This window comes from Pseudomonas cavernicola, assembly GCF_003596405.1.
Classification (GTDB): Bacteria; Pseudomonadota; Gammaproteobacteria; order Pseudomonadales; family Pseudomonadaceae; genus Aquipseudomonas; species Aquipseudomonas cavernicola.
In genome coordinates, this window is sequence record NZ_QYUR01000002.1 from 1935247 (window position 1) to 1990863 (window position 55617).

The window sequence follows — 55617 nt, forward strand, 5'->3', positions numbered from 1 at the left end:
TTCGGCCACCTCAGGCCACTCCTGCAACAGCGCCTGCCAGCTTTCAGCCATTCCTTCCCCTGCATTCCAGGCCCGCCACAGGCCTGTCATCGCCGCCTTGGCCGGCGGCGACAAGCCCACGGTATAGAGCGCAAGAAAGGCTTCGAGCTTGTCCAGATGGACATCTTCTTCCTGCTGGTAAATGTGCCAGAGCAGTGGGTGCCCGGCCCATTGCGCGCGGACGAAAGAGTCTTCACCGCGCACGGCATTGAAATCGCAGCTCCACAGCAAGCGGTCGTAATCATCCTGCTGGACGAACGGTAGCACGTGGACACTCAAGGTCCCGCGCGTCTGGCTATCGCCTGGCTTCAAGCCCTGTACGCCCAGCCAGCGCTCAAGATCCGCCAAAATCCGCCCCTCCGGCACCAACAGCTGAGTGGGTTGGAGGTCCCTGCGCAGGGCATCCAGCCAACTGGCCAGCCCGGTATTCTCGTAGGCGAACAGCGAGATCAACCGCGCACCCGGCAGTGGTTGCACACCCAATGAGCGCAGAAAAGCTAGCCGCGCTGCCGCATCGGCTTGGAACGCCTGACGTTGCGCCAGCAGATCACGCTCACGCAGCAAGCCCCCCGTGTCGGCGCTAAAGCCTGGAAAAAAGAAGAACTTCTGCAACCCACCCGACTGCAACGAAGGCAAGCCGTGACAACCAGCGACCCAATCCTCGGCACTGAGGTATTCCAGATTCAGCCAGAGCACTTTCGGCTTCGCCGCCATGGCGGCGATATAGGCTGCGGGTAAGTGGCAGGCAAAAGCCCCGATCACCACCTGCGCGGGCTCGACTGGCTGCCACTGTTTAGGCCACAGGCAAATCTCCACCCCCTGCTGCCACTGGCACGGGGCGTTGGCGTCGGCTTGCGGACAGAGCCGGACGAAAGCCTGCAGATCATCCACCCACAGCCGCACGGCTTGCCCCTGCTCGGCCGCCAACTGCCGGGCCAAACGCCAGGTCACGCCAATATCGCCGTAGTTATCGACAACGCTGCAGAATATGTCCCAGGTGGCTTTCATGCCGGACTCCGATGATGGGATAAGAGAAACCTTAAGGGGTTGCCGGTAATTGGAGAAGAGCATCGGTTGCCTTGATCCAGCCAAGATGAGCCAAACCCTGGGATTGTCTGGTGTTACGTGGGTTTCTCCTACCCAGCCCCCTTCCCTTCGGCCTATGGCAAGCGTTCCGAAAGGTCGGTCGACCCAAAGGGCTCATCCAACTGCCACCAACACTGAACGCAGAAACGAAAAAGCCCGGCATAGGGCCGGGCTTTTTCGTATTTCTATATGGCGATGAAGGAGGGATTCGAACCCTCAAAGGTATCGTTCCATACCGCTCAACGTCGCATAAATGCTGGCATCTGGCGCCAATGATAACGCCTAAACCGGCTTAGAGCAGCCGGCGCTTTGTCCCAAAACAAACACATTCAGGGCTTTGAGAGCGTCTACAGAAACCGGGGCGATTCACGAACGGCAGAAGTCGACCACTACATCTCCCCCACCTTCCCTCCTCAGGGGGAAGGTGGATTATCAGGAAAGTCGATACGGCTATTTTCATGCCGCGGGATTAAGCAACGCCTTCAAGGCGTATCCATTTCGCCTAGATCCATTTCGCCTGGATCGATATCGTCATCGCTCCTGGGAATACCGGCGGCGAACCAACTCGAGTTGGCCGCGTTACGGATGAGGAGCACCGGGGTGGTACATGGAGCGGGGGGCGCCGGCGAAAGCACATCGTTGATCCTGAAGTCTCCATTGGCATCGAGCGGTACGCCGACAAGGTTCGAGTTGCTTTCCGTGAACGGGCTCGTGGTTTCACAAATCAGCGTGGCAAACACCAACTGTCCAGTCGCCCTTCCGACATTATTGCCGCCACCCAATACCAGCCCCCTCCCATCGACCGTGATGCTTCCGTTCATTTCCACCTGGGCATCCAGTTTCCTTATCACCCAGATCTGACCAGCGGGTTGGACTCCGCGGACGATGTTGCGGTTTACGATCGTGGCGATTGCTTCCGTCCCCTGACCACTCGAGACGGGTAAGACTCCGATTCCACCCTTGAATATAGCGAGGGTGTCAGCGGCTACAACAGATGAGGCTAAGGCCCCTACGATGAGGAGTGCAGGAATGGATGCAGTTAGCACTTTCTTCATGACTGTATCTCCTTTTCAGGTCGCGATCGCATACCGAAGCACAACTTGTACGGCGCTTCAGGGTGCAACCGCTTCGCAGTGAGAGGGGGGGGCAGTCCGTGATCCCTTCTTGCACGGGGAACGCTAGCCAAAAGCTTTGGGATGCGTCGGACGTAAGGGAAATTCAAACGCTGTTTTGCCAATGGCTACTGTTGCTTCAGCCCGGGCAAACCTCCTCTCCCCTCCGGTGGAGCTTGGGCCTGACGTCGCGTCACCGGCCGCCGAGCAGCAAAGCTGTTGGGTGGCCCGATTCACCCGTATGTCAGCCCCCACCGTCCGTCAGGATTGGCACGAGCGCAAACAACTCATCGGCGTTGTGCTTGAACCCTGGCAGTACTCCAACTTGGAGTATAGCCCCTTCAAACCCGTCGCCATTTCCATGTGCCTCGGTGGGTGGAAGTCGGCGCGGAGGGCGCCCTCACTCCAGCCCTCTCCCTGAATTGGAAAGGGGGTGAGCTATGCCGGTGCAGACGCATGTAGTCCTGTAAGGCGCTACAAGCGATTTTCTCCACTTGGGTATGGGTCAAGTACCCCCTAAAAAATCCAGAATTTGCGTTTTTACACAGCCTCGGCCAGGAGCGGACAGTCATGAACGACCGCTCCAGCCCCTTGGAGGCCATTCGAGCAATCCGCTGGACAAGAACTGCGTTGCTGCCCTGCAGCGTCAATCCGTTTGCTAACGCCGTTCCTCCAGCGGTTGCCAGGCTATGGCCAAAAGCACTTATCATTCAACGATATACCTCATGGTCTGGGTGGGAATCGTCGGATGCTGTCTGCTGTCAAACGCTACAAACTGCTCCTCTCCGGGGCGTTGGCGCGATACTTCCCTCGGACCACGGCGTATCTGCGCTCCGAGAGCGAGGCGGCTTCGCTCCAGAAAAAGCCTAGATCGCGGGTGAAGAAGGCCACCGCTACAGCCAGCAAGGCCAACGCGGCCAGTGCGAAAAAACCCGTCAGCCCCCGTCCCAAGCCCAGTAAACCAGCCAGCGAAGGTATCTATGGGCCCTCGCTGATGCCGATCGACGAGCAACATATCAAAGCTATGCGCGAGGGCGTCGGCAAGGCCGTGGACGCTGGCGTGATCAGCCCCCCTTCGGATGAGCAGTGGGCGATGATCCTCGGCCGCAATCCGGTCACCCGAATCTTCGCCGGCGCTGGCTCGGGTAAGTCCACCACCCTGGTGCTGCGCGTGGTGTTCATGCTCTGTCATATGGGCATCGAACCCGGTCGTCTCACGGTAATATCCTTCACGAATGCGTCCTGCGCGCAGCTGCGCGAGCAACTGATCAAGGTCCTGGGGTTTTGGCAGTATCCCCTCGACGCCGCCCAGGCCCGGCAATGCGTGCGCACCTTCCATTCGGCCATGGGTGTCCTGGCCAAGGAAGTGTTGAACAGCCCGGTCTGGTTCGAACAGATGAACGACCAGGGCGCCTCGGCCAGCGAACTGGATAACCCCCTCACCTCCGCACGCCTGCGTCCCGCCCAGCAGCGCTTGCTAAAACAGGTTTACCAGAATTGCTACACCCAGGAACCGGGCTTTCGTGAGCGGGTTCATAGCTTGCTGGGTTTGCCACCGCTACCGGCCACCGACGTCGAGGGTAAGCGCGCACGAGCGCCCAAGGCGCCCCTGGATGGCTTCAAGCTGGCAGGGGAGTTCACCCCAGTGCCGCTGTTCGAAGCCTTCTATGTGCAGGCGGGCTTTATGGAAAGCATCGGCATCCGCCTTGACCAGATACAAACCCAAGCGCTGTCATGCTCCGCCTCGGAACGAGTCTTCATCGAAGCCCTGGTTTTGTTCTGGAAGTCTTTCGAGGGCTGTCTGCGCGAGCAGGGCCTGATGACCTTCAACGGTGCCTTCCAGAGGCTCACCCAAAGCCTGTCTGCTGGCGGGGACGGGATCTCGGCCCTGGGACCCTTCAGTCATCTGTTGATCGATGAATTCCAGGACATCTCCCCGCAGATCGTCCAGTGGCTGCAAGCCGTCCACCGCGGCCTGGCGCGCAAGGGCGAGGCGGTCAGTCTCATGGCCATCGGCGACGACTGGCAGTCCATCTATGGTTGGCGTGGTAGTTCGCCCGAACTGTTCATGGACTTCGACAAGTACTTCCCAGGCAAGGGTGAATCGAAGAAAAGCACCGTGCTCATGCTGGAAACCAACTACCGTTCCATCGAGCCGGTGATCCGCGATGGCGAGGCGGTGCTCAATGGCGTCGAGTACAAGCAAGCCAAGACCAGCAAAGCCTTCAAGGCCACGCAAGCGGGGGATCACGGCGTCAAGGTAGTGCAGCGCTTTGATATGAAAGCCCGTTTGCCGGAGCTGTTGAAGGAAATCAAAGCTCAATGCGAACACGTCGCCACCCGCAAAATGGCCGATCGTACCGCGGTGCTAGTCCTGAGCCGGCGCAACGAACCCTTGCAGAGCATCCAGGCCCAGCTGGACAAGAAACTGCCGGTCAAGACCTACACCATCCATCGTGCCAAGGGTTTGCAAGCCGAAGTCGCGATCATCGTCGACGATTGCTCGCCCCCCGAAAAACACTCGTTACGCAATGCGCTGTACGCCTATTCGGGGTTCTTTCGAAATAGCTACGACCAGGCGATGAAGGATGAGAGTTTGCGACTGGCTTATGTGGCTATTACCCGAGGAGTGAGCCGGGTGCTTTGGTTTACCCAGAAGACCCAGGGGGCGACGCAGGTGTTGGTGGAGCGAGCCAACCAACGAAGTCGTTCTTCGACTTAGGGTTTGAATCGTCCCCCCTATTCTTGTCGGCATCTTCGATGTGTCCGTTGGACAGTCACCGCCCAAAGAGAGCTGGTGACTGGCAGGCTGAGCAGCTTTGAATGGGAAGATCCAAGGGAAGCCATCATTGCCTTAAAACACGCGAGCTCTGCTGACAGCCAAGCTTGGTGTCGCATTTACGTTCAGTTGGTGACTGTCTCCTTTGGGTCCAGGCTGTGTGAAAACGCGGACACCGTTTTGAAGTCCGCGTTGCTACGTAAAATCTGCCAGCGTTTGGTTATCCAGCAGACCTTAAATTTGCGTAGGAGCGCGATTTTTGCTCCGATTCTGATCACAGCACCTGCTCGAAATTGTTTTTACACAGCCTCGGTCGTTAGCTGCCGGTCGTGAAGGTCTGCTTGCGACCCAGGCTGTGTGAAACGTCACGAGCGAAGGTTAGACAAGGCAAAAACAGGCGAAAAAGCGCAGTTTACGTAGTGTAAATGAGCATTCTGAGCCTGTTTTTAACGCTGTATAACCGAGCGCAGTAGTTTTCACACGGCCTGGACCCTTAGCGGTCGTCCAGCCCCAGATGCGACACCCCACAGAAAGTGCGTGTGTGAATCACCGCCTGCGGGGCGGGGGATGGTTAGGCTGCGCTTGCGCCTTGGACTAAGAGCGACCCAGCGCGCTCGTTGTTTGCTATTGATGGGACGCCCCCCTGCTCAGAGGTTAGGGTTCAGCCGCAGCGGAATTCTGCGCTGGCCGAACGCGCCGGCATATTGGTCGAAGCGCCCGGCGATGGGGGAGTTACACTGCGGACAGCGACCGCCTGCCGTCACCTGGTAGTGCAGGATGCGGTGCCAGTCACGCACGATCAATGGCTCGCCGCAGCCCGGACAAGAAGTCGTGCCGCCCTCAGCATCATGCACATTGCCCGTGTAGGCATAGCGTAGCCCTTGTGCACAGGCTATCTGTCGGGCGCGGGTGAGCGTCGCCGCCGGAGTCGGCGGTGTGTCGAGCATCTTGAAATCGGGGTGGAAGGCGGTGAAGTGGATGGGCACATCCGGGCCCAGCTCCTTGAACACCCAGGCGCACAGTGCCTCGATTTCACCATTCGAATCGTTGTAGCCCGGAATCAGCAAGGTAGTAATTTCCGTCCAGACGTCGGTTTCATGATGCAGATAGACCAGGGTATCCAGCACTGGCTGCAGATGCGCGCCGGTGAGCTTGAAATAGAAGTCGTCGGTAAAAGCCTTCAGGTCGACATTCGCCGCGTCCATCACCGCGAAGAATTCGCGCCGGGGCTCGTCGTGCACATAGCCCGAGGTCACTGCCACCGTCTTAATGCCGCGCGTATGGCAAGCGTTTGCTGTATCGATGGCGTATTCGGCAAAGATCACCGGATCGTTGTAGGTGAAGGCCACGCTGCTACAGCCCGATCTTTCCGCAGCCAGGGCTATCTGCTGCGGGCTGGCCTGATCCATCAGACGGTCCATGTCCCGCGATTTGCTGATATCCCAGTTCTGGCAAAACTTGCAGGCGAGATTGCAGCCCGCCGTGCCGAAGGAGAACACCCCCGAGCCGGGGAGGAAGTGGTTGAGCGGTTTCTTCTCGATAGGGTCGATACAAAAGCCGGATGAGCGGCCGTAGGTAGTCAGCACCATCTGCCCGCCTTCGCGCATGCGCACGAAGCAGGCGCCGCGCTGTCCGTCCCGCAGCTTGCAGTCACGAGGACACAGGTCGCACTGAATTCGGCCATCGGGCAGGTTGTGCCACCAGCGGCCCGAGTAATGTCCAGACAGGTCATTCATAGCCAGGCTCCTACCGCTTGCTGACTGTGTCGCACGCCAGACGGATATCCGCATGCCAGAAATCGGCGGGTGCGTTTCAGTAGTGTGCACTCCCCCACTTGTGGTAGGAAGCTGCCGCTGGAATGGTATTTCGCAACTATGTCATCGATACCGGGCCGGAACAATAAGCGGAACAATAAGGGATAGATCACTATATTGTTGCTTGTACGCGGCCCCTTTGGGTCGGCTGCTCTCAGTCGTGACAGGCAGGAGTCGACCCTTTGCAGTCGTTTAGCTGCTATTTTCACAACCACCGATAATGGCCGTTTGCGAGGTCTCGCCGGCGCGTCACTCGGGAAGATCGGCCTTGCGGTAGCCATCAACGAAATGCTCAAGCGTCGCAGCGTCGCGCAATGGCTCCGTCGTGGCCCAGTGGGTAGAGCATCGTGGACGCCGGCTTTATAGATCTCGACATACGGCTCACAAGAATTCGGCACGCGCAGTCGAAGGTTTATTTTCTCGACGCTGTAAAACCTACAGCCGAAAAGGCTGGCGCATCTTTCATGGACGCCCGACGGGGTTCGTTGTAAACATTCCGACCGCTTGATTTTAGAGGAGACGCAGCATGGACCGATTCACGGGCGGTTGCCTGTGCGGCAACGTCCGAATTGTGGCGTCGGGACTCCCATACCGGGTCGGCCTTTGTCACTGTCTCGACTGCCGCAAGCATCATGGGGCCCTTTTTCACGCTTCCGCGGTGTTCCCTCAGGATGCGGTGACGATCGATGGCGAAACACGCGACTACGCCGGGCGGTTTTTCTGTCCCCGCTGCGGCTCGTCCGTTTTCGCACGCACCGCAGACGAAATCGAAGTGAACCTAGGATCCCTGGATGCCCCTGACCAACTGATGCCAACCTACGAAAGCTGGATCGTCCGTCGCGAGTCCTGGTTGCCGCCGTTTCCGCTCACGAGACGATACGAGCGCGATCGTGACGCCACGGGTCGCTTTGAGGAGTAGGTGGCACGAACGGTGCGAAGGCGCCGTTACGAGGTGACCGAGATGTATGCCTAGATCGAGATCTCGAACCAGATGCTCGAGGACAGCGCCTTCGATCACGCCGGCCGTCACTCCGGAAGACCGGCCTTGCGGTATGTGAACTCTCCGAACAACTGGATTGTTCAGCTTGCTGCGACCGACAACGGCGTTGTGGCGCGCACCGTTAGCCTCCGCGGCAGTTGAGCCCGAGCAACAGAGCTACCTTATCGTCACCGCTGCTGCGATAAGGCTATGTCCGCTGCTGGAAAGCGGCCGATCGTGAAGGTCCGCTGCACGGACAGTGAGCTCGAAATAACGCTGCAAGCGGCCTTCAACCCGGCATGTTCAATCCACCTCGTCACGGAATAGGCGCTCGGGTAGAACGGGTTGTGCCCGGTTATGACTGCCACAGATTTTCTGCACTGATCCGCCGTGCGTAGGAATGCGGCGAGCCCGGCCGCTCTATTCGGCCTGGCCCGCCTGCAACTTGCTACCCCGCAGCGGCATCGCCCGTCATTCTGCGGCAAAGCAGTACAGCAGCCCCGCCCCGCCCGAGCCGGCCAGGGCTTCGCTGCTGCAGCCACGCGAGGGGTGCGAGGAGTTCCACGAGCGTGCCGCCGCATCGTCACGCAGTCCTATTCGGTCGTGATGACCGACCTGGGCCGTCCCTTCGCCGCTGCTGGTCCAGTTGCTGCAGGTATGGTCATCGCTGCCGGCGAACGCAGTTCCGTCTGCCTGCGAGCCGGTGAGGATGTCGTGCATGTTCGGCGTGTCGCCGCGCCCCTTAACCAACGCCCCGTGTTCGTCCAGGGCCGTTTCCTTGGTCAGTTGGTTGTCGCCGTGCAGTTGCGCGACATCACGGGCGATGACGGCCCCCTTGGCGTTTTGCCAGGGGCCTTGGCCGATGCGATCACGGGCATTGACCGCCCCTGCGCCGCCGGCGGCACTGGTGCTGAGGTAAGCACGCCAGGTGCGCTGGCCCGCCCCAACGGCGGAGGCCAGCGTCTGACAGTGCCTGTCGGCGCCGGCCAGACCGCCTAGATCGGCGCCCTTTCCCATGCCGAGGCTAGTGACGAAGAAGGTCATGTCCGTTTGCTGGGCCTGGCTGGCGAAACTGCAGACTAATGCCAGCAGGGCAGTCGGTAAGGCGAGAGTGAAAGTCGAGATGCGCATGTACAGTCCTCCTGCGGAAAAACGGCCCCAAGATGGAATGTGACTGAGAAATTGAGCCTAGACGACGCCGGTTACCGACACACAGCCGCGGTTCGACCTTCCGTCGCCATGTATTGCTTGAGTGCGCGGCTCGCAGCTTGGCGAGCGGGCGTTGGATGCAGGATGCGGTAAGACTCAATCCGCTTGGGGCGCTCCAGGGGCTTCGACACTTTTTCGACACGGCCCCCGGGAACCAGAAAGCAAAAACCCCCGATCTCTTTCGAAATCAGGGGTTTTCGTATTTCTCAATATGGCGGTGAAGGAGGGATTCGAACCCTCGATACGATTTCTCGTATACACACTTTCCAGGCGTGCTCCTTAAGCCTCTCGGACACCTCACCGAAGTCTCGACAGACTGTCAGGTCCGTCGAGGCGCGCTAATCTAGCCGAACAGCCCGCCAAAGGCAAAAGTTTTTTACAGGAGATTCATGCGCTTAAGCTAAATGCTGATCCCGAACCGAGGCAGGCTGAGCCTGCGCCTCAAAACGCTGGCTGCCGAACCGTAAAAAACCCAAGGCAATAAACAGGCTTAAGCCAAACAGAAGCACCACGCCCTGCGGACATTGGATTTCCACGCTATTGGCATGTACTAGCAGTGCTATTAGGGCCGTACCCGCTGTTAATAAAGCCGTAGCTTGTTCAAATGGTCGCATTGCCCGTCCCTCGCAGTTTTCTGGCTAACCTAAGTTGCGCACCTGAAAGTCAGCCAATTGCCTCTCTCGATAAGACCATCAGCCGCGCGGCACCTTATTCAAGCCGCACAGGCCGAGCATGCGAGCCGTGGCTGACTGGCCAGTCAGCCACGGCGCTTTACCTTAACTGGACGGGTCGGTAACGTTTGCCCACCTTTCAGTACATGCCTCAGCAAGGATTCCCGCCATGAGCGACCTGATCAGCTACCAACTCGAAGACGGCATTGCCACCCTGACCCTGAGCAATGGCAAGGTCAACGCCATCTCCCCGGACGTGATCGCGGCCTTCAATGTCGCACTGGATCGTGCCGAGCAGGACAAAGCGATCGTGATCATCACCGGCCAGCCGGGCATTCTCTCTGGCGGTTATGACCTGAAAGTGATGACCTCCGGCCCGCAGAACGCGATCAGTCTGGTGGCTGCCGGTTCAACTCTGGCCCGCCGGATGCTCGCTCACCCGTTCCCGATCATCGTCGCCTGCGGCGGCCATGCCGTGGCCAAGGGTGCGTTTATCCTGCTCTCGGCAGACTATCGCATCGGCGTCGAAGGCCCGTTCAGCATTGGCCTGAATGAAGTGCAGATCGGCATGACCATGCACCACGTCGGCATCGAACTGGCCCGCGACCGTTTGCGCAAATCGGCTTTTCACCGCTCGGTCATCAATGGCGAGATGTTCGACCCGCAAGGCGCCGTCGACGCCGGCTTCCTGGATAAGGTGGTGCCGGCTGAGCAACTGATGGCAACCGCGATTGCTGCCGCCCAGCAGTTGAAGAAAATCAACATGACGGCACACAAAAACACCAAGCTGAAAGTGCGCAAAACGCTGCTGGAAACCCTGGACCGAGCCATTGAGCTGGACCAACAACACCTCGTCTAAGGCGCCCGCCTTGAGTTAAAAGCCCGGCCAAGTGCCGGGCTTTTTATTTGGTTTAACTGCCGAGAATCTCGCGATCTACCTCTGATCTCCTTTGTTTGCCGAAAACAGTGCACATCCGTACACTGCGCGCCTTTTGTTCAGACGGGCGTACCAATGCTTTTTCTTCTGCGAATGCTACCTATGGGCCTGCACTTTATCGTGGCCGGCGTCCTCGGCATTCTGATTGGCCTGTGCCGCCCGTTTAATCCGGACAACAGCCGTCTCTGCGCCCGCCTCTACTCGTGGCCAGCGCTGTGGATCTTGCGTCTACGCCTGCAGACCGACACCCAAGCGCTGCGCGATCATTCACACGCCTGCGTGATCATCGCTAACCACCAATCCAACTATGACCTGTTCGTGCTGGGCAGCGTGGTGCCCAAGCGTACCGTCACCATCGGCAAGAAAAGCCTCAAATGGGTGCCCTTCTTCGGCCAGCTCTTCTGGCTCGCCGGTAATGTGCTGATCGACCGTGGCAATGCCCGCAAAGCCAAACAGGCCATGCTCACCACCACCGAAACCCTGCAGCATAAAGACACCTCGATCTGGGTTTTCCCGGAAGGTACGCGCAACCTCGGCAAGGGTTTGCTGCCGTTCAAGAAAGGTGCATTTCAGATGGCCATCGCCGCTGGGGTGCCGATCATTCCGGTATGCGTCAGCACTTACAGTACGCACATGCAGCTGAATCGCTGGAGCAGCGGCGAGATCATGATTCGCTCCCTACCCGCTATTCCCACCGTGGGATTGACTCTGGAGGATATTCCGACCTTGATCGAACGGTGCCGCGCGCAGATGCAGCAATCTATTTATGAGATGGATCAGCAGATCACAGCCTCCTGGACGGGGGCAGCCAAACACGCGCTTCAGTGATCGGCAAAGCCCAGCTCTACGCTGGGCTTTTCGTTGGTGAGTTTGCGCTCGAACCTCTAGCCTTAGAAGTGCGCCACTTGAGCGCAACACTGCGCGCGAACATGAACGGTTACTGACGCTCGCCATAGCGCTTTCGGATCGACCGTCTGCCGACAGATTTAAAGCCAGGGCTCGAGCCATGCCTGAGCTAACCGGTAAGACATTCCCGCCGGCTGAGGTAAGCTGCCACCGGGCCTCGCCCGCCATCTTCAACTGGAGAGAATGGATACCAACATGGGTCACGTCGTTGCAGCTGTGGTTTACGCCAAAGGCAAGAAAGTCACCGATATCGCTCTCGACGAAGGCATCAGCTGGGCCACGAAACCCGGCCACTTCGTCTGGATTGGCCTGCATGACCCCGCGAAAGAAGAACTGCTCAACCTGCAAAAGCAGTTCAACCTGCACGCACTGGCCATCGACGACGCGCTGACACAGCACACTCGACCCAAGCTGGAAACCTTCGGCGATGCGCTGTTTATGGTGGTCTACTCGCCCATCGTCACAGACGGCGAGTTGCAGTTCATCGAAACCCAACTATTTGCCGGCGAGGGTTACGTCATCAGCGCTCGCTACGGAGAATCGCCCTCCTACGCCCGCGTACGCCAACGCTGCGAAGCCCAGCCGCTGATGCTCGAGCACGGTGAAGACTTCGTGCTGTATGCGCTGCTCAGCTTCGTTATCGAGAACTACCGGCCGCTGATGGAAAAAATCAACGATGAACTGGAAGAGCTCGAGCAGAAAGTCCTGAATAATCCGCTCACCCAGGTCGATGTCGAGCAGATCCAAGGCATGCGCCGCAACTTGCTGCGGATACGTCGCTACATCGCACCCATGCTGGAGATTTGCCAGGAGTTGCAACAGCTGGACTTCCCCTTTATCGACAAACATATGCGGCCGTACTTCCGTGACATCTCGATCCACGTCAAGCGCGTGCTGGAAGACCTCACCGGGCTGCGCGAAATGGCCGACCACGCGATCGAGGTCGGCCTGCTGGTGGAGTCATCCCGGCAAAGCGTCGTGCAGCGCAAGTTCGCCGCCTGGGCCGCAATCCTTGCCTTCCCCACGGCTATCGCGGGGATTTACGGAATGAACTTCAACAATATGCCGGAGCTGACCTGGCATTACGGCTACTACGGCATACTCGGCATCATCGTGGTTGGTTGTGGTGGTTTGTTTGCCAACTTCAAAAGAATGGGCTGGCTGTAGCCCTGCGCCTAAATAGAAAAGCCCGGCGGCTAGCCGCAATGCTGTTCACTTAAGCATACGTCTTCGCCTTTTATCCCCTCGCCCCTCTGGGGAGAGGGTTAGGGAGAGGGGTGCATGCCAGATGAATTCACTTTTGCCCGCTATTTACCCTCTCCCCCAGCCCCTCTCCCGTAAACGGGAGAGGGGCGCCCAGGCGCACATCGCTTAAGTGAACAGCATTGCGGCGGCTAGCAGGGCTTTTGGGTGCAGAACGGCAGGCGGCTCAAGCCGACTCAGCAGTCCGATTCTGCGCAACGAAGCGCATCATCCATTCCGCCACCGTGGCGCCCTGGTGGTCGTGCTGCAGGCTGGCGATACCTTGCTGGTAAACCTGCTCACCCAGGTGCTGCTGACGAATCTCCAACAATGCCTTGGAGTAGTCATGGATGAACTCCGGATGGCCCTGGAAGCACAGCACCTGATCATCGATGCAGTAGGCCGCAATCGGGCAGAACTCACTGGAAGCAATCACCGTCGCGTTTTCCGGCAGCACCGTGACCTGATCCTGATGGCTGATCAGCATGGTCAGCTCGTCCATCACCGGGCTCATCCAGGCCGGCTGTTCCGCCACCTGGTAGCGATGGGTGCCAACTCCCCAGCCCTGGTGCGAGCGCTCACTTTTACCACCGAGCAACAGCGCCAGCAGTTGATGGCCGAAGCAGATGCCGAGCAATTTATCGCCGCGCTCGTAACGCTCCAGCAGGTAGGTCTTGAGCGTTTGGATCCAAGGGTCAGTACCGAAGGAGTCGGCCTTGCTGCCGGTCACCAGGTAGGCGTCATAACGCTCGTCATCTGGGGGGTAATTGCCTTGCACCACGTTGTACACAGTGGCAGTGGCCGCTATCGGCTGCTGAGCAAACAGCTGCTCGAACATCCGCCCGTAGCCTTGGTACTGGTCAACCAGTTCCGGGCGGAGAAAGTCTGTTTCCAGAATGCAGATACGTAGCGGCATTAGCGATTTCCTGAAGCGATGAAGGTGAAAGCTCTGTGTTTGTTTTTTTTAACACATCGATCGAAGCAAAGAAATAACCGGGTGCTCTTCCCACAGGGCGCCAGGGTTGGCTCGGTGGGAGCTGCGGCGCGCCCGAAGTCTTTGCGCGGATGAGCGCACGCTCCGTCACAGCCCCCCGACGCCCTCCAGCGCCAGCAACGCGCAGCCACGTCCCGCCCTCATCACTGCGCTCGATAGTCACCATAAAGGCCTTTCACTTCTGCACCTGGGGTGCGCTCGGCAATCATGCAGCCATCGGGTCAAGCCCATCAGCCACATGAGGAACGCATAATGAACAAGTTTGCCGCTATCGCCAGCCTGATTGCCGCCTCCGCGTTTGTCAGCCACGCCAACGCTGAAATCTATCGCAGTGCCGACAAGACTCCCGCTCCCGAACTTAAAGCCGAGAAAAGCCTAGCCGCGAAATAACCACCTGCGCGCCGCGGCAACGCGGCGCACGAGCACATAGGAGAGCCGTAATGAATAGCGCACGAACCGAGTCAGGCAAAAACGTTTACGGCATCACCTACGCCACCTTTGATGACAACGGGCTGCACTTCGAGTCGGAACTGGCCATTCAGTTGCACGATGGCCCTCTGGTGACCCTGAAGATGCCGACACAGCTGAGCGAGCGACAGGCGATTAGCCAACTGGTCTGTGGCCAGGCGGCGGGTTGCAGTCGCTGAGCGTTATCCGTGCCGCCAAGCCGACTGCCTTGAAAACCCTCTTTCCGAGTGTTTTTTGATCCGTAGATCGAGGTGCTGGTCGAGGCGTTATTTCGCATTTAAGCGCGGCGAATATCATCGATAAAATAGATTATTAATGCGAAAAATATCCGCTTTTTAATCGATTAGTTATCAACGAAGCTTCACCCACGCACTCTCGGAGCAAGGCCATGAGTATCACCATCAAGTACGCCCGCAATGGCGCCTTGGCAGGCATTGGCCTGTATCTGATCTGCGCCATCACGCTGCTGACCCTGAGCATCAGCTATGAGAAAGCCCAGGCCAAGGCCGTTAGAAACGACTTATCCGTCTCGCTCTTCAGCCGCATAAGCCAAGCGCTGCCCGTGCTGTTCCACAGCTGAAATAACCCGCCGCAAAGCACGGCGAAATCCTCAAAGATCTGCCAGAGGCCCAGGGACACCATGAAGTTGCAAAAGAGAAACCTGCTGATCCTTGCCGCACTGGCCGTGATGACCAATGGCTTTTCATTGTTCGGTATCGGGCAGGCCTCAGTAGGCTCCGTTGCCAGAACGATAGAGTGCAATCACTCGATCGCACGCAACCTGGAACTTAAGGAAACCCTGCAAAGAATTGCCGGCAACCCACCCGCCAAGCGGGATATGGCCTTCGCTGGCCAATTCATTCTCGAGTGTTTCAGCTAGCTCAGCATTAACGTCGGTGCAGCAACCAGCCCTCCTCCCGAGCCGTCACCCTCCTGGGCAAAAGCACTAGCCTTCAAAGACATGCCCGATAAAAAAACCGGCTCTTGCAGGAGCCGGTTTCTTGATAATCCTGAGCCAGTTTCCCAACTGCCTCAGGTCCGTTCGCCGGGTCGTTCAACCCATCAAAACCTTTGCCCCTTGGCGGCTTTTTCCAGCAACAGCGCCGGCGGCTCGAAGCGCTCGCCATACTGCTCGGCCAAGTACTGTGCCCGGGCGACGAAATCCTGCAAGCCATATTGGTTGATGAACTGCAGTGCCCCGCCGGTCCAGGCGGCAAAGCCGATGCCGAAGACCGAGCCGATGTTGGCGTCAGCGGTCGAAAGCAGTACGCCCTCTTCCACGCAACGCACGGTTTCGATGGCCTGGATGAACAAGATGCGGTCGCGCACGTCTTCCTGGGAGATTTGTGCGTCAGGCTTCTCGAAACGGGCTTTCAGCTCAGGCCACAGCTGTTTCTTGCCGTTCGCCGGGTAATCGTAGAAGCCGCCATTGGCCGCTTTTCCTGGGCGTTTGAACTCATTGACCATCAGGTCGATGACCGCGAATGCCGGGTGCTGCGCGATGGCTTTACCTTCCGCTTGCAAGTCCTTGATGGTCTGAGCGCGGATGTGAGTCATCAGGCTCATGGAGACTTCATCGGAGATCGCCAGCGGGCCGACCGGCATGCCGGCTTTGCGCGCTTCGGTTTCGATCATCGCCGCATTCACACCCTCGCCGAGCATGGCCACACCTTCGTTGGTGAAGGTGCCAAACACGCGTGAGGTGAAGAAGCCACGGCTGTCGGTCACGACGATCGGTGTCTTCTGGATCTGCAACACGTAGTCGAAGCCACGCGCCAGGGTTTCGTCGCTGGTGTGCTCGCCCTTGATAATTTCCACCAGCGGCATTTTGTCCACCGGGCTAAAGAAGTGCAGGCCGATGAACTTGTCCTGCTTCTGCACCGCCTTGGCCAGGCCGCTGATCGGCAAGGTCGAGGTGTTGGAAGCGATCACCGCATCGCTCAGCGCATTACGCTCGGCAGCGGCGGTGACCTTGGCTTTCAGTTCGCGGTCTTCGAACACCGCTTCGATGATCAGATCGCAACCTGCGAAGTCCGCGTCGTTGTCCGTAGCCTTGATCCGCGCGAGGATGCCGTCACGCTTCTCGGCGCTCATCTGGCCACGGGCAACTTTCTGCTCCAGCAACTTAACGGAGTAACTTTTGCCCTTCTCGGCCGCTTCCACGGAGAGGTCTTTCAGCACTACGTCGATACCGGCAAGCGCCGAAACGTAGGCGATACCCGCGCCCATCATGCCGGCGCCGAGCACACCGACTTTCTGGGTGACATGGGGCGCCGGGCCTTTCGGACGCGAGCCGCCGGCGTTGATTTCATTGAGCTGGAACCAGAAGGTGCCAATCATGTTCTTCGCCACCTGTTCGGTGGTCAGCTCGGTGAAGTAACGCGCTTCGATGATTTGTGCGGTGTCGAAGTCGACCTGGGCGCCTTCCACAGCCGCGCACATGATCTTCTCCGGCGCTGGGAAGCAGCCTTTGGTCTTGTCGCGCAACACGGACGGAGCGATGGCGAGCATCTGTGCCACGTTCGGGCTGGACGGTGTACCACCGGGGATCTTGTAACCTTTGACATCCCACGGTTGCACGGCCGCTGGGTTGGCGGCGATCCAGGCGCGGGCCTTGGCCAGCATCTCGTCCGCGTTAGCGGCGATGTCGTGAATCAGCCCGGCTTTCAGTGCATCCTGCGGGCGGACTTTTTTGCCTTCTAACAGGTATGGGAATGCCTTCTCCAAGCCAAGGATGCGCACCATCCGCACCACACCGCCGCCACCTGGCAACAGGCCCAAGGTAACTTCCGGCAGGCCGAGTTGCACGCTGCTGCTGTCCAGGGCGATGCGGTGATGGCACGCCAGGCAAATTTCCCAGCCGCCGCCGAGAGCCGCACCATTGATGGCTGCGACTACAGGCTTGCCGAGGCTTTCCAGACGGCGCAGTTGGCCTTTGATGCGCAGAATCATCTGGTAGAAATCGTTGGCGTCGGCTTTTCTGACCTTAATCAACTCATTCAAATCGCCGCCGGCGAAGAAGGTTTTCTTCGCCGAAGTGATGATTACACCAGCGATAGAGTCCTTCTCGGCTTCCAGGCGCGCAACGGTTTTGCCCATGGCCTCGCGGTAGACCGCGTTCATGGTGTTGGCATTCTGGCCGGGCATGTCGATGGTCAGGACGACGATATTGTCCTGGCCTTTTTCGTAACGGATGGCGTCAGTCATTGTTGTTCTCCCGACTCAAACTCTTTCAATAATCGTGGCAATACCCATACCGCCGCCAACGCACAGCGTGGCGAGGCCATAGCGCAGGTTGCGCTTCTCCAGTTCATCGAGCAGGGTGCCGACGATGGCGCAGCCGGTGGCGCCGAGTGGGTGGCCCATGGCGATGGAGCCGCCGTTGACGTTGACCTTGTCTTCCGACACACCCATATCCTTCATGAACTTCATCACCACCGAGGCGAAGGCTTCGTTCACTTCGAACAGGTCGATGTCGTTCACGCTCAGCCCAGCTTTTGCCAGCACCTTACGGGTGGCCGGCGCTGGGCCGGTGAGCATGATGGTTGGGTCGGTACTGGTGACTGCCGTGGCGACAATCCGCGCGCGCGGCTTGAGGCCCAGCTCCTTACCTTTGGCCGCGGAGCCTATCAGCATGGCCGCGGCGCCATCGACGATGCCCGAGCTGTTGCCTGGGGTATGCACATGATTGATGCGCTCGACATGGCTGTACTGGCGGATGGCAGTCGCGTCGAAGCCCATCTGGCCCATCATCTCGAAACTTGGCTTGAGCGAGCCCAAACCTTCGAGGGTCGAGTCGCCACGAATGAATTCGTCGTGGTCGAGCAGGACGACACCGTTCTGGTCGGTGACCGGGATTAGCGACTTCTTGAACGAGCCGTCGGCGCTTGCGCGGGCGGCTTTCTGCTGCGAGCGCAAGGCGAAGGAGTCGACGTCGGTGCGGCTAAAGCCTTCGAGGGTGGCAATCAGATCGGCGCCAATACCCTGCGGGACGAAGTTGCTGCTGATGTTGGTTTCCGGGTCCATGACCCAGGCGCCGCCGTCGGAGCCCATCGGCACACGGGACATGGACTCAACGCCACCGACCACTACCAGGTCTTCGAAACCGGAACGGATTTTCATCGCTCCGAGGTTGATCGCTTCCAGGCCTGAGGCGCAGAAACGGTTGACCTGCAGGCCGGAAACGCTCACGTCCCACTTAGCCACCATCGGCGCGGTTTTGGCGATGTCGGCGCCTTGATCACCCACTGGGGTTACGCAGCCGAGGACAATGTCATCGACCTGGCTGGTATCGAGCTTGTTACGCTCTTCCAGGGCCTTGAGCAGGCCAGCGATCAAGTTGACGGGTTTGACGCTGTGCAGCGCGCCATCCTTCTTGCCTTTGCCGCGGGGTGTGCGCACCGCGTCGAAAATGAATGCTTCGGTCATGGCGTCCTCTGACCTCCGGTTAGGAGGGATAGGTAGCGGCGTAAACCTCAGGTTGCACGTCAGCGAACCTGAAATCGCCTGTTCTTGTTTGGCCGCTACACCTTAACGTTAGGGGTGACACGCTCAATGACCGAAATGCTCAGGGCTATTGACCGCTCTGCTCAGACGAACGGTCAATAGCCGCCCGGCCATTGGCCACCATGGAGGAAATGTGTCTGGCGCAAGGGTTGCCGAAGGATTGTGTGTTGATGGGCATAACTGAGTGCTACTAGCAGCAAGTTGCTTGATACCAAGTCATCTAAGCGAAGAGTGATGCGGCCCCTAGAGTTGAAAGGGCTAGGTGTCGTTGCCGGGTTTTGCCGGAACGATTTTCGAGTCCACGCCTCGGCGTGACGCGGCCACCCGACAAGCCTTTAGAGCGGGTACTCGGCGCCACACCAACAAGAACAAAAGGCAGAAGGCCATGTTTAAACAGCCAAAAATCCGGCAAGCCAGCTTGATTGTGTTTGCCACCACGGTGATTTTGATTCTTCCCAACCTAACGCGTCTGATCAGTTGACCGTCACCCTTTCCAGTCGCTGCGCACTGCCTTTGGCAGTCAACGCAGCGCTGGCGGCTACCACGCCAACAGCAACGGCAAGCAACCGAACGACAAAAACCTCGAACACACCAACACCACCCGGCTTGCTCGGGCGAGCGACCGAGTGGTCTGTACGGTTAGTTCGTTAACTTAAATTCGGATGCCTGGAGTCGCGAGGCAAGGCGCAATGACGAGTCGTAGCAGGGCTACGGCGAGGAATTGCAACGCTGGATCGCGACTTCAGGCGCCGAAGCTAACTAATGGAACTAGCCACACAGGCCACTAGGCGCACGGCAATCAAACCAATCGTTAAATACCGCCACCCGTATTGCCGAGGCCGGCGACGACCATTACCGGCGCCAATGGCGCAAACAACCCTGCCAGCAACACCGTCACCGTACTGCGCGCCCCCCGCACTAGCTGCCGGCCATTGGGCTCAGGCATTGTGCTAGGGTGCCATCGACATGCCCTAAGGAGACGGCTATGCGCACCCTACTCGCAGGTTGTGTCCTGCTTTTCAGCCTGTCGGCCGCTGCCGCTGAGGTCGACCAGACCGCTGCCGTTCAGGCGCTGGCAGAGCCCAAAACGCTACTGATCGATGTACGCACAGCCGAGGAATTTGCCGAAGGCGCCCTGCCCGGCGCCAGCCGTATCGGTTATGAACAAATCGATACACAGATCGCCAGCCTTACCTCGGATAAAGACACCCCCATCGTCCTTTACTGCCGCAGCGGCCGCCGCTCGGGCATCGCCCAGGATGAGCTGAGAAAATTGGGTTATACGCATGTGATCAACGCCGGTGGTTACCAAGAGTTGAAAACCGCTTTGGCTCTTGAGGATTAAAAATGCGCGCACTGCTTCTCGCTCTGCTGACGACCATCACCCCGTTACACGCCGCCGAACTGATTTTGGCACTGCCCGCGGGCAGCCGTAGCTGGAGCACCGCCGAGCTGCTTACCCATCCGCAGGCGCAGCAGATCGAGATCGCCAATGACGTCAGCTACAAGCACTCCATGTCCTATCGCGCTGTGCCGCTGGCAGCGCTGCTCGCGGGCGTGCAACCGGGCGATCATCTGCAAGCCGTGGCGCTGGATGGCTTTGCCGCCGAACTGCCGGCCGCACCGTTGCTGAGCAAGACGGGCAGCCGCGCATGGCTGGCCGTGGAAGACCCGGCTCGGCCCTGGCCACCGCTGGCCGCGGGAAAACCGAGCGCAGGGCCGTTTTATCTGGTCTGGAGCAACCCGCAAGCCGCCAATATCGGCCCGGAACAGTGGCCGTTTCAGGTCGCCAAGATCCGCCAACTCGCTTCAGTGACCGAGCGCTTCCCGGCATTGTTGCCGGCTGCCACGGCCAGCGCAGACGTGCAATCGGGCTTTGCGCTGTTCCAGAAAAACTGCCTGGCCTGTCATCGGCTGAATGCTGTCGGCGACTCGCAGTTCGGCCCGGATCTGAATATTCCGCATAACCCGACCGAGTACTTCGCCGCTGATTTTCTCACCGCCTACATCCGCGACCCGCAGAGCATGCGGCGCTGGCCGCAGGGCAAGATGCCGGGGTTTAGCGAGGCTGTGTTGAGCGAGAGCGAGTTGAGCCAGTTGCTCGCCTACCTGCGCCATATGACCGGGCGCAAGGTCGACAGCTGGTAAGGCGAGCCGTCTTGTGGCGCTAATCTAGCTCGCTTGCTGGGTTTCACGAGGTGCGCCCTGCGGGCAGCTAAAGCTGTGCAAAACGGCATTCCTGCCGTTTTGTCGCTTCGCTCTACACCAGCCTACAAATCTGTGCAGCCCACGCGGTTCTGGTGCGACCGAGCTGCGCGGCGACTACCCCCAGTAGTCACCGGGCGGCGGTGGCAATTGACCGAGCAACTGGCGCAGACCGCTGCACCATTGCTGGCGAATCTCTTCGAAGTAGGCATCGCCCTCGTGCACCCGAAAGCCTGTGGGCAGCTCCAGGCTGTTGGCTCGGTACACCAGCAGATCCAGAGGCATCCCCACCGAGAGGTTGCTGCGGATGGTCGAGTCGAAGGAAATCAACGCGCAACGCAACGCCTGCTGCAAGGACGTCTGATGGCTGAGGGCGCGATCCAGGATCGGCTTGCCGTATTTGCTTTCACCAATCTGGAAGTACGGCGTGTCCTCAGTGGAGGCGATGAAGTTGCCCTGCGGATAGAGGTTGTAAAGCGCCGGCGCTTCGCCGCGGATCTGCCCGCCGAGAAGGAAGGAGCAGCCCAGGTCGACGCCCTGGGTCAGAGTGGCGCCGCCGGTGCGGGACAGCACTTCGCGCACGGTATCGCCTACCAGCGTGGCGGCGGCGAAGAGGCTCGACACAGTGTGCAAATGCTCGCCCTCCCCGTTCAGACGGTGGCGCAGCAGGCTGATCACCGATTGCGACGTAGCCAGGTTGCCGGCGCTTTGCAGCACGATCAATCGCTCACCCGGCACACCGAACACATGTAGCTTGCGGAAGGTCGCGATGTGATCGACCCCCGCATTGGTGCGCGAGTCAGAAACGAACACCAGCCCTCCGGCCAGGTTCATGGCAACGCAATAGGTCATTCTTCACCTGTAACGAACAAGCGCGCCCGGTGCAGTGGAAAGGCTGCACCGGGCGCTATCGAGTATCCAGTGCTACTGCTGCTGTACGCGTAGCAGCGGGGAAACTTCCACATGCGCGTGCATCTGTTCGATGCCGCCCCCACGGCGCATGCCGCGCACCGGGCAAGCATCCAGGTAATCCAGACCGATTGCCAGCTTCAGGTGCCGCTCGGGTTTAGCCAGGCAGTTAGTCACATCGAAGCTGTACCAGCCGCCATCCAGCCAGGCTTCGGCCCAGGCGTGGCTGGCCAGGTGGTCGCTGCTGTCGGTGTACAGATAACCGGACACATAGCGCGCCGGAATACCCAGGCTGCGCGTGCAGGCGAGAAATGCGTGGGCGTGATCCTGACACACCCCCTGCCGCCCGGCGAAGGCTTCGGCCGCGCTGGTTTCGACCGCGGTAGTGCCCGGTTGGTAGCAGATGTGCGCATTCAATGCGTGCATCAGTTCAATCAACCCCGTGCGGTCACGGCGGTCCTTGCATTGCTGTTTGGCGAACTCGCGCAGCGCCTGGTCCGGCTCCGTCAGGCGGGTGACGCGCAAAAATGGCAAGGCCGACTGGCCCTCGTGCTCGGCCTCGCGCAGCTCATCGATCTCAACCTGGCCGCGGGCGCCGATGACGATGGATTCATGGGGTTCGTCCATGGTCAGCACGTGCAGGATATTGCCGTAAGGGTCGAGCTGGGCACGCACCGGCCGCGGCAGGTTGAGCTCCCAGTTGAGCACCTGCTGCCGTTCACTATCATGGGGTGTCATACGCAGGTACTGGATGCTCGCGCGCACCTGATCTTCGTAGTGGTAGGTAGTGTCGTGGCTGATGGACAGTCTCATGCGACCTCCAGGTATGAACTTTGAATGGCTTGGCCCAGCTGGCGCACCAGCAGGATGAAATCGGTGAGCCAGCCGTGCAGGCCCTCACTCAGGACTTCGTTGATGCTGGTGTAGCGCAGGCGCGCCTCCAACTCTGCCGCCAGACGCTGAGCCGGGCGACCGTTCTCGCCCGGCAAGCTGGCGAGCATCAGGTTGAGTTCATCCATGCAGGCGCGTAACGAACGCGGCACATCTGGCCGCAGCAGCAACAGCTCCGACACCTTGCGCGTGCCCGGCGAGCCACGGTAAATCTCGGCGAAAGCTTCGAATGAGGACAGCGCGCGCAACAGTGCGCTCCACTGGTAGTAGCTGCGCGCCGCGCGACCATCGATTTCGTCGATATCCTCGCCGAGCATTTCGTAGCGCGCATCGAGCAGGCGCAAGGTGTTATCGGCCCGCTCGATAAAGATGCCGAGGCGGATAAAGCGGTACGGATCGCCACGCATGATGGTGCCGAAGGTGGCGCCACGGAACAGGTGCGAACGCTCCTTGGCCCACTCGCAGAAGCGGCTGATGCCATAACGCCCCAACCCCTGCTCGGCGATGCCACGAATCTCCAGCCAGGTGGCGTTGATGTTCTCCCACATGTCCGCGGTGATGCGCCCGCGCACCGCATGGGCGTTGCTGCGCGCCGCTCCCAGGCAGTTGTAGATGCTCGCCGGGTTGTCCGCATCGAGGGCGAAGAAATGTAGCATGCGCTCGGCATGCAGCGGGCCGTGACGGGTCAGGTACTCGTCCAGGGTGCCGGTGATCAGCAGCGGCAGGGCCAGTTCTTCCAGGCCATCGCCGCGACCATCCTGCGGCATCAACGACAGCGAATAGCTGACGTCGAGCATCCGCGCGAGGTTCTCGGCACGCTCCAGGTAACGCGACATCCAGTACAGGTCAGAGGCAGTACGACTCAGCATATGTCACTCCTCCACCACCCAGGTGTCTTTGGTGCCGCCGCCCTGCGACGAGTTGACCACCAATGAACCTTCACGCAGCGCCACACGGGTCAGACCGCCCGGCACCAGGCGGGTTTCCCTGCCAGACAGGACGAACGGGCGCAGGTCGATATGCCGCGGGGCGATGCCGTTCTCGACAAAGGTCGGGCACGTCGACAAACACAGGGTCGGCTGGGCGATATACGCCTCCGGCTTGGCAATCAGCCGCGCCCGGAAGACTTCGATTTCCGCCTTGCTCGCCGCCGGCCCAACCAGCATGCCGTAGCCGCCGGAGCCCTGGGTTTCCTTGACCACCAGCTCCGACAGGTTAGCCAGCACATGGGACAGTTCTTCAGGCTTGCGGCACTGCCAGGTCGGCACGTTCTTCAGGATCGGCTCCTCGTCCAGGTAGAAACGGATCATGTCGCCGACGTAGGGATAGATCGACTTGTCGTCCGCCACGCCGGTGCCGATGGCGTTGGCCAGCACCAGGTTGCCGGTGCGATAGGTCGAGAGCAGCCCCGGCACACCGAGCATGGAATCCGGGTTGAAAGCCAGCGGGTCGAGGAAGGCGTCATCGAGACGCCGGTAGATCACATCCACCTGCTTGGCGCCGGAGGTGGTCCGCATATAGAGCTTGTCATCGCGAACGAACAGGTCGGCCCCCTCGACCAGCTCCACGCCCATCTCGCGGGCGAGGAAGGCATGCTCGAAATAGGCACTGTTGAAACGCCCCGGCGTGAGCACCACCACATTGGGATTATCCAGCGGGCTGGAGCTCTTCAGGGTGTCGAGCAGCAGGTTCGGGTAGTGGTCGATAGGCGCGACGCGCTGGGCGGCGAACAGCTCGGGGAACAGGCGCATCATCATCTTGCGGTCTTCGAGCATGTAGCTGACGCCGCTCGGTGTGCGCAGGTTGTCTTCCAAAACGTAGTAGCTGCCGTCGCCGTCGCGCACCAGGTCGACACCGGCAATATGTGCATACAGGTCACGGTGCAGATCGAGGCCCTGCATCGCCAGCTGGTAGCCCTCGTTGGCCAGCACCTGCTCGGCAGGAATGATCCCGGCCTTGATGATGCGCTGGTTATGGTAGATGTCGGCGAGGAACATATTCAGTGCCTGCACCCGCTGGATGCAGCCGCGCTCGACAATGCGCCACTCGCTGGCCGGAATGCTGCGCGGAATGATGTCGAAGGGGATCAGTCGCTCGGTGCCCTGGTCATCACCGTAGAGGGTGAAGGTGATGCCTGCGCGGTGGAACAGCAGGTCAGCTTCTCTGCGGCGCTGGGCCAGCAGCTCAGCCGGAGTATCCGCCAGCCAACGGGCGAACTCCCGGTAGTGCGGGCGGCAATCGCCGCTTGCCTGGTACATCTCGTCGTAAAAGGTGCGGGTCATGCTGTACTCCTTGTCACCCGGACGTACTGGAGCACTGCAAAGCCCGAGCCAGCAGACTTATTCTATACAGATCAAATGGTTACAAACCGAGCAGAAATAGTACGCACCAATACCGCGCAGCACAGTACCCGCCTCGGCTCACCACGCCCCATGGCACAGCAGCCGACAATGCAGCAACGGATCAGCCTCTGGCTGGCATAGGCGGGCTCGATTTCAGCGGGGTGCGCGAGCTGCGCATTATCGGCAGGGCTAAGTCTGAGTTCGCTGTTGCAGGGCGTGCAGTGGAAAAGCGCAAAACCTGTAGGAGCGATCTTGCTCGCGATGCTCTTGCTTGAAGGGCTTGGCGAGGCGGTAGCCGTTCCTTACGGCTTGCCGCATTCCCCACATCCATGTGGGTCACAGGTTCGCTCCAACAAGAAGCTCCAGCCCAACGCCATTGGAGGCCTTTTACGTGGCTGGCGGCAGATCCAACTCAAGCAAACGCCAGCTTCAACCAATGCCGATAAAAGCCTTCAGCCACCTGGTTAAGGGCCGCCACCTTGGTCGGCAGGTCGTCGAGCATCTGTCTGCGGGGCTGCTGGCTCGATTGCGTTTCGTCGAGCAGATGAGCCCAGTCAGTCAGCCACAGGCGCACCAACTCTTCGGTCATTTCCGGGTGGCCTTGTAGCGCTAACACCTTATCGCCCCAGGCAAACGCCTGGTTGGGACACCAAGGGCTGGATAACAGACGCTGCGCGCCTTCAGGGAGGTCAAAGGTATCGCCATGCCACTGATAAACCGGGAACTCCTCCGGCAGGTGTGCCAGCCACGGGTTGCCTGCCGCTTGACTCGATTGACTGAGCGGCTGCCAACCAATCTCGTTGTAAGGCATGCGGTGAATCGAGGCGCCCAATGCCTTGGCCAGCAGTTGGCCACCCAGGCAGTGGCCGATCAATGGGATATCGCGTTGAATAAAATGCCGTAACGCGGCAATTTCTGCCCCAATCCAGGGCAATGGGTCATTGGCGCTCATTGGCCCACCCATGATGGCTACCGCCTTGGGTCGGTCGAGGTCATAGCCCTGCAACTCGCCCAAATCGGCGCGCAGCACGCAAAAGTCGAGTTCCTGCGCATCGAGCACATGGGCCAGATGACCGGCAGGACAATAATCAACATGGGTGAGAATCAGGATATCGGTCATGACTGAACTACCTCTTTTGCTCAGTCTGACGCAAACGCCGTGCCGTGGTCGAGTAAAGGAAATGTCTGGTTTGGCGGGGTATCTGGCAACACCGACCAACCTCGCGGTCAATCGGTGAGTTGTGGCCAAGGCTGCGCCTTAAACGCGCAGCCCCTTGATCTCCTGGGTCACTCCCCAGCCATCGAGAACCCCTCCGAGCGGTGCGACCAGTAATTCCAAGTCCTGCTCGAAGTCGCCAATGCCGTCGTAGGTGGCATACATCACTTTGCTGATCAGTAGGTGCCAGGCCCCATCATCCCGCGCGGTTACCTGGGCGTTCAGCGATTCACTGCGAAAGTTTTTAGCCGCCATTCGGGCCCGCTCCTCGTCCGGGAAAATGGCGTAGAACTCGATTGGATGAATACGGGCGAAATCAAAACCACCCTCTTTCATGCGGCGCAGAACATTACTGCTGACATCATCGTGGAAGGCTGTGCTCATGAAACGACCCCCTCTCAAGCGATGGATGGATAGACCGCTTTCCCATTGCTGCTGCCAACGCAACGGCGCTGACGTCGCGGCACGCTAGCCGGCCGTGCCGCCCGAGGATCAAGCGTGTAGCTGCTTGATGTGGCACAAGCCAGACCTACAGCTGAGGCCTGGTCGACAGCAGGCACTCAGAGCGAGTGACCAGAGCTGTCTCTTGCAGGGTAGTGCTTTCAGGCCAGATCTGCTGGCCCGGAAAACAACTTGTGACGAGAGCGGCGACCAGCGGCACCCAAGCAGCCCGCCAGCCAATTCGCCCCTTGCAGGACTTGTGCAAGCTCAGAGCCCCTGTAGGGTGGGCTTCAGCCCACGCGTTTCGCAGCATACCGGTGTGGGACGCCCCCCTCTACGCAGCGCCGCAGCCCACTACCTGGCGGGGCCGGACGCCTTACTCGCGACTCAGCCAACCCATGATCAGCCGGTTAAGCCACTGCGGCGTGATTTGCCCTGACCAGTACATCAGCTTGAACTGCAAGCTGATCGGCCGATGCACAGCCGAACCCTGAGCCTGTTGCCAAGCAACCGCAGCGATGTCTTCAGCGGTCAACTTAACGCCCAGGCGGCGCATCACCGGTGCCTCGAAACGTTGGCTGAAAACCATCGGCGTACGCACGAATGGCGGCATCAGGTCGCCGACGCGTATGTCATGTTTGCACCACTCCAGCTCCAGCGCCTCGGTCAGCCCGCGCACGGCAAACTTAGAGGCCGAGTAGCTGGCCAGATGCGGCACGCCATACAGCCCGGAAGCCGAGCCCATATTGATCACCTGGGCATTCGGCGTGGCTTTCAGATAGGGAAACGCCGCGTGCGTCATTTGCAGCAACCCGAGTACGTTGATCTGCACGATCCGCGCGTGCTCGGCCATCTCGATCTGCTCGAAATTGCCGCATTGCAGGATGCCCGCGCAGTTGAACAACAAGCGCAGCTGGCCGTGATGCAACGCGGTGAAATCAGCCAAGGCAGCCTGCACCGCAACGGGGTCGATCACGTCCAACTCGGCATGCCAAACGCCACCCAGTTCTGCGGCCAAACTGGCGAGCGCGGCATGATTGATATCCAGCAAGCCGACCTTCCAACCCCGGGCATGGAACAAGCGCGCGGTCGCAGCGCCGATGCCGGAAGCGGCACCGGTAATCAGAATATTGCCCATCTCAGCTCCCCTGCTGCTGCAAAAAGTTCGCTACCCTGGCCAAGGCCAGATCAGCCACATCGAGCATGCCGGCATGGGCCTGGAATACATGCCATAACCCCGCATAGCGCTCCAGTACGACCGTCACCCCGGCAGCCGTGGCTTGCTCGGCGAGGCGCAGGCTATCGTTCAACAGCAGCTCATCCTCCCCCACCTGAATCAGCAGCGGCGGCAGCCCGGTCAAGTCGGCATAGGCCGGCGACAGGCCCGGATCGCGCCGATCCATGCCCGCCGGGCAAAACAACCCGGCAGCTTGCTGAATCCAGGCGGGGTTAAGCAACGGGTCACCGGCTGGCGGCTTATGCAGCTGGCTGCAGGTCGCATCCGTCAAGGGCGAGAAACACACCAGCGCGGCTGGCATCGGTAGCCCCAACTGTTTTATACGCAGTGCCGTGATCAGGCTCAGATTGCCGCCAGCCGAGTCGCCACCGATCACGATCTGCTCAGCCGTATAGCCCTGCACGAGCAACTCGCGATAAGCCGCCAGCGCATCCTCCAACGCCGCCGGATAAGGGTGCTCCGGCGCCAAACGGTAATCCAGCGCACACACCGCCATTGCGCAGCGTTTAGCCAAATGGCTGGTGATGCTGCGATGGGTTGCCGGTGAGCCGATCAGGTAGGCGCCGCCGTGCAGGTACAGCAGCACACGGCCACTGTCCTGCGCCGGCCGGTGCCACTCGCAAGCTCTGCCCGCCAGGGTGCTACTGGAGCGTTCGATACCTCGTGGCGTCACAGCCGCGGCTGTGAGCCCACGGATAATCGCGCGCTGCCCGGCAATCGGCATCGGCGGGCGGACCAGGCCGCGAAACAACAGGTACAAGCTGCCGCGCAACACACCCGCCAGCAGACGCTGGCTCAAGCGCTGGCGATCTGGCAATTCAACGAATGCAGTCATAGTGCTTAAGCTCCGGCGCGCGAGTGTGTTGGCGATAGGTAAAGGTGAACCCCGGCCAGTTATTGGTGTTCTTGCCGGCCGCAGTCTTATACCAACTGGTGCAGCCCTGCTCCCAGATCGAGTGATGAATCACTTTCTGTAGACGCTGGTTAAACGCCTGCTGCACCGCCGGTTTTACATCCAGATAGCGCAAACCCTGCGCTGCGAGTTGCTTGATACAGCTCAGCACATAAGGGAACTGGCTCTCCAGCATATAAATGATGGAGTTGTGTCCCAGGTTGGTGTTCGGCCCGTACAGGATGAACAGATTGGGAAAGCCGCTGACGCTGATGCCCAGATAGGCCTCGGCACCCTCCTTCCAGGCCTGATTCAACTCGCGCCCGCCAAGCCCCTTGATCTGCATCGGCGCGAGGAAATCCGTGGCAGCAAAACCGGTGCCGTAGATGATTGCATCCACCTCACGCTCACGGCCGTCGGCCGTCACCACACCCCGCTCCGTCACCGCGCTGATGCCGTCGTTAACGATCGCCACATTCGGCCGGGCCAACGCCGGGTAGTAGTCGTTGGAGATGAGAATGCGCTTGCAGCCCATCGGGTAATCCGGGGTCATCTGGTGGCGCAAGCCTGAGTCTTTGATGCCCCGCGCCAAGTGGAGGCGGAAGGCGAATTTCATCAGCCGCATCAGCGGCGGGAACGTGGAAAACGCCAACACCCGCGACTCGTGCTGGATGTACTTGAGCATCCGGTCGAGTTTCTGCAACCCAGGCAAGCGGCGCATCACGGCCAACTCCCAGGGGCGGTAAGCACGATCCGGTTTAGCGATCACATATGCCGCCGAACGCTGGAACAGATGCAACTGCGCCACCTGCGGCGCTATTTCCGGGATGAACTGAATAGCACTGGCTCCCGTGCCAATAACCGCCACCCGCTTACCGCGCAGGTCGTAAGCATGATTCCAGCGCGCCGAGTGGAAGGCCTCGCCTTGAAATGTCTGCAACCCCGGAATTCGTGGATAAGCCGGGCGATTCAGCTGGCCACAGGCGCTGACCAACGCCTGCGCAGTGAACACCTCGCCTGCGACGCTCGTGACACGCCAAAGCCCTAGCGATTCATCGAACTCGGCACCAGCCACTTCCGTGTTGAAGCGGATCTGCCCACGCAGGCCGTACTTGTCCGAACAGTGTTTGAGGTAAGCGAAAATCTCCGCCTGCGGGGCGAACTTGCGCGACCAGTCTGTTTTCGGCTCGAAGGAAAACGAATACAAGTGCGAAGGCACATCGCAGGCGGCGCCGGGGTAACGGTTATCGCGCCAGGTGCCACCGACTTCGGCAGCCTTCTCCAGCAGCAGAAAGTCGCTGATGCCGGCCTTCTGCAGCTGGATGGCCAAACCCATGCCGCCGAAACCGGAGCCGATAATCAGCACGCGCAAAGGCGCGGCTGGCGGGGATGCTTTAATCATTGTTTTTATCCCTGATGGTTCTCTGCGCAAACAATGCGAGTCAGCAGATGCTAAAGCGCCACTTGCAGGATCGTTATGGCATAGTCGGCCAACAATTGTGCGATTCGGACAAAGATGTCGGACAACATGTCGAACAAACCGCAAACCACCTGGCCTCCCCGCCGCAGTGCCATCAGCGTGCAACTGCTCACCCAGTTCGGTCTCGATCAGGGGCTTTCGCTTGAGCGCTGCCTGGCTGGCAGCGGCCTGGATTTAGCGCTACTGGCTGATCCGGGCGCGGAAATCGATGCCGAACAGGAGCTAAGCCTGATCCGCAATCTGGTCGGCGCCCTCGGCCACCTGCCCGGTATCGGCCTCAAGGCCGGTATGCGCTACCACCTCAACACCTATGGCATCTGGGGGTTCGCCCTGCTCAGCAGCCCGACCTTCCGCAGCGCCGCGCAACTGGGCCTGCGCTATCTGGACCTGACTTACGCCTTCCACGGCATGCGCCTGGAAGAAATCGGCGATGAAGCGCATCTACTGCTCGACGAGCGCAACGTGCCCGAAGACCTGCGCAGCTTCATCCTCGAACGCGACGCCGCCGGAGTAATGAGCATCCAGCGCGATCTGACCAACATCCGTCTGCCGCTTAAGCGCGCCAGCTTCCGCATCCCTGCCCCCAGCGACTTGACGCCTTATCAAGAGTTGTTCGGCCTGACGCCAACCTTCAATGCCGCGGAAAACCGTATCGTCCTCGACCGCGACTTGCTCGACCGTCCCCTGCCCGGCGCCAACCCACAAGTGGCCCTGCATTGCGAGCAACAGTGCCAAGCGCTCTTGGCCAAACGCCGCGTGCGGGCGGGTCTCAGTGGGCGCATCCGCAATCGCCTGCTGGCCCAGCCAGGGCAACTGCCAGCCATGGAACAACTGGCCAGCGAACTGCACATGACCTCACGCACCCTACGCCGCCGCCTGATCGAGGAAGGCAGCAGCTTTCGGCAATTGCTTGAGGAAGTGCGCCAGGCCCTGGCCGAAGAACTACTGGCCACCGGCGGGCTAACCCTGGAAGAAATCGCCGAGCGTTTGGGATATGGCGAAGTCTCCAACTTTATCCACGCCTTCAAACGCTGGAAGGGTGTGCCCCCCAGGCAGTACCGCACGCAGCAACAGCGCTAGGTACTTTTCGTACAGAACCTTGCGCTACGGCGCCGAGCGTTAATGCTCACCCTCCCCTTAGTTTGCCGATAAGACACTGGCCGATAGCCAGCAGTGCTGGCAGCTGAAGTCTACCGTATGAAATGAATCGCTCTGCTAACAGTACGCAAGCTTGTTTCGCAATGTCGTGCTTGTCTGCTTAGGCTGAAAGAATCAGCGACTTAACAATGAGATATCGAGCTTTATGCAAAATGTTATCGCGAATAAACGCAGTATTGATGCCACCTAATAGTGATTAGCTTTTAAAAAAAGTGGAATGATCCAATTGTCAGCAAGGTGCAAAATTATGGTTTGCATCTAGTATTCACATAGTTAACTAATGAGGAACCACTATGGAAACGCTACTACCTTTAATTATTCAATTGATCAGCGGTGCTATTGGTGGAAATGCGGCTGGTTCTTTGATGAAGGATTCATCCTTGGGCACTCTCGGTAACTCTATTGCCGGTATTATAGGTGGTGGGCTTGGCGGTCAGTTGCTTGGCATGCTGGGAGTCGCAGCGGGCACGGGGGGCATGGATCTTGGCAGCGTCATTGGAAGTATTGCCAGCGGTGGCGTGGGCGGTGCCGTATTGATTGCAGTTATTGGCCTCATAAAGAAAGCACTCGCCAAATAGAGCATCTATTGAGTGAAGAAAGCTAACAAGGCATTTCAACCAAGACCGGCTTACCCACCGCTTCGCTGTGGATAAGCCGGCCTATTAATTGCGACGTTAGAGTAAAAAATCCGGTTTTACTTTCCGCTTCCACCTTTCTCGACCAAACAATAAAAAGGGGCCTTATGGCCCCTTTTTATTACTCAAGCAGTTTTATCAACTGCTACCCGGCTTTCCGTCCACAACCCCTGCCGTGTTGCCCAGCAGGCTCTTGGTTGCCGTTTGCAGGAAGGCTTCGAGCTTCTTCTTCAGCACGGGGTCAATATCGCCCGGCACGCGTTCAGCTTTCGAGTTCGCCCCTAGTTGGTAGTCATACAGGCGCGGCTCAAAGCCCTTGGGCTGAATCAGGATGCGATTGGGCGTGACGATGGCAACGGTCTGTTCGCCGCCAGAAGGTTTGATCACGCCAACACCATGATCGCCTTCCGGCAGGTTGAGCAGGTCACGGCCCCAGCACTGGTGCCGTACTTCGCCACCTAGGCGGCCCATGATGGTCGGCACGATGTCGATCTGGGTGCCAACAGTGTCGCGGGTGGCGCCGAACTTTTCCTGAATGCCCGGAGCGATCAGCAGCAACGGCACGTTGAAGCGGTACAGGTCCATCTCTGTCAGTTGTTCGTTACTGCCGAAGCCATGGTCGCCGACGATGACGAACAGGGTGTCCTTGAAGTACGGCGCTTTGCGCGCCTTCTCGAAGAACTGGCCCAGAGCCCAGTCGGAATAACGCATGGCGGTCAGGTGCTCATCCAGTGAGCCATGACCGCTAACGCGCTCTACCGGCAAGTCTTTTGGCAAGGCGTATGGCGTGTGGTTGGACAAGGTTTGCAGCAAGGCATAGAACGGCTTTTCGCCAAAGTTCTTCTCCAACTCAGCCGCACCGCGGTCGAACATGTCCTGGTCGGACACGCCCCAGGTCGGGTCCATGAACACCGGGTCGACAAAATCCTCACGACCAACGAAGTCGGTCATGCCTTGGTTGCTGAAGAACCCCGATTGGTTGTCCCACTGGAAGTTGCCGTTGTAGACGTACAGATTGTCGTAATCGCGAGCACTGAGCAGTTGCGGCAAACCGGAGAACTTGTGGCCGCCTTCCGGCATGCGCATCAGATACTCGAAGCTGGGCAGATTGGGGAAGCAGGCCATAGTGGCGAACATGCCCTGGTGGGTATGGGTGCCATTGGAGAAGAAACGGTCGAACAGCAGGCCCTCTTTAGCCAGCTTGTCGAAGTTCGGAGTGATGTTATCCGGGCTACCCAAGGCGCCGACGTAGTGGCCGGCGAAGCTCTCCATGAGGATTACCACCACATTGCGGACCGGTAGCGTGCCATCGGCCGGCGGCGTGAAGTCGCGGCGGATGGCGGCCTTGTCGGTATCCACCAGCTTGTCGTTCGGTGTCAGCAGCATTTCACGGACAGCCTGCAGGGCTTCGGCATCCGGCATGGTCGACTTCCAGGCGTTGTCTCGGTGCGAGGAGAAGCTGGCCTTGGCCGCCGAGACCAGAGTCAGGGTGCCGTTCAGGCCGAGTTGGTTGGCGAACATCGAATCGGTGGTGTAGGCATCGCCCCAGCGCAGCGGTGGCCCCTGACGCACGGTACCGCGCGCCGCCAGAACGGCCAGTGCCAGACACAGCACAAACGCCATACCACGCCAGTGCCAAGGCGCCGAATGACTGGTGGCAGAGGACGGCAGCACCACCGTAGCTTGCGGTCGACTGAGGAAGTCGAGGCCCTTGAACAGCTTGGCCAGCAGCCAGGTCGCCAGCGCCCAGGCCAGCAGGTAGCGGCCAACTGGGAAGCCGTTCCAGAGCATGCTGAGGACAGTTTTCGGATCTTCCTGGAAATACTGGAACACCAGGCTGTTCAGACGCTGGTGAAACTCGCGGTAGAAATCCAGCTCGGTCAGCCCGAGAAACAGGGTGATGCTGGCGAACGCCGTCAGCCAGATGCGATGCAGGCCGCGAGCCGCCATGGCGCGAACGCTGAACAACGCCAGCAGCAACGGCACGCAGGCAAATACCACCACCCGCAGGTCGAAGCGCACGCCGTTGAAAAAGGCTTCGGCAAAAGTCGCGGCTGGGGTCACACCGATCAGTTCGCGGTTGTAGACCAGCAGGGCCACGCGCAGCAGCGAGTACATCAGCAGTAAGGCCAAGGCGCTCAAGAGCGTGAACGCGAGGTGACTTTTCACAGTCGGGCGGAATAAGCGCGATGAGGAGTGCTTGTTACTCAGGGCGTCCGTGTTAGCCATGGTGTTTAAGATCCGTTCGGTAGACGTTTGATTTCAATGCTGCGATTGCAGCCCTGCTCCGCCATGAATAACCGGCCGCAAGCAAGAGCAATGGGGATCGGTGCTGAGCGCAGGGGCGCAAGGATAACCTGTAGCTGGCCGACACGGTCCACTATCAAGCAGCCGCGCCCTGGGCGTGGCGTCCTCGCTGGCCCATCAGCCGTCGGCATTACCCCCTCAACGAGCTCAGTGCATTTAAACCAGGGCGAACGCTGATGTCGTCAGCTTTGCTCCGCCACGGCTTGAGCCAAGCACTGTACTGTTTGGCATCGCGGCGCGATTTTCCGCTATGCGATGTGAAAATTTTGTAGGTTTCAGGCCGCGCATCTGCGGTCCTCGACCCTGTGAGCAATGTGCGACCGCAAGCCTTTATCGAGCTGCACACGGGCAAAAGACAGCCTCGTAGGTTGGTGCTGGGCACAGCGATGCCCAACAGGGAGTCGCCCCGAGCAGGCCGTGTGAAAACTACTGCGCTCGGTTATACGGCGTTAAAAACAGGCTCAAAATGCTCATTTACCACTCGTAAACTCGGCTCGGGCATCCTGCTTCGCTCTACCTCCTGCATCCCTGCAGTCGTGCGCTTTCTCGCCAGTTTTGACTCGCTGGCGCTCGCCCTTCGGACCAGCCTGCGGCTGTTACTCCGCTTCGCTGCGTTGCGCCTTGTCTAACCTTCGCTCGCTACGTTTTCACACGGCCTGCGAGCCCCCCTTTTCCTGACGCAGCTCTTACTCAGTCATTACTCGGTTTGTTCACCGCTTGCAGCACGTACTGCGGCAGAGCGAAAGCGCCCAGATGAACTTCCGGGTTGTAATAGCGAGTAACGATACCGCTGCCGACGAAGCGCTGGCGCAGGGTGTCCAGCGGCAGCTTGCGCAGCTCGGCGTTGGTCGCGCCCCAGGCGAAGGTCATGGCGCCGCCGATATAGGTCGGCACTGCCGCCATGTAAAAGTGCCAATCGGCGAACAGGCTATCCATGCGGCTGGCAGTGGTCTGTACCTCACTGAGCTGCATGAAGGGCGTACCGTTTTGGGTGACCAGGATGCCGCCTTCGTTCAGGCAGCGACGGCAGGCTTGGTAGAAGTTCTCGGAAAACAGCACTTCACCCGGGCCGATCGGGTCGGTGGAGTCAGAGATGATCACATCGAACTTCTCCTCGGTGGTGGCAACGAAACGCATGCCGTCATCGATCACCAGATTCAGCCGCGGGTCGTCATAGGCGCCCTTGGAGTGGTTCGGCAGAAATTCTTTACACATCTCGACCACGGTGCCGTCGATCTCGACCATGGTGATGTGCTCGACCGTGCGGTGCTTGCTCACTTCGCGCAGCATGCCACCGTCGCCACCGCCGATGATCAGTACCCGCTTGGCCGCGCCGTGGGCGAGGATTGGCACGTGGGTGAGCATCTCGTGGTAAATGAATTCGTCGGCTTCGGTAGTCTGGATCACGCCGTCCAGCGCCATCACCCGGCCCATGCGCGGGTTCTCGAAAATCACCAGATGCTGGTGTTCGGTACGCACTTCGTGCAGCAGCTTGTCCATGCGAAAGCGCTGGCCATAGCCTTCGTAGAGGGTCTCTTGATAATCGCTCATGGGTCTATCTCCTCTGTCCTGCCGTCAACCAAACGAAGGGCTTGGAGCCTGTCGGCTTGGGGTATCGAAAGCCAAAAGCGGCCGACGATCCGCAGGCTCGTCAAGCTCCTTGCGCCCATGAAAGGCGCGCATTCTACGTGGGCAGCCATGACAGGTCGAACCTTGGATCGGCTACAACTGGTCAGAAAGCACCGCGAAAAATGCTTAGAACGGATTCAAAAGCAAGTTACGGGAAGACAGCCCAGGGGGCAGGACGCTATCGTCAACCCATGAACGACACCCCTGAACTGCCTGCTACCGTAGTCCGCCTACCCTATCTGATGCCCTGGAGCTGGCAGCAGTTCCAGCAGTACTTCGCCTTGCGCTGCCTGCCCGCGGTGGAACGCTTGACGCCACACAGCTACCACCGCAACTTCCAACTGGGTACCACCAGCGGCTGGTTCAAGCTGCGTCCGCTGGCCGAAGAAGCGGCTCTGGAGCTAAGCCTGAGCCCTTCCGCCAGCAGCCTGACCCAGCCGCTGGTAAAACGGGTGCGGCGGATGTTCGACCTAGATGCCGACACCGCGCTGATTGCCGCCCACCTTCGCACCGACCCGCTGTTGGCACCCTTGGTGGAGCGTTACCCTGGCCTGCGTCTACCCACGGCCTTTGATCCGTTCGAACAGGCGGTGCGCGCCATCATCGGTCAGCAAGTCACCGTCAAGGCCGCAGTGACTATCACCGGGCGTCTGGTGACGCGACTGGGCGAAACGCTGGCGGACGCGCCAGCAGATGGGCCGCAACGCTTGTTCCCGACTGCCGAAGCCATCGCCGGTAGCGTGCTGGACGGCATCGGCATGCCTGGCAAGCGCGTGGAAACCCTGCAGCGCTTTGCCCGCGCCGTACATGAGGGCACTCTTGCACTGCATGCCGATGACGGCGTAGAAGCGCTGGTCGAGCGCCTCTGCGCACTGCCGGGTATCGGCCCCTGGACCGCTGAATATATCGCCCTGCGCGCATTTGGCGTGGCGGATGCCTTCCCGGTCAGCGACTTGGGTCTGCTGAAGGCGCGGATCTGGGGCGATGACGGCATTAACGCCCGCATACTCGCGGCTCGGGCCGAAACCTGGCGCCCCTGGCGCGCCTACGCCGCCATGTATCTCTGGCAAAGCTACGCAGAGGATTGAAGCCATGTATTACCGCTACCACGACAGCCCACTCGGCCCCCTGCTGCTCGCCGGCGATGACGAGGGCCTGCGCCTGCTGCATATGAATGCAGCACAACCCTGGGAACTGGCGCAGGACTGGCAAGCCGCCGCGCAGCAACTGGATGACGCTTGCCGGCAACTAGACGAGTACTTCGCCGGCCAGCGCCAACAGTTCCAGCTGCGCCTGGCGCCGGCCGGTACGCCGTTCCAGCGTGAAGTCTGGCGGGCGCTGCTGGAAATCCCTTTCGGCCGCACCTGCAGCTATGCCGATTTAGCCCAGCGGATTGCTCGGCCGAAAGCCGTGCGCGCCGTCGGCACCGCCAATGGCGCCAACCCGATTGCCGTGGTGATCCCTTGTCACCGAGTGATCGGCAGCAACGGCACCCTCACCGGTTACGCCGGCGGCTTGGAGCGCAAGCAACTGCTGCTGCAGCTGGAAGGCGCGTGGTTACTCTAAAAGGCCGTTGAAAAACTTCTGCGGGCTTCGCGCGCTATACGGCGTTGGAAACAGCCACTTTCGAAGGCTCGGCTAAATCCGCACATTACCGCGCGGCCCGGCGACGGCCCAGATAATCAGGCCCAGCACTGGCAGAAACAGGATCAGCAGCGCCCAGATGATCTTCATCCCGGTTTCTGCGCCGCTTTTGATCACATTGAGAATCGCCCAGATATCCAGGGCCAGAATGATCAGGCCGATCAGGCCGCTAAACGTAGAATCCATGATGACATTCCTGTGTGAAGGGTTGCCCCCGTAGGATAGTCGCTGGGCCAGAGGTTCCGTATTGCGCTCAATGTAGGGTGGGTTAAAACCCACCACCGGCACCGAAGGTGCCGCCAATCGCCAACCGACCCGGCCGGCTGGTGGATTATCGCCGATGGCCTGATCCACCCTACGTCGAGATGATTTAGAAGCCGTTGAGGTCGATCACCGCAAAACTGGCCACAGCCGGATGCCCCGGCAATTCCCCCCCCTCGCGGGCCAAGCCACAGGTCTGCATACCGGCCTGCTGGGCGGCATCCAGCTCTTGCACGATGTCCGAAAGGAAGAGGATTTCATCCGCCGGGCGGCCGATGCGCTCGGCGATGCGGGTGTAGGACGCAGCCTCGCGCTTGGGTCCGGAGGTGGTGTCGAAATAGCCGGAGAATAGCGGCGTCAGGTCACCGGCGACCGAACAGCCAAAAATCAGTTGCTGCGCCTGGATCGAGCCGGAGGAGTAGACATACAACTCAAAACCCTCCTCCTTCCAACGTTTCAGCGCTTCTACCGCATCCGGGTAGACATGCCCTTTGAGTTGTCCCGCTTTATAGCCCTCGGCCCAGATCATTCCTTGCAACGCCTTGAGCGGCGTAGCTTTGCGGTCTTCGGCAATCCACTCGAGAAGGATTTCGACGACCCGCGGCAGATCCGCCTCGGCTTCACCACTCTCGGCCCGCACAGCTGCCAGTTGCGCCGCCACAGCCGGTTGCTCGGCGTTGTTCAGGACGAAATCCGGTAAATGGCGCGCGGCATAGGGAAACAACACATCGAAAACAAAACTCACTGCGCTGGTGGTGCCTTCGATGTCGGTGAGAATGGCTTTGATGGACATGGGTAACTCCAGAAATTGATGGTTCCCATGCTCCAGCGTGGGGACCCGTGCTGGACGCTCTGCGTCCGGCGTCTCGGTGCCTGAGGACACGGAACGTCCCGGCTGCGTTCCCGCGCGGGAGCGTGGGAATGATCATGCCTGGGATCAGTCTTCCAAGCGCGGGAAATGGCTGGCGATGTCTTGGCCAGTGAACTGCGCGACCCAACCCTCAGGATTATTGAACAGCCGAATCGCCACGAAATGCGGATGCTCGCCCATATCGAACCAATGCCGGGTGCCAGCGGGCACCGAAATCAGGTCGTTTTTCTCGCAGAGCACGGCGTAGACATAATCTTCGATATGCAGGGTGAACAAGCCGCGACCAGCGACGAAGAAGCGCACCTCGTCCTCGGCATGACGATGTTCATCGAGGAACTTGGCGCGCAGTTCGGCCTTCTGCGGGTGATCGCTGGTCAAACTGACCACATCGACGGTGACATAACCGCGCTCGCTCATCAGTTGCTCGATCTGCGGGCGATAGGCGGCGATCACTTCATCCTGCCCCGCGCCGGCGGCTATTGGTGCAGTGGCTTGCCAACGTTCGAAACGCACGCCGACCGCGGCCAGGGTCGAGGCGATGTCTTCCAGATGGGTCAACACCTTGTTCGGCAGATCGGGGGAGGCTTCGTGGTAGACGGTCAGGCTGCTCATGGTTTTCCTCTGCGGGTGTTGACCACCGCTCGTAGGCTGGGTAGAGGCTTTTTTTGCCGAAACCCAGCGGCAATCGATAGAGGCCAGATTTCGCTCTGCTCTACCCAGCCTACGGAGGTTGTACTCGGCCTCGTAGGCTGGGTAGAACGAAGTGAAACCCAGCATTCAGGTACGGAATCTGTGCTCAGCGCTGCAAGGCGCGCACTTTCAGCTCACATTCGAAGAGAAACTCGAAAGCTTCTACCTGACGCAATGCGTCGCTCATGCTCGGCCCCCAAGTATAAAGACCGTGGCCACGGATCAGGTAACCGACGCACTCCGGGTTGGCCTCCAGCCAGGGCTGCACCCTGCCGGCCAGGCGGGCGATGTTTTGGTCGTTGTCGAAGATCGGCACCACGACTTTCGACTCATGCGTCGAGACACCGGAAAAAGCCTTTTGCAACTCGTAATCTTCAAAGACCAGATGATCGCCTGCGGTCAGCCGCGACAGTACGGTGGCGTTAACAGAGTGAGTGTGCAGCACCGCGCCGATCTCCGCCTTCCAGGCATACAACTGCGTGTGCAACAAGGTTTCCGCCGAGGGCTTTTTGCCCGCCTCCAGGCTATTGCCGGCCAGATCGGTGGCCAACAGATCATCAATGCCGAGCTGGCCCTTGTGCTTGCCGGACACGGTCAGCAGCACTTCGTGAACCGACAAACGCGCCGAATAGTTGCTGCTGGTAGCTGGCGACCAGCCACGGCCGTAGAGGAAGCGTCCGGCTTCAATGACTTCCTGGGCCAGTTGTTCGCGGCTCATGCCCGCTCCTCGTTTAATTCAGTCGCTGTCAATTCAGTGTCTTTCAAGCGCATGCCGATGATAACCGCAGCAGCCAATGCCGCCAGGCTGGCGATGGCAAAGGTCCAGGCCGGCCCCAAGGTGTTCCAGCTATAGCCGGAGTACAACGCGCCCAACGCCCCACCGGTGCCAGCCAGCGCCGCATACAGCGCCTGGCCCTGGCCCTGTTGTTGCGGGCCGAAGCTACGTTGCACGAAATGGATGGCCGCTGCGTGAAAGCTGCCGAAAGTCGCCGCGTGCATCAGTTGCGCGACCAGCAGCACCGGCAGGTGCTCGGCAAAGTTGCCCAACAGCAGCCAACGCAGCGCGGCCAGTAGAAAGCTCGCCATCAACACCTGGCGCAAGGAAAACCGCTGGAGAATCCGCGCCATCACCAGGAACAGCAATACCTCCGCCACCACCCCCAGCGCCCACAGCTGGCCGATCAAACCGCGTGCGTAGCCCAGGTGCTCCAGGTGCAGGGTCAGGAAGGTGTAATACGGGCCGTGGCTGAGCTGCATCAACGCCACGCAACTATAAAAAGCCAGCACCCCGGGCCGGCGCAGTTGGGCGATAAAACCGCCCTCGCCCAGCCGACCGGCCCGAGCCTGCGGCTGCGCATTGGGCACCCACCAACTACTGATGACGATGCCGCCCATGATCAGGATCAAGGCCCAGGGATAGACGTCCAGACTGAGCAGCTCGAACAGCTTGCCCAGCCCGACCACCGTGAGAATGAAGCCGATGCTGCCCCACAGGCGAATCTGGCTATAGCGCGCGGCCTGCTCTTTCAGGTGGGCCAGCGTGATCACTTCGAACTGCGGCAACACCGCATGCCAGAAGAACGCATGCAGCGCCATGATCAGCGCCAGCCAGGCATAGCTTTTGCTGATGAAGATCAGGCTGAAGCAAATCAGGGTGCACAGCGCGCCAAAGCGCACGATAGCCAGCCGCCGCCCCGTGTGATCACCGAGCCAGCCCCAGAGATTCGGCGCCACGCAACGCATCAGCATGGGGATCGCCACCAGCTCGCCGATCCGTGCGCTGGAAAACCCCAGGTGGTCGAAATACAAGGCCAAAAAGGGCGCCGTAGCGCCCAGCAAGGCGAAGTAGAACAGGTAGAAGCTGGACAGCCGCCAGTAAGGAATATCGCTCATACGCTGAACATGGGTTGGCGCGTAGGTTGCTGCTGAGCTTTGTACCGTCCGAAGCTTGATCTGCGATGGCAGCCTTGCCTGAGTTCGGGGTGGTTCGGCGTGACGTAATGGTGCAGGGTGGGTGCTGGCAGGCCTTTGCCCTGCATGTTGGGCATCGCTGCGCTCAGCGCCAACCTACGCAGCACCCGCCATAAAGCAATCACAACTGCCCAAGCACCGGTGTATTCACTTGCACGCCAGCGTTCTGCCCACGATGACGCAGCAGATGATCCAACAACACGATGGCCATCATCGCCTCGGCAATCGGCGTGGCGCGAATGCCGACGCACGGGTCGTGGCGCCCTTTGGTGATCACCTCGACCGGGTTGCCGTCCACATCGATCGAGCGACCCGGCGTGGTGATGCTGGAAGTCGGCTTCAGCGCCAGATGGGCCACGATCGGCTGGCCGGAGGAAATCCCGCCGAGAATCCCGCCGGCGTTATTGCTGAGAAAACCTTGCGGGGTCAGTTCATCCCGATGCTCAGTGCCGCGCTGGGCGATGCTGGCGAAGCCGGCGCCGATCTCCACGCCTTTCACCGCATTAATGCTCATCAGCGCATGGGCCAGGTCCGCATCCAAGCGGTCGAAAATGGGCTCGCCCAGGCCAGGCATCACACCCTCAGCGACCACGGTGATCTTCGCGCCGACCGAATCCTGATCGCGGCGCAACTGGTCCATATAGGCCTCCAGCTCTGGCACCTTGCTCGCGTCGGGGCTGAAGAAAGCGTTTTCTTCGACCGAATCCCAGCTCTTGAACGGGATCTCGATCGGACCGAGCTGACTCATATAGCCGCGCACGGTAATGCCCAGAGTCGCCAGGTATTTCTTGGCGATGGCACCCGCCGCTACGCGCATGGCGGTTTCGCGGGCAGAACTGCGGCCGCCGCCGCGATAGTCACGGATGCCGTATTTGTGCTGATAGGTGTAGTCGGCGTGGGCTGGGCGGAACAGATCCTTGATCGCCGAGTAGTCCTTGGACTTCTGGTCGGTATTGCGGATCAGCAGGCCAATCGGGCAGCCCGTGGTCTTGCCTTCGAACACCCCGGAGAGAATCTCGACCTCGTCGGCTTCCTGGCGCTGCGTGGTGTGGCGGCTGGTGCCCGGCTTGCGCCGATCGAGGTCGCGCTGCAAGTCGGTCAACGACAGCTCCAGCCCCGGCGGGCAGCCGTCAACGATGGCGACCAGGGCCGGGCCATGGCTCTCGCCAGCGGTGGTGACAGTGAACAGCTTGCCGTAGGTATTGCCGGACATGCAGGACGCTCCGCGAAAATCAGCCACAAACAAAGGCCGAGGAGTATACCCGCCGTGCCCAAGCAGTTCATCCTCGAACCTTATCCTCAGGAGTCTGTCGGACTTAGAACTGTCCTGCTACGGACGCCTAAGCCCGACAGACTCCAAGCGGCGCTTCCAACCGCTTACTTTCCTTTTTAAGTAGCCGCCCCATGCTGCGAGTGCTCGCCTTGATCCTCCCTCTGCTTACCGGCCTGGCCCAGGCCACGCCCTACACCGTGTTGCAACGCCCGATTAGCCTGGACACCGGCAGCGGCGAGTTGCACGGCACTCTGCTGCTGCCGAAAACCGCTGTTCCGGTGCCGGTCGCCCTATTGATCGCTGGTTCCGGCCCGACCGACCGCAACGGCAACAACCCCAGCGGCGGACATAACGACAACCTCAAGCGCCTGGCCCAGGCGCTGGCCAAACACGGAATTGCCAGCGTGCGCTACGACAAACGTGGCGTGGCCGCCAGTCAGGCGGCCACGCCGGATGAACGCGACCTCAGCGTCGAGCAGTATGTTGCCGATGCGGCAGCCTGGGGGCAGCAACTCAAGGCCGACCCGCGCTTCGGCCAATTGACCCTGATCGGCCACAGCGAAGGTGCGCTGATCGCCAGCCTCGCCGCCACAGCCGCTGGCGCCGATGCGCTTATTTCCATCGCCGGCAGCTCTCGCCCGATCGACCAGGTACTGCGAGAACAACTACGCTTGCGCCTGCCGCGACCGTTGCTGGCGCAGAGCGAACAGCTGATCGACGATCTGAAAGCCGGGCAAACCGAGCAGGAAGTACCCGATGAGTTGCAGGTCCTGTTCCGCCCCAGTGTGCAGCCCTACCTGATCTCGCTGTTTCGCCAAGAGCCCGCTGCAGCCTTCGCCAAGCTGCGTATACCGACTCTGATCATCCAGGGCAGCCACGACATTCAGGTCGGCATCAGAGATGCCCAAGTGCTTAAAGTTGCCAAGCCAGATGCCCAACTGGTGCTGATCGAGGGCATGAACCATGTGCTGCGCATCGTCCCGAAAGATATCAAGCAGCAACTGGCGTCCTATAACAACCCGCAGTTACCGCTGGCGCGGGAACTAACCGACCAGATCATCAGCTTTATCCTGCGCAATAGCACAGTGCCATCCTACAGCGATGCAACCTCCGGCCGATAAGTCATAGGCCAGTGCTCTACCTGGCACTAGCGCACCAGGACGCCGCTTATGACCGACACCGACGCTCCACAACCAGACGCCGCCGTTGCCGTTGCCGTTGCCGCGGCGGCCCTGCCACATCCCTGGAGCAACTTGGGCCCGGAGCAGTTCCGCCTGTTGCGCCTGGCACCACTGCCAACGGATCGCTACACCGGTGTGCGTTCGCTGCGCTTCGTGCAATTTGGCCGGGTCGCACGGCATAGCCCGGACCAGAGCCTGCTGCGCCTGAGCCTGGAGCTCCCGGGCCAGCGCGTGCGCAAAGAGCAGAACGTGCTGGAGGTGTGGGTCGATCACCGCAGCAACGAAGTCCGCTTCGGCCTCGACAGTGGTCTGCACATCGAACCGATCAATCGCGGTCTCGGCCGCTTCCTGCTCGCCCAAGGGATCGCCTGGGCCAAGCAAAAATGCGCGCATTACCAAGTCGAAGGCGGCGCGCTAGCGGCGAAGGATCTGCTCAGCGATGACGCCCGCCTACGCCGTGACCACTTCCTGCGCGTCCAAGGCTTCGACGTCGATTATCCCGACCCGCGGCAGTTGAAGGCGACCTACAGCGCCGCCCGGGTCAACGCACTGAATAGCGACTGGCAGAAGGAAAAAGTGCAGATCGTCGAACTGCTGGACGCCGCAGCCATGCTACAGCAGGCCGACCAGAACCTACGCGAACAGGAGGTGACGTTGCGTAAACAGGACGAGCGCCTCGCCTCGCTAACACGCGAAGACGGCACTCTGCGCTTCACCATCACCTGCCTGGTGGCGTTCTGTGTGTTTCAGGCCGGCTTATTGATCTGGATGGCCACGCGCTAGCGAACCGCGTAGGGCGAATAACCCACTGCGTTATTCGCCATTGAGCCCAGCTGGCGGATAAATCGCTCGCGGCTTAGCCGTTAACCCGCGACCGAAAGAGCGCCTGATGCTGACAGCACTGCTCGGCAGTGAGGAGAAACACGCCATGGCCGCCGCGCTCAAAGTCCAGCCAGGTGAAGTCCACCTCCGGATACAACGCCTCGACATGCACCTGACTGTTACCTACCTCGACAATCAGCACGCCCTTCTCGGTCAAATGCTCGGCCGCCTCAGCCAGCATGCGACGCACCAGATCCAACCCGTCATTCCCGCAAGCCAGGCCCAGGGCCGGCTCGTGATGATACTCCGCCGGCATATCGGCAAAGTCTTCGGCGTCGACATAGGGTGGATTCGACACGATCAGGCCGAAACGCTGCCCCGGCAAGCCGACAAAACCATCGCCTTGCACGGTATAGACGCGCTCTTCCAGGTCATGCCGCTCGATATTCTGGTTCGCCACTTCCAGGGCCTCGAACGACAGATCGGCGAGCACCACTTCGGCGTGTGGGAACTCATAGGCGCACGCGATACCGATGCAACCGGAACCGGTGCACAGATCGAGAATCCGCGTGGGCTCCTGCGGCAGCCAGGGCTCGAAGCGCCGCTCGATCAACTCGGCAATCGGCGAACGTGGGATCAACACCCGCTCATCGACCACGAAGGGTATCCCGCAGAACCAGGCCTCACCGAGCAAATAAGCGGTCGGCACGCGCTCCTCGATGCGCTGCTTGAGTAGCGTCTGCAAATACTCGCGCTCCTCGTCCTCCAAACGGCAATCGAGGTAGCTGTCGGCAATTTCCCAGGGCAGATGTACGGCGCCGAGCACCAACTGGCGCGCCTCATCCCAGGCATTATCGGTACCGTGGCCGAAGAACAGCCCTTCGGCGTGGAAGCGGCTGACGGCCCAGCGGATATGGTCGCGCAAGGTGCGCAATTGGGAGGTCGAAGCAGTCACGGCAGCATCTCCTGAATCAAGGCGGGCATTTTAGCCGAAGCCGCGCGAGCATCCGCTGATTTCTTCCAGCGGCTCTGCGTCCGCCTCTCCAGCCGCACTCAGCACAGCAAAGAGTCTGCATAAAAGGTTCACAGTCATCGCCCGTGAGGCGACAATGGTGGCAATCTGCGTCTGTCAGGAGCCACGTCATGCCCCAACCACAAACCTTACTCCAGCTCACCGGCCGGAGTTACGCACCGGCCAGCCTGAGTAATGCCTGCCTGCTGATCATCGATGCGCAAGAGGAATACCGCAGTGGTGCGCTGCCCTTGCCCGGCCTGGATGCTGCTATCGGCGAAATCGCCAATCTACTCGCCGCCGCCCGTGCCGCCGGCTCCCCCATCGTGCATGTGAAACACCTCGGTGTTCCTGGGGGCTTTCTGGACCCGCAAGGCCCACGTGGGCGCTTCCTCCCCGAACTGGCACCACTGCCAGGTGAAACCGTGGTCGAGAAACGTCTGCCCAATGCCTTCTCTGGCACTGAACTGCATGACCGGCTACAAGCCCTCGGCCGCCTCGACCTGATTGTCTGCGGTTTTATGACCCACTCCAGCGTCAGCACCACCGTGCGCGCCTGTAAGGATTATGGCTATCGCTGCACCCTGGTCGATAGCGCCTGCGCCACCCGCGACCTGCCCTATCGCGACGGAGTAATCACTGCCGACGCCCTTCATCGCGCAGAAATGGCCGCACTGGCAGACAACTTCGCAGCCTTGGTGCCACACGCCAAGGCGCTGGTCTAGCAGGCCGCTGAAAAACGTAGCGAACAACGGCTAGGCAAGGCGAGATCAGCCGAGAAAGCGCACGACTGCAGGGATGCAGGAGGTAGAGCGAAGCAGGATGCCCGAGCCGAGTTTACCGCCTGCAAATGAGCATTTTCAGGCTGCTTTCAACGCCACATAGCCTTGCGCAGTGCTTTCAACGGCCGGCTAAGCAACTCGCCCGGCACTTTGTCGCGGTGGCCAGGTCTACTCAGCAGCGCTGACTGAACCTCGCCACCAGGTGTCGGTCATACCGCCGATACCCTTAAAGGAAAGCGGAATGAAAATATCCGGTGGTTTTGATGCTCGTCGCCTGCGCTCACGCGGGCCGAGCAGCTGGCGCTGGCGTTTCGGCGCAGCCCTTTCCGCGCTGTTCGCGATGCTGGGAGTTCTGCTGGCCATGGCGGGCGCCGCTGCCCTGCTCGGCCGGTCGCCGGCGCTAGGCTCTCTGATTGCGACACCCACCGCCGCCGGCATCTTGTTGGTGGTTGGCTTGCTGCTGTTGTGGGGCGGCGTGATTGCCTGGCGCAGATGTCGGCGACGTTTGCGCCGGCCCAGCGACTTGAGCCTGGCGCCTCACCTGAGGAAAAAGCACGACTGACGCCGCTGCCACGCGAATGGTTACACTAGGCACCTTCGCGGAGGCCTTTATGCAAGACGACGACTTTTCCCTGTTCAAATCCGAGATTCGCGGCGTCAAGCCGATCCAGCACGACCGCGCCGACACCGGCAAACCAAAGGCCGACCGCGCGCGCATCGCCACCCTGCGCCAGGCCGCGACCGTGCGCGAGGGCTCACTGAAAGTCGATGGACTGTCCGACCAGTTTGTCATCGACGTCGGCCCAGAAGATGCCCTGAACTGGGCCCGCGACGGTGTGCAAGAAGGCCAGATGCGCAAGCTAAAGCTGGGTCAGATCAGCTTTGAGGGCAGCCTCGACCTACACGGCATGAGCGTGGAGAAAGCCCGCGACACACTGTGGGAATTCATCGCCGAAGCGACCAAGCTCGAAGTGCGTTGCGTGCGCATCACCCATGGCAAGGCGGTGCGCCTGGATGGCAAACGACCAATGCTCAAAAGCCACGTCAACACCTGGCTACGCCAACACCCGCAAGTGCTCGGCTTCACCTCATGCTTGCCCAAACACGGTGGCACCGGCGCGATTTACGTGATGCTGAAACGCACCATGCTCGACGGACGAGACGAATAAGGCAAATTAGCTGCAAGCCGCTGCGCAGACGCAGTGAGGCGAGCCTGTTGCTTGCTGGAATATAGGCGCGAGTTCTGCGGCTACCAACTGACGACCCAGGGCGAAGGGCTGATCCGCCGTGGCCGATATCCTAAGCAAGCTCAACCCGCAAACTACTCCACCGGCTACTCGCCAATTGACTCATGAAGAAATTCGCCAGATACGAGAAGCGGAGGCAGCCAGTGCCGCAAAGCGCAAGGCTGATGACGAACGACGATCTCGAAACGCCGCCTAGGAAGCCCGCAAGAATGCCGCCTGGGAAAAGTTTTTTCGCGCCTGATCGAGCCTGCATTTACCCCGAGTCGCCCAACCGAGTGAAGGTATGCGATGCGCGAGAAGCCAAACTCCGAGACGAATTTGATCGGTTTTGGGCGTCCGAAAATACCAGTCCCAGCACATAGACTCGCGAGGCTTTTCGTTTCTGCCCGTACCGCACGTCTACTCCTAGAGGATTTTCCTACTCCAGAAGCGCCCAATGGCATTTGGGGATCACAGGACAGGAGAACCGAAATGCTTAGGCGCCTAATCCCTCTTGCCATGCTCGCCCTGATCATTGCGATCAGTGGCTCTTCTTGTGATAACCGCGGGCAAAACGATGGCGGCGGATCACAGCAAAGCGAACCCTCGGGCGGCGGCGGATACTGACAAGGTATTAACCATAAGCCCCGCATCAGCGGGGCCTATGGTTTCTAGCCTGCCCTTCCCATGTCTGCCATCTCTGGCTAGCATTGCGCCATCACTGCAAGGAGCATCCTCATGGCACGACGCCCGCCTCGCCCATTCCACGAAGAAGTCGCTTTAATCATCGTCCGCATGCTCTTGGGCCTCGGTGTGGCATTGCTGCTCTGGCTTGTCTACATGAAGGTCATCACCCATACAGTCACGAACATGCAGAACGAGATCCTAGCCAACTCCCAGAAGGCACAGATGAAAGCCTCTGCACAGTATCAGCAGATCAGGGAACGGGAAGCAGCGCAGCGGCTTGAGCAGCAACACAGGCAGACGATGTCTGACGAGGAGGCTCGGCGACAACAGGTCCTTGAGAACCAGAAAAACGCGAAAGTAGTTCAGGCAAGATCCCAACTTGAGCGACAAAAGAGCGCCGCCTGGAGCCAGTTCTATAAAGAGCCCAGCTACTGCAGTAATTGGCAGACGGACCAACAGATGGTCGGGTGCCAGAACCACAAGCTCCGCACGAGGAGCGAGTTCGAGCAGAAGTGGGCGGCCGGCGAGCTCGATCAGTCAAATGGCTGAAGCCGTCAGCGAATGGCCTGCTTGGTCCAAACCGACTAAGAAGGCCCTGCCACCGAGCGGGGCTTTCGCACCCATAGCGGAACAAGGCGAACGCTCATGTTGGACATCATAGGAAGCTTCATCGCCGAGGTACTTTGCTTCCGCCTTGGGCAATGGATCATTAAGACCGTGTCATTCGGACGGTACCCTGGGCGAAGTAGCTACTGGTATGGGCTGTGCTCCGCCGCGGGCGGCTTGGCAATCATTGCGATTGTTGCGCTATCCATCTATATCATTTCGATCTGATCGCCCTACCCCCACCTCTTCAGCTCGAGCCACGCCCACGAACTAAGCTGAGCTGAACTGAGCGAGCCTGTCCCGAGCGGCTTTGCTGCTCCTCCCTCAGCTTCCGCTCTGCCAACCTTTACCTCTCCCTGACGATCCTTTACGCAAGCCTGGTGTCTTATAGGTGTACGGGAGACATGATCCCGCCGCTTTGAGAGGTATGGCCAATGCTTGCCCAATTCGCCAAAGTCGCCCTACTGGCAGCAATCCTCGCAGGCACCGGTTGCGTGTATTACGACCATGATCACGACCACGACAGGGGCTGGGACAACCACCGGGACTCGCACCACGACCGATCATTTGATGATGATCGGGACGACCGAGACCACAAAAAAGGCCGGAATTATTGAAATTGGAGCCCCGCCCGCGCGGGGCTTTTCGTTTCTGCCCTTCACGAAATTTTCACCTGCCGCCAGCAATAGTGTGGGCAGCTGAAGGATCAGCCCTATCGACAGAGAGCCCGCCATGAGCGGGCTTTCTGCTTTCTACCCTGCCCTGACCATTGGTCGGTTAGCGGGCAAACCCCAGAAGAGAGATCCATAGTTGAGGTTCGACTTGAGATCCAACTAATCTGAGGCCGCTATGAAACCACGTCATTTTCCGGGGCACATCGCATGGGGCGAGACCCGCATCAACGGCGACCATGCCTTGGCATTCATTGCCATCCAGCCACATGGCTCTTATGCCGAGCCACGGCTTCACCAGGTCTACGACGGGGCCTACTTCGCTCGACCGTCCGAAGCCTCCAATGCCGCTAAGGATGCGCTCTCCAAACTGCTGCTTGTCGAGAAGGATGGCAGGCCGGTATTCAGTTCGGCCGAGTGTTGAGGCTCGAGCTTCGTCGCCTCTGGTCTACCCTTCCCCTCTGCCGTCATTAGCGAGCATTGCGCTCACTGTCGATTGCCATTAGCCGACACTATTAGCGGCAATTCACCCGCCACAACTCATCCAACCGAGTCCTGTAGCTCTGGCCCATCATCTCCCAGCGCATCCCCAGCGGGCGTTGATCCGGTCGAGCACGGGCGTCAAGCGATCGTCACCTTCACTCGACCGCCGTCATGAGTTCGGCCATGTCCGCCACCTGCTCAGGCGTCAGCGTCGGCCAATAGCGCTCGCAGATGTGCCGGCAGATGCCTTTGTACAGTTCGCGGAATGCACCCTCGTCCATCTCGTCGAAGGCGATGCTCTGAGCCACGGCGACATCCAGCGCCCCGAAGCCCGGCAGATTGATGGACTGCACCTCGCAGCAGATACCGCTCTCTCGCTGCAGGCGCTTGATAGCGTCGTGGGCTGATAGCCCCTGGAAGTCCTCGATCTGCTCGGCGACCAGCTTCCCGAGGGCATGCACAAGCCGGTGGAACTTGGCATTGCGCGGTAGCTTCAGCACTGCACGCACGTCGTCGCCCGTACGCAGACCGAGCTCGTGCATCAGGTAGCTGTCAATTCCGCTTCCCGGCACCAGGGCACTAACTTCTTCACCGGTTTTCGGATTCACCAGCTTCCGAACCGTCATGTAGATCGGCCGATCGGCGCGCTTGGTACTCTTCTTCGGCTCAGCCATTGGCTGCCTCCAGCATCGCCACCTCTGCTTTCTCGGAGATGCTCTCCCAAGAATAGGCGCTGCTTCAGGGGCATGTAGACGCGGTAATAGCCGACACTCGACTCTCAGCGCGGCATATCCAGATCTTTCACCGGCATGCGCCCAAGCGAGATAGCTGCCCTGCGATGGGATGAAGTGGATAAGGCCAAACGCGTTGCGCATGTTTGCCGGATCGTGGTCGACCACAAGGTCCAGAAAAGGGCCAAGACCAAGACCAACCGCCTGGTCATGCTCAACAGCCGCGCTCTGCATGCCCTGGATGAAGCAAAGGCGGTCGCATCGATCAGGGCAAAACAGCGCCGGTCATTCCCGCAATCGCCCTATGTTTTCCCGCTGACCAAGAACTTTGAGTTCATCCAGCAGGCCAACGTGACCGACAAGCACTTCAAGATTGCGCTAGAAGGTCTCGGGATTCGCGCCAGACCGCAGTACAATTGCCGTCACACATACGCGACCATGTGCCTGATGGTTGGGATGACCCCGGCTTTCATTGCCACTCAGCTTGGCCACAGCGTCCAAATGGCGCTATCCACCTACGCCAGGTGGATGAACTCAAGCATTGACTGGACCGAGATCGGTAAACTTGAGCAGAGCCTAACTGGTACAAAATTGGTACGCTGACTTTTCACTACCCCCTGGAAGCACCATGGAATCTAGCCTCCCAAAACTAGAGCAACATTACACCGCGATTCTCGGCCAACTTGGCGAGGACGCTTCCCGAGAGGGCCTGCTCGATACGCCCAAGCGTGCCGCCAAGGCCATGCAGTACCTCTGCCGCGGCTACCAGCAGTCGCTGGAAGAAGTCGTCAACGGCGCCCTATTTAGCTCCGACAACAGCGAAATGGTGCTGGTGAAGCACGTCGAGCTGTACTCGCTGTGCGAACATCACCTGTTGCCTTTCATCGGCAAGGCGCATGTCGCGTACATTCCCAACGGCAAGGTGCTCGGCCTGTCCAAGGTCGCGCGGATCGTTGACATGTACGCGCGCCGTCTACAGATTCAGGAAAACCTCACCCGCCAGATCGCCGAAGCCATTCAGGAGGTCACCGGTGCCCTGGGCGTCGCAGTGGTCATCGAAGCCCAGCACATGTGCATGATGATGCGCGGTGTGGAGAAGCAGAACTCTTCGATGGTTACTTCGGTGATGCTCGGCGAATTCCGGGAAAACGCGGCCACGCGCAGCGAATTTCTCAGCCTGATCAACTGATTGGCTGCTCATATGAAAACCGGCCTTGCGCCGGTTTTTTTATGTCTTGCAGATCACCCTCGGCGCGTGATGTGCCAGTGCGAAACAACTGCTGATGACACTTAGATGAAACTAACGATGGCATCTCGCCGGAGAGTCGTCTGCGGATGAGCCTGCATAAGCCCCCCAGTCGCTCTGGACTGGGGAGTCTTATATAGGGCCTTGCTGGTTTTTACCTCAGGTACGGGTGATCGAGGCACCGCCATCGACCAAGGAGGCCGTACCGGTCACAAACGCGGAGTCGTCGGAGGCGAGATAGAGCACTGAGCGGGCCAGTTCTTCCGGTTTAGCGACGCGTTTCAGGGCGTGCAGGTTGGTGATAAAGGTCTGCGACTCCGTCGTGTCGTTCATGTCACGGTACATCGGGGTATCCACCGCGCCCGGCAGGATCGAATTGACGCGCACGCCCTGCGGGCCGTATTCGGCCGCCAGCGCCTGGGTCAGCCCGATCAATCCCGACTTGCTCGCTGCATAGGCGGCAACGCCTGGGAAGGCAAAGGAGTAGCCGACAAAAGTCGAGGTGAAAATAATCGAACCGCCACCCTGCTTGATCATCTCGGGGATCTGGTGTTTGGCACCTAAAAAGGCACTGGTCAGGTTGATGGCCAATGTCTCTGTCCAGCCCTTTTCAGAGACCTCGGTGGTCGGCGCCTGCTCACCCAAAGTACCGGCGTTATTGAAGGCAATGTCGAGGCGACCGAAGCGGCTGACTGCCAGGGCCACCAAGGCTTTCGCGAAATCTTCCGACTGCACGTCACCGGCCAGGGCGACGGCTTCGCCACCGGCGGCGCTGATCTCAGCGACCAGCTTCGCCAGTTCAGCTTCACGGCGGGCTGCAACTACGACTTTCGCACCCTCCTCGGCGAACAGTTTGGCGGTGGCCAGGCCAATGCCTGAACTTGCGCCTGTGACGATGGCTACTTTTCCAGTTAAACGTCCCATTTTTCACCTCAGCTATGCGTTGTATCGGCTGGCACCGGATGCGCTAGTCGTTGGAGGTAAATCTATGCTTCATATTGAGCTGGAAGAAGGCAGTAAATATGCTCTTATCATTCATCTTTTATGAATAAAGCGAGCGTGAAAAATGGATCGATTGCGCGCCTTTGAAGTGTTCGTGACGGTGGTAAGTCGCGGCAGTTTCACTCGTGCAGCGGATGCCCTCGACACCTCGCCTGCAAACGTGACCCGCTATGTCAACGAACTTGAGTCGCACCTCGGCACCCGCTTACTGAATCGTAGTTCACGCAAACTCTCACTCACTGAAAGTGGCGAAGCGCTCTTTGAGCGGAGCAAATCCATCCTCGACGAGGTAGCGGAAACCGAGGCGCTGGTCTCATCCAGTTCGCTGCAGCCACGCGGCCGGCTGCGGATCAATGCGCCGCTGAGCTTCGGCATTCTGCACCTGGCCCCACTGTGGCCGGAGTTCATGCAGAAGTACCCCGACGTGGAACTCGATGTGGCCTTGATCGATCGGGTTGTTGATCTTGTCGAGGATGGCTACGACATGGCCATCCGCATCTCCCGCGTCGGTACGACCAGCCACGCGGCGCGCAAACTGGCGACCTCGCAAAATATTCTGTGCGCCTCGCCTGAATACCTGAAACGTCACGGCCACCCCCAGACCCCGGCTGACCTGCGCGAGCATGCCTGCGTTTGCTACACCTACTCGGGCGATGAGTGGCACTTCAACGACGATCACGGCAAGGCCCATAGCGTGAAAGTGACTGGCCAGATGCACAGCAATAATGGCGATACTGCTCGGGCCGCGGCACTGGCTGGGCGTGGGGTGATCTGGCAACCGACCTTCCTGATCGGTGACGACCTGCGCTCGGGGCGGCTTGTACCGCTACTGCCGGGCTATCGCTTACCGGAAATCGACGTATTGGCCATGTACCCAAGCCGTCGTCACCTGAGCGCCAAGGTTCGGGTGATGGTGGACTTCCTGGTCGAGGCGTTCAGCGGCGTGCCGCCTTGGGATCGATAAGCGCTGTTTCGAATCAATAACCTCATTTCACTACTCGATCCAGGCTCGGTAAAACCATTGGTTGACCTGAGTCAAACCACGTTCTAGACGCTTGGATAGCCTTGGCAAAGCGCTCATACGCAATTGAGCGGCACGCTAAGGAACACGTTAAATGGACTACCTAGCTTGGCAAGACGACCTGAACACCGGCATTCAAGTCATCGACGATCAGCACAAGCGCATCGTCTTCATGATCAACCTGCTGATTCGGACCCAGGAGCCTGGGCACAGTCGTGATGAAGTGGGCAATGTGCTGAATGAACTGGTGGATTACACCCTGTCGCATTTTGCCTTCGAAGAATCGCTGATGGAGGAAGCAGGTTACGAATTCACACGCCCGCACAAGCATGTCCATAAAATCTTCATTGCCCGGGTGAAAGACTTCAGCCTGCGCTTCAAGGCTGGCGAAGACATTACCCAGGAACTGATCGGCTTGTTGTCGCGCTGGCTGTTTAACCATATCCGCAACGACGATTCCAACTATGTGCAGTCGGTGAAGGACAACATGAATGTACTGGTCAGTGATAAGCAGGCCGGTGGCTGGTTCTCGCGCTCGATCAAGAAGTTTTTCAACTAGGTCGGGCTTTAATGCAGGATAAAAAAGCCGGCGCAAGGCCGATTTTTTTTACAGCAAGCCGCAATCTGTTGCGAAATGGCATCTCACTTGACCACTCGATTGCACGACACCAGACCACCCGCTTGTATTGGAGCCGACCACTCTATCGGGATGGCAGAGTGGATTACCAGCAGAAGGTTGCGGCGTCGATGTCAGAATGCGGGCACTCTAGTTCAGTACTGACAGCCGGTCTGATGCAAATCCTGAGCACCTGAATGCACACCCCAACTCACAGAGAGACTCAGTGAGTTGGGGTGTGCATTCAGACTCAACGACTAGGTAGGTTTCCACCTGCAGCACTCTTGCAGTGAACAACAATAGGCCCATCACCTGACGGGCCCATTGTCCATCGCATGATTTACTGCCAGTTCACTGCGATCACTGAGGCAAGCGCTGACTGATAATTGCCCGGCAAGGTTGTCTGCCCGGCCGCAGGCGGCGCGAACGACGCCATGGCATCGACCAAACTCTGTACCTGGCTATCGAGTAAGATCTTGCTATCCGCGGTTTTGAACTGCTCAACATGGCAATCGTTACCGAGATACCAGTCCTTGATCGTTAACTTGTCGGGTGTACCGATGACACTGACTTCAAGGTTGTTGGTATCGGACATTTTACGGAACCACACCTGATCAGTGGCAATGCCCTCCAGGAACTGGGCAATATCGGTGTTACCTGTCGCGGAATCACTCTCCACGACTGTATCGGTGCCATGACCGCGCCCCAGAATATAAGTGTCGTTACCCGTCCCCCCC

General features: G+C 59.6%; 56 protein-coding genes and 1 tRNA gene (2 of these 57 cut by a window edge). 26 read left to right on the forward strand and 31 right to left on the reverse strand.

Going from position 1 to position 55617, the window contains the following annotated elements:
- Together earP and D3879_RS09320 are read right to left on the reverse strand one after the other, a co-directional pair.
- A protein-coding gene (gene earP, locus D3879_RS09315) for an elongation factor P maturation arginine rhamnosyltransferase EarP (RefSeq protein WP_119953905.1) crosses the window boundary here: on the reverse strand, positions 1-1047 show its 5' portion. It extends 84 nt beyond the left edge of the window; the window shows 1047 of its 1131 coding nt (coding positions 1-1047); it begins with the start codon at positions 1045-1047; the stop codon falls past the left edge of the window.
- Positions 1048-1607: 560 nt separating this feature from the next.
- Complete coding sequence (locus tag D3879_RS09320) at positions 1608-2180, reverse strand: hypothetical protein (protein WP_119953907.1); 573 nt, start codon at positions 2178-2180, stop codon at positions 1608-1610.
- 805 nt (positions 2181-2985) lie between these two features.
- Here D3879_RS09320 and D3879_RS09325 point away from each other — a divergent pair.
- On the forward strand, positions 2986-4959 hold the full coding sequence (locus D3879_RS09325) for a DEAD/DEAH box helicase (RefSeq protein ID WP_119953910.1): 1974 nt from the start codon (positions 2986-2988) through the stop codon (positions 4957-4959).
- 704 nt (positions 4960-5663) lie between these two features.
- Here the strand turns inward: D3879_RS09325 and amrS are convergent.
- Positions 5664-6752 carry an AmmeMemoRadiSam system radical SAM enzyme gene (amrS, locus tag D3879_RS09330; RefSeq protein ID WP_119953913.1) on the reverse strand — a complete coding sequence of 363 codons (1089 nt, stop codon included), beginning with the start codon at positions 6750-6752 and terminating at the stop codon, positions 5664-5666.
- 604 nt (positions 6753-7356) lie between these two features.
- Here amrS and D3879_RS09335 point away from each other — a divergent pair.
- Positions 7357-7749, forward strand: coding sequence for a GFA family protein (locus tag D3879_RS09335; RefSeq protein WP_119953914.1), 393 nt, complete (start codon positions 7357-7359; stop codon positions 7747-7749).
- A 531-nt stretch (positions 7750-8280) separates the two neighbouring features.
- Here D3879_RS09335 and D3879_RS09340 read toward each other — a convergent pair.
- From D3879_RS09340 to D3879_RS09350, 3 genes are all read right to left on the reverse strand, one after another.
- Positions 8281-8940, reverse strand: a complete 660-nt coding sequence (locus tag D3879_RS09340; RefSeq protein WP_119953916.1) for a hypothetical protein — start codon at positions 8938-8940, stop codon at positions 8281-8283.
- Between the two features lie 290 nt (positions 8941-9230).
- A tRNA-Ser gene (locus D3879_RS09345) sits at positions 9231-9320 on the reverse strand.
- A 93-nt stretch (positions 9321-9413) separates the two neighbouring features.
- A complete protein-coding gene (locus D3879_RS09350) occupies positions 9414-9632 on the reverse strand; it encodes a hypothetical protein (RefSeq protein ID WP_119953918.1) in 219 nt (72 codons plus the stop codon).
- Positions 9633-9858: 226 nt separating this feature from the next.
- Between D3879_RS09350 and D3879_RS09355 the strand changes: the two genes are divergently transcribed.
- The 3 genes from D3879_RS09355 to D3879_RS09365 all read left to right on the forward strand — a co-directional run bounded on the left by D3879_RS09355 (position 9859) and on the right by D3879_RS09365 (position 12699).
- Positions 9859-10548, forward strand: coding sequence for a crotonase/enoyl-CoA hydratase family protein (locus D3879_RS09355; protein WP_119953921.1), 690 nt, complete (start codon positions 9859-9861; stop codon positions 10546-10548).
- A 153-nt stretch (positions 10549-10701) separates the two neighbouring features.
- Positions 10702-11454 carry a 1-acylglycerol-3-phosphate O-acyltransferase gene (locus D3879_RS09360; protein WP_119953923.1) on the forward strand — a complete coding sequence of 251 codons (753 nt, stop codon included), beginning with the start codon at positions 10702-10704 and terminating at the stop codon, positions 11452-11454.
- Positions 11455-11727: 273 nt separating this feature from the next.
- Positions 11728-12699 carry a magnesium and cobalt transport protein CorA gene (locus tag D3879_RS09365; RefSeq protein ID WP_119954934.1) on the forward strand — a complete coding sequence of 324 codons (972 nt, stop codon included), beginning with the start codon at positions 11728-11730 and terminating at the stop codon, positions 12697-12699.
- Positions 12700-12961: 262 nt separating this feature from the next.
- Here D3879_RS09365 and D3879_RS09370 read toward each other — a convergent pair whose 3' ends face one another.
- On the reverse strand, positions 12962-13690 hold the full coding sequence (locus D3879_RS09370) for an amidotransferase (protein ID WP_119953925.1): 729 nt from the start codon (positions 13688-13690) through the stop codon (positions 12962-12964).
- A 330-nt stretch (positions 13691-14020) separates the two neighbouring features.
- Between D3879_RS09370 and D3879_RS26510 the strand changes: the two genes are divergently transcribed.
- The 4 genes from D3879_RS26510 to D3879_RS09385 all read left to right on the forward strand — a co-directional run bounded on the left by D3879_RS26510 (position 14021) and on the right by D3879_RS09385 (position 15116).
- Positions 14021-14158, forward strand: coding sequence for a hypothetical protein (locus tag D3879_RS26510; protein ID WP_158592073.1), 138 nt, complete (start codon positions 14021-14023; stop codon positions 14156-14158).
- A gap of 50 nt (positions 14159-14208) precedes the next feature.
- Positions 14209-14415 (forward strand): type III secretion system co-regulatory protein PtrC, encoded by a 207-nt coding sequence (gene ptrC, locus D3879_RS09375; RefSeq protein ID WP_119953928.1) that lies wholly within the window; start codon positions 14209-14211, stop codon positions 14413-14415.
- A 209-nt stretch (positions 14416-14624) separates the two neighbouring features.
- Complete coding sequence (locus tag D3879_RS09380) at positions 14625-14816, forward strand: hypothetical protein (RefSeq protein WP_119953930.1); 192 nt, start codon at positions 14625-14627, stop codon at positions 14814-14816.
- A gap of 60 nt (positions 14817-14876) precedes the next feature.
- Positions 14877-15116: a hypothetical protein gene (locus D3879_RS09385; RefSeq protein WP_119953932.1), complete on the forward strand. Its 240-nt coding sequence runs from the start codon at positions 14877-14879 to the stop codon at positions 15114-15116.
- Between the two features lie 182 nt (positions 15117-15298).
- Here the strand turns inward: D3879_RS09385 and D3879_RS09390 are convergent, their stop codons facing one another.
- The 3 genes from D3879_RS09390 to D3879_RS27455 form a co-directional block, all read right to left on the reverse strand.
- Positions 15299-17443: a 3-hydroxyacyl-CoA dehydrogenase NAD-binding domain-containing protein gene (locus D3879_RS09390; RefSeq protein WP_119953934.1), complete on the reverse strand. Its 2145-nt coding sequence runs from the start codon at positions 17441-17443 to the stop codon at positions 15299-15301.
- Positions 17444-17458: 15 nt separating this feature from the next.
- Positions 17459-18664 (reverse strand): acetyl-CoA C-acetyltransferase, encoded by a 1206-nt coding sequence (locus D3879_RS09395; RefSeq protein WP_119953936.1) that lies wholly within the window; start codon positions 18662-18664, stop codon positions 17459-17461.
- 889 nt (positions 18665-19553) lie between these two features.
- Positions 19554-19688 (reverse strand): hypothetical protein, encoded by a 135-nt coding sequence (locus tag D3879_RS27455; RefSeq protein WP_274381363.1) that lies wholly within the window; start codon positions 19686-19688, stop codon positions 19554-19556.
- 39 nt (positions 19689-19727) lie between these two features.
- Between D3879_RS27455 and D3879_RS09400 the strand changes: the two genes are divergently transcribed.
- Both D3879_RS09400 and D3879_RS09405 read left to right on the forward strand, forming a co-directional pair.
- Positions 19728-20087: a rhodanese-like domain-containing protein gene (locus tag D3879_RS09400; RefSeq protein WP_119953938.1), complete on the forward strand. Its 360-nt coding sequence runs from the start codon at positions 19728-19730 to the stop codon at positions 20085-20087.
- Positions 20088-20089: 2 nt separating this feature from the next.
- On the forward strand, positions 20090-20890 hold the full coding sequence (locus tag D3879_RS09405) for a cytochrome c (protein WP_119953940.1): 801 nt from the start codon (positions 20090-20092) through the stop codon (positions 20888-20890).
- Between the two features lie 174 nt (positions 20891-21064).
- On the opposite strand, the gene D3879_RS09410 is transcribed toward D3879_RS09405, so the two are convergent.
- From D3879_RS09410 to D3879_RS09450, 9 genes are all read right to left on the reverse strand, one after another.
- Positions 21065-21799, reverse strand: coding sequence for a proteasome-type protease (locus D3879_RS09410; protein ID WP_119953943.1), 735 nt, complete (start codon positions 21797-21799; stop codon positions 21065-21067).
- 72 nt (positions 21800-21871) lie between these two features.
- A complete protein-coding gene (locus D3879_RS09415) occupies positions 21872-22669 on the reverse strand; it encodes a transglutaminase family protein (protein ID WP_119953945.1) in 798 nt (265 codons plus the stop codon).
- Positions 22666-23616 carry an alpha-E domain-containing protein gene (locus D3879_RS09420; protein ID WP_119953948.1) on the reverse strand — a complete coding sequence of 317 codons (951 nt, stop codon included), beginning with the start codon at positions 23614-23616 and terminating at the stop codon, positions 22666-22668. The genes D3879_RS09415 and D3879_RS09420 overlap by 4 nt, the downstream gene beginning before the upstream one ends.
- Before the next feature lie 3 nt (positions 23617-23619).
- On the reverse strand, positions 23620-25029 hold the full coding sequence (locus D3879_RS09425; RefSeq protein WP_119953950.1) for a circularly permuted type 2 ATP-grasp protein: 1410 nt from the start codon (positions 25027-25029) through the stop codon (positions 23620-23622).
- A 472-nt stretch (positions 25030-25501) separates the two neighbouring features.
- Complete coding sequence (locus tag D3879_RS09430) at positions 25502-26209, reverse strand: type 1 glutamine amidotransferase (protein ID WP_119953952.1); 708 nt, start codon at positions 26207-26209, stop codon at positions 25502-25504.
- 138 nt (positions 26210-26347) lie between these two features.
- A complete protein-coding gene (locus D3879_RS09435) occupies positions 26348-26689 on the reverse strand; it encodes a ribonuclease E inhibitor RraB (RefSeq protein ID WP_119953955.1) in 342 nt (113 codons plus the stop codon).
- Between the two features lie 433 nt (positions 26690-27122).
- Complete coding sequence (locus tag D3879_RS09440) at positions 27123-27884, reverse strand: SDR family oxidoreductase (protein WP_119953958.1); 762 nt, start codon at positions 27882-27884, stop codon at positions 27123-27125.
- Between the two features lies 1 nt (position 27885).
- Positions 27886-28818: an alpha/beta hydrolase gene (locus tag D3879_RS09445; RefSeq protein WP_119953960.1), complete on the reverse strand. Its 933-nt coding sequence runs from the start codon at positions 28816-28818 to the stop codon at positions 27886-27888.
- Positions 28802-30277, reverse strand: a complete 1476-nt coding sequence (locus tag D3879_RS09450) for a flavin-containing monooxygenase (protein WP_119953962.1) — start codon at positions 30275-30277, stop codon at positions 28802-28804. Before D3879_RS09450 ends, D3879_RS09445 begins: the two co-directional genes overlap by 17 nt.
- A gap of 126 nt (positions 30278-30403) precedes the next feature.
- Between D3879_RS09450 and D3879_RS09455 the strand changes: the two genes are divergently transcribed.
- Both D3879_RS09455 and D3879_RS09460 read left to right on the forward strand, forming a co-directional pair.
- Positions 30404-31435 (forward strand): AraC family transcriptional regulator, encoded by a 1032-nt coding sequence (locus tag D3879_RS09455; protein WP_119954935.1) that lies wholly within the window; start codon positions 30404-30406, stop codon positions 31433-31435.
- A gap of 371 nt (positions 31436-31806) precedes the next feature.
- Positions 31807-32091: a hypothetical protein gene (locus D3879_RS09460; RefSeq protein WP_119953963.1), complete on the forward strand. Its 285-nt coding sequence runs from the start codon at positions 31807-31809 to the stop codon at positions 32089-32091.
- Between the two features lie 195 nt (positions 32092-32286).
- Here the strand turns inward: D3879_RS09460 and D3879_RS09465 are convergent, their stop codons facing one another.
- Positions 32287-34377 carry an LTA synthase family protein gene (locus D3879_RS09465; RefSeq protein WP_119953964.1) on the reverse strand — a complete coding sequence of 697 codons (2091 nt, stop codon included), beginning with the start codon at positions 34375-34377 and terminating at the stop codon, positions 32287-32289.
- 768 nt (positions 34378-35145) lie between these two features.
- Entirely contained in the window at positions 35146-36006 is an 861-nt protein-coding gene (speE, locus tag D3879_RS09470; protein WP_119953965.1) for a polyamine aminopropyltransferase, read from the reverse strand.
- A 269-nt stretch (positions 36007-36275) separates the two neighbouring features.
- Here speE and D3879_RS09475 point away from each other — a divergent pair, with 269 nt between their 5' ends.
- On the forward strand, positions 36276-37172 hold the full coding sequence (locus D3879_RS09475) for a DNA-3-methyladenine glycosylase family protein (protein ID WP_119953966.1): 897 nt from the start codon (positions 36276-36278) through the stop codon (positions 37170-37172).
- A gap of 4 nt (positions 37173-37176) precedes the next feature.
- Positions 37177-37650: a methylated-DNA--[protein]-cysteine S-methyltransferase gene (locus D3879_RS09480; protein WP_119953967.1), complete on the forward strand. Its 474-nt coding sequence runs from the start codon at positions 37177-37179 to the stop codon at positions 37648-37650.
- 72 nt (positions 37651-37722) lie between these two features.
- Here D3879_RS09480 and D3879_RS09485 read toward each other — a convergent pair whose 3' ends face one another.
- The 6 genes from D3879_RS09485 to aroC form a co-directional block, all read right to left on the reverse strand.
- Positions 37723-37914 (reverse strand): PLDc N-terminal domain-containing protein, encoded by a 192-nt coding sequence (locus tag D3879_RS09485; protein WP_119953969.1) that lies wholly within the window; start codon positions 37912-37914, stop codon positions 37723-37725.
- A gap of 184 nt (positions 37915-38098) precedes the next feature.
- Positions 38099-38782 carry an acireductone synthase gene (gene mtnC, locus D3879_RS09490; protein ID WP_119953971.1) on the reverse strand — a complete coding sequence of 228 codons (684 nt, stop codon included), beginning with the start codon at positions 38780-38782 and terminating at the stop codon, positions 38099-38101.
- A gap of 144 nt (positions 38783-38926) precedes the next feature.
- Positions 38927-39472 (reverse strand): 1,2-dihydroxy-3-keto-5-methylthiopentene dioxygenase, encoded by a 546-nt coding sequence (locus D3879_RS09495; RefSeq protein WP_119953973.1) that lies wholly within the window; start codon positions 39470-39472, stop codon positions 38927-38929.
- Positions 39473-39656: 184 nt separating this feature from the next.
- Positions 39657-40268 (reverse strand): methylthioribulose 1-phosphate dehydratase, encoded by a 612-nt coding sequence (locus tag D3879_RS09500; RefSeq protein ID WP_119953975.1) that lies wholly within the window; start codon positions 40266-40268, stop codon positions 39657-39659.
- Entirely contained in the window at positions 40265-41443 is a 1179-nt protein-coding gene (locus tag D3879_RS09505; protein ID WP_119953977.1) for an MFS transporter, read from the reverse strand. The genes D3879_RS09500 and D3879_RS09505 overlap by 4 nt, the downstream gene beginning before the upstream one ends.
- Before the next feature lie 199 nt (positions 41444-41642).
- Positions 41643-42734, reverse strand: coding sequence for a chorismate synthase (gene aroC / locus D3879_RS09510; protein ID WP_119953979.1), 1092 nt, complete (start codon positions 42732-42734; stop codon positions 41643-41645).
- Between the two features lie 191 nt (positions 42735-42925).
- On the opposite strand from aroC, the gene D3879_RS09515 reads away from it, so the two are divergent.
- Both D3879_RS09515 and D3879_RS09520 read left to right on the forward strand, forming a co-directional pair.
- Positions 42926-43915, forward strand: coding sequence for an alpha/beta hydrolase (locus tag D3879_RS09515; protein ID WP_119953981.1), 990 nt, complete (start codon positions 42926-42928; stop codon positions 43913-43915).
- A 48-nt stretch (positions 43916-43963) separates the two neighbouring features.
- Positions 43964-44758, forward strand: coding sequence for a hypothetical protein (locus D3879_RS09520; RefSeq protein ID WP_177412391.1), 795 nt, complete (start codon positions 43964-43966; stop codon positions 44756-44758).
- Positions 44759-44831: 73 nt separating this feature from the next.
- Here D3879_RS09520 and prmB read toward each other — a convergent pair whose 3' ends face one another.
- On the reverse strand, positions 44832-45752 hold the full coding sequence (prmB, locus tag D3879_RS09525; protein ID WP_119953983.1) for a 50S ribosomal protein L3 N(5)-glutamine methyltransferase: 921 nt from the start codon (positions 45750-45752) through the stop codon (positions 44832-44834).
- A 188-nt stretch (positions 45753-45940) separates the two neighbouring features.
- Here prmB and D3879_RS09530 point away from each other — a divergent pair, with 188 nt between their 5' ends.
- From D3879_RS09530 to D3879_RS09555, 5 genes are all read left to right on the forward strand, one after another.
- Entirely contained in the window at positions 45941-46534 is a 594-nt protein-coding gene (locus D3879_RS09530; protein ID WP_119953985.1) for a cysteine hydrolase family protein, read from the forward strand.
- Positions 46535-46832: 298 nt separating this feature from the next.
- On the forward strand, positions 46833-47153 hold the full coding sequence (locus tag D3879_RS09535; protein ID WP_119953987.1) for a hypothetical protein: 321 nt from the start codon (positions 46833-46835) through the stop codon (positions 47151-47153).
- A 49-nt stretch (positions 47154-47202) separates the two neighbouring features.
- Positions 47203-47760 carry a Smr/MutS family protein gene (locus D3879_RS09540; protein ID WP_119954937.1) on the forward strand — a complete coding sequence of 186 codons (558 nt, stop codon included), beginning with the start codon at positions 47203-47205 and terminating at the stop codon, positions 47758-47760.
- A gap of 795 nt (positions 47761-48555) precedes the next feature.
- Entirely contained in the window at positions 48556-49053 is a 498-nt protein-coding gene (locus D3879_RS09545) for a hypothetical protein (RefSeq protein WP_119953989.1), read from the forward strand.
- 906 nt (positions 49054-49959) lie between these two features.
- On the forward strand, positions 49960-50205 hold the full coding sequence (locus tag D3879_RS09555; protein ID WP_119953993.1) for a hypothetical protein: 246 nt from the start codon (positions 49960-49962) through the stop codon (positions 50203-50205).
- A gap of 214 nt (positions 50206-50419) precedes the next feature.
- On the opposite strand, the gene D3879_RS09560 is transcribed toward D3879_RS09555, so the two are convergent.
- Positions 50420-50938 carry a hypothetical protein gene (locus D3879_RS09560; RefSeq protein WP_119953995.1) on the reverse strand — a complete coding sequence of 173 codons (519 nt, stop codon included), beginning with the start codon at positions 50936-50938 and terminating at the stop codon, positions 50420-50422.
- A 135-nt stretch (positions 50939-51073) separates the two neighbouring features.
- Here D3879_RS09560 and D3879_RS09565 point away from each other — a divergent pair, with 135 nt between their 5' ends.
- Positions 51074-51598, forward strand: a complete 525-nt coding sequence (locus D3879_RS09565) for a tyrosine-type recombinase/integrase (protein WP_119953997.1) — start codon at positions 51074-51076, stop codon at positions 51596-51598.
- A gap of 25 nt (positions 51599-51623) precedes the next feature.
- On the forward strand, positions 51624-52184 hold the full coding sequence (folE, locus tag D3879_RS09570) for a GTP cyclohydrolase I FolE (protein WP_119954000.1): 561 nt from the start codon (positions 51624-51626) through the stop codon (positions 52182-52184).
- Positions 52185-52400: 216 nt separating this feature from the next.
- On the opposite strand, the gene D3879_RS09575 is transcribed toward folE, so the two are convergent.
- On the reverse strand, positions 52401-53165 hold the full coding sequence (locus tag D3879_RS09575) for an SDR family oxidoreductase (protein ID WP_119954002.1): 765 nt from the start codon (positions 53163-53165) through the stop codon (positions 52401-52403).
- A gap of 142 nt (positions 53166-53307) precedes the next feature.
- Between D3879_RS09575 and D3879_RS09580 the strand changes: the two genes are divergently transcribed.
- Both D3879_RS09580 and D3879_RS09585 read left to right on the forward strand, forming a co-directional pair.
- Positions 53308-54207 (forward strand): LysR family transcriptional regulator, encoded by a 900-nt coding sequence (locus D3879_RS09580; protein WP_119954004.1) that lies wholly within the window; start codon positions 53308-53310, stop codon positions 54205-54207.
- A 151-nt stretch (positions 54208-54358) separates the two neighbouring features.
- Positions 54359-54823 carry a bacteriohemerythrin gene (locus tag D3879_RS09585; RefSeq protein ID WP_119954006.1) on the forward strand — a complete coding sequence of 155 codons (465 nt, stop codon included), beginning with the start codon at positions 54359-54361 and terminating at the stop codon, positions 54821-54823.
- A 397-nt stretch (positions 54824-55220) separates the two neighbouring features.
- Here D3879_RS09585 and D3879_RS27460 read toward each other — a convergent pair whose 3' ends face one another.
- Positions 55221-55617, reverse strand: partial view of a calcium-binding protein gene (locus D3879_RS27460; RefSeq protein WP_218567816.1) — the 3' portion only. The gene runs 2039 nt beyond the window's last position; only the last 397 of its 2436 coding nucleotides appear in the window; its start codon lies beyond the right edge, outside the window — the gene reads right to left on this strand; its stop codon occupies positions 55221-55223.

Excerpts from the sequence above, each read along its gene's own strand:
- D3879_RS09320 (WP_119953907.1), bottom strand. The coding sequence starts at position 2,180 with ATGAAGAAAGTGCTAACTGCATCCATTCCTGCACTCCTCATCGTAGGG.
- D3879_RS09325 (WP_119953910.1), top strand. The coding sequence starts at position 2,986 with ATGCTGTCTGCTGTCAAACGCTACAAACTGCTCCTCTCCGGGGCGTTG.
- amrS (WP_119953913.1), bottom strand. The coding sequence starts at position 6,752 with ATGAATGACCTGTCTGGACATTACTCGGGCCGCTGGTGGCACAACCTG.
- D3879_RS09335 (WP_119953914.1), top strand. The coding sequence starts at position 7,357 with ATGGACCGATTCACGGGCGGTTGCCTGTGCGGCAACGTCCGAATTGTG.
- D3879_RS09340 (WP_119953916.1), bottom strand. The coding sequence starts at position 8,940 with ATGCGCATCTCGACTTTCACTCTCGCCTTACCGACTGCCCTGCTGGCA.
- D3879_RS09350 (WP_119953918.1), bottom strand. The coding sequence starts at position 9,632 with ATGCGACCATTTGAACAAGCTACGGCTTTATTAACAGCGGGTACGGCC.
- D3879_RS09355 (WP_119953921.1), top strand. The coding sequence starts at position 9,859 with ATGAGCGACCTGATCAGCTACCAACTCGAAGACGGCATTGCCACCCTG.
- D3879_RS09360 (WP_119953923.1), top strand. The coding sequence starts at position 10,702 with ATGCTTTTTCTTCTGCGAATGCTACCTATGGGCCTGCACTTTATCGTG.
- D3879_RS09365 (WP_119954934.1), top strand. The coding sequence starts at position 11,728 with ATGGGTCACGTCGTTGCAGCTGTGGTTTACGCCAAAGGCAAGAAAGTC.
- D3879_RS09370 (WP_119953925.1), bottom strand. The coding sequence starts at position 13,690 with ATGCCGCTACGTATCTGCATTCTGGAAACAGACTTTCTCCGCCCGGAA.
- D3879_RS26510 (WP_158592073.1), top strand. The coding sequence starts at position 14,021 with ATGAACAAGTTTGCCGCTATCGCCAGCCTGATTGCCGCCTCCGCGTTT.
- ptrC (WP_119953928.1), top strand. The coding sequence starts at position 14,209 with ATGAATAGCGCACGAACCGAGTCAGGCAAAAACGTTTACGGCATCACC.
- D3879_RS09380 (WP_119953930.1), top strand. The coding sequence starts at position 14,625 with ATGAGTATCACCATCAAGTACGCCCGCAATGGCGCCTTGGCAGGCATT.
- D3879_RS09385 (WP_119953932.1), top strand. The coding sequence starts at position 14,877 with ATGAAGTTGCAAAAGAGAAACCTGCTGATCCTTGCCGCACTGGCCGTG.
- D3879_RS09390 (WP_119953934.1), bottom strand. The coding sequence starts at position 17,443 with ATGACTGACGCCATCCGTTACGAAAAAGGCCAGGACAATATCGTCGTC.
- D3879_RS09395 (WP_119953936.1), bottom strand. The coding sequence starts at position 18,664 with ATGACCGAAGCATTCATTTTCGACGCGGTGCGCACACCCCGCGGCAAA.
- D3879_RS27455 (WP_274381363.1), bottom strand. The coding sequence starts at position 19,688 with ATGCCTGAGCCCAATGGCCGGCAGCTAGTGCGGGGGGCGCGCAGTACG.
- D3879_RS09400 (WP_119953938.1), top strand. The coding sequence starts at position 19,728 with ATGCGCACCCTACTCGCAGGTTGTGTCCTGCTTTTCAGCCTGTCGGCC.
- D3879_RS09405 (WP_119953940.1), top strand. The coding sequence starts at position 20,090 with ATGCGCGCACTGCTTCTCGCTCTGCTGACGACCATCACCCCGTTACAC.
- D3879_RS09410 (WP_119953943.1), bottom strand. The coding sequence starts at position 21,799 with ATGACCTATTGCGTTGCCATGAACCTGGCCGGAGGGCTGGTGTTCGTT.
- D3879_RS09415 (WP_119953945.1), bottom strand. The coding sequence starts at position 22,669 with ATGAGACTGTCCATCAGCCACGACACTACCTACCACTACGAAGATCAG.
- D3879_RS09420 (WP_119953948.1), bottom strand. The coding sequence starts at position 23,616 with ATGCTGAGTCGTACTGCCTCTGACCTGTACTGGATGTCGCGTTACCTG.
- D3879_RS09425 (WP_119953950.1), bottom strand. The coding sequence starts at position 25,029 with ATGACCCGCACCTTTTACGACGAGATGTACCAGGCAAGCGGCGATTGC.
- D3879_RS09430 (WP_119953952.1), bottom strand. The coding sequence starts at position 26,209 with ATGACCGATATCCTGATTCTCACCCATGTTGATTATTGTCCTGCCGGT.
- D3879_RS09435 (WP_119953955.1), bottom strand. The coding sequence starts at position 26,689 with ATGAGCACAGCCTTCCACGATGATGTCAGCAGTAATGTTCTGCGCCGC.
- D3879_RS09440 (WP_119953958.1), bottom strand. The coding sequence starts at position 27,884 with ATGGGCAATATTCTGATTACCGGTGCCGCTTCCGGCATCGGCGCTGCG.
- D3879_RS09445 (WP_119953960.1), bottom strand. The coding sequence starts at position 28,818 with ATGACTGCATTCGTTGAATTGCCAGATCGCCAGCGCTTGAGCCAGCGT.
- D3879_RS09450 (WP_119953962.1), bottom strand. The coding sequence starts at position 30,277 with ATGATTAAAGCATCCCCGCCAGCCGCGCCTTTGCGCGTGCTGATTATC.
- D3879_RS09455 (WP_119954935.1), top strand. The coding sequence starts at position 30,404 with ATGTCGAACAAACCGCAAACCACCTGGCCTCCCCGCCGCAGTGCCATC.
- D3879_RS09460 (WP_119953963.1), top strand. The coding sequence starts at position 31,807 with ATGGAAACGCTACTACCTTTAATTATTCAATTGATCAGCGGTGCTATT.
- D3879_RS09465 (WP_119953964.1), bottom strand. The coding sequence starts at position 34,377 with ATGGCTAACACGGACGCCCTGAGTAACAAGCACTCCTCATCGCGCTTA.
- speE (WP_119953965.1), bottom strand. The coding sequence starts at position 36,006 with ATGAGCGATTATCAAGAGACCCTCTACGAAGGCTATGGCCAGCGCTTT.
- D3879_RS09475 (WP_119953966.1), top strand. The coding sequence starts at position 36,276 with ATGAACGACACCCCTGAACTGCCTGCTACCGTAGTCCGCCTACCCTAT.
- D3879_RS09480 (WP_119953967.1), top strand. The coding sequence starts at position 37,177 with ATGTATTACCGCTACCACGACAGCCCACTCGGCCCCCTGCTGCTCGCC.
- D3879_RS09485 (WP_119953969.1), bottom strand. The coding sequence starts at position 37,914 with ATGGATTCTACGTTTAGCGGCCTGATCGGCCTGATCATTCTGGCCCTG.
- mtnC (WP_119953971.1), bottom strand. The coding sequence starts at position 38,782 with ATGTCCATCAAAGCCATTCTCACCGACATCGAAGGCACCACCAGCGCA.
- D3879_RS09495 (WP_119953973.1), bottom strand. The coding sequence starts at position 39,472 with ATGAGCAGCCTGACCGTCTACCACGAAGCCTCCCCCGATCTGCCGAAC.
- D3879_RS09500 (WP_119953975.1), bottom strand. The coding sequence starts at position 40,268 with ATGAGCCGCGAACAACTGGCCCAGGAAGTCATTGAAGCCGGACGCTTC.
- D3879_RS09505 (WP_119953977.1), bottom strand. The coding sequence starts at position 41,443 with ATGAGCGATATTCCTTACTGGCGGCTGTCCAGCTTCTACCTGTTCTAC.
- aroC (WP_119953979.1), bottom strand. The coding sequence starts at position 42,734 with ATGTCCGGCAATACCTACGGCAAGCTGTTCACTGTCACCACCGCTGGC.
- D3879_RS09515 (WP_119953981.1), top strand. The coding sequence starts at position 42,926 with ATGCTGCGAGTGCTCGCCTTGATCCTCCCTCTGCTTACCGGCCTGGCC.
- D3879_RS09520 (WP_177412391.1), top strand. The coding sequence starts at position 43,964 with ATGACCGACACCGACGCTCCACAACCAGACGCCGCCGTTGCCGTTGCC.
- D3879_RS09530 (WP_119953985.1), top strand. The coding sequence starts at position 45,941 with ATGCCCCAACCACAAACCTTACTCCAGCTCACCGGCCGGAGTTACGCA.
- D3879_RS09535 (WP_119953987.1), top strand. The coding sequence starts at position 46,833 with ATGAAAATATCCGGTGGTTTTGATGCTCGTCGCCTGCGCTCACGCGGG.
- D3879_RS09540 (WP_119954937.1), top strand. The coding sequence starts at position 47,203 with ATGCAAGACGACGACTTTTCCCTGTTCAAATCCGAGATTCGCGGCGTC.
- D3879_RS09545 (WP_119953989.1), top strand. The coding sequence starts at position 48,556 with ATGGCACGACGCCCGCCTCGCCCATTCCACGAAGAAGTCGCTTTAATC.
- D3879_RS09555 (WP_119953993.1), top strand. The coding sequence starts at position 49,960 with ATGAAACCACGTCATTTTCCGGGGCACATCGCATGGGGCGAGACCCGC.
- D3879_RS09560 (WP_119953995.1), bottom strand. The coding sequence starts at position 50,938 with ATGGCTGAGCCGAAGAAGAGTACCAAGCGCGCCGATCGGCCGATCTAC.
- D3879_RS09565 (WP_119953997.1), top strand. The coding sequence starts at position 51,074 with ATGCGCCCAAGCGAGATAGCTGCCCTGCGATGGGATGAAGTGGATAAG.
- folE (WP_119954000.1), top strand. The coding sequence starts at position 51,624 with ATGGAATCTAGCCTCCCAAAACTAGAGCAACATTACACCGCGATTCTC.
- D3879_RS09575 (WP_119954002.1), bottom strand. The coding sequence starts at position 53,165 with ATGGGACGTTTAACTGGAAAAGTAGCCATCGTCACAGGCGCAAGTTCA.
- D3879_RS09580 (WP_119954004.1), top strand. The coding sequence starts at position 53,308 with ATGGATCGATTGCGCGCCTTTGAAGTGTTCGTGACGGTGGTAAGTCGC.
- D3879_RS09585 (WP_119954006.1), top strand. The coding sequence starts at position 54,359 with ATGGACTACCTAGCTTGGCAAGACGACCTGAACACCGGCATTCAAGTC.